Annotated in this window: 44 protein-coding genes, 11 pseudogenes and 1 other annotated feature; of the genes and pseudogenes, 31 read left to right on the forward strand and 24 right to left on the reverse strand. The window is 67.7% G+C overall.

Features of this window, described 5'->3' with window-relative positions:
* Window positions 1-399: 399 nt before the first annotated feature.
* The 4 genes and pseudogenes from M2437_RS00610 to M2437_RS00625 all read right to left on the reverse strand — a co-directional run bounded on the left by M2437_RS00610 (window position 400) and on the right by M2437_RS00625 (window position 2726).
* Window positions 400-1182, reverse strand: coding sequence for a hypothetical protein (locus M2437_RS00610; protein ID WP_253386701.1), 783 nt, complete (start codon window positions 1180-1182; stop codon window positions 400-402).
* A gap of 151 nt (window positions 1183-1333) precedes the next feature.
* Window positions 1334-1501 (reverse strand): annotated as a pseudogene (locus tag M2437_RS00615) (methyltransferase); the annotation flags it as partial.
* A gap of 164 nt (window positions 1502-1665) precedes the next feature.
* Window positions 1666-2295, reverse strand: coding sequence for a DUF2380 domain-containing protein (locus tag M2437_RS00620; protein WP_253386700.1), 630 nt, complete (start codon window positions 2293-2295; stop codon window positions 1666-1668).
* Complete coding sequence (locus M2437_RS00625; protein WP_253386699.1) at window positions 2283-2726, reverse strand: cupin domain-containing protein; 444 nt, start codon at window positions 2724-2726, stop codon at window positions 2283-2285. The genes M2437_RS00620 and M2437_RS00625 overlap by 13 nt, the downstream gene beginning before the upstream one ends.
* A gap of 159 nt (window positions 2727-2885) precedes the next feature.
* Here M2437_RS00625 and M2437_RS00630 point away from each other — a divergent pair, with 159 nt between their 5' ends.
* Window positions 2886-3902 carry an AraC family transcriptional regulator gene (locus tag M2437_RS00630; protein ID WP_253386698.1) on the forward strand — a complete coding sequence of 339 codons (1017 nt, stop codon included), beginning with the start codon at window positions 2886-2888 and terminating at the stop codon, window positions 3900-3902.
* 728 nt (window positions 3903-4630) lie between these two features.
* Here M2437_RS00630 and M2437_RS00635 read toward each other — a convergent pair.
* A complete protein-coding gene (locus tag M2437_RS00635; RefSeq protein ID WP_253386697.1) occupies window positions 4631-6067 on the reverse strand; it encodes an IS1182 family transposase in 1437 nt (478 codons plus the stop codon).
* Between the two features lie 291 nt (window positions 6068-6358).
* On the opposite strand from M2437_RS00635, the gene M2437_RS00640 reads away from it, so the two are divergent.
* From M2437_RS00640 to M2437_RS00650, 3 genes and pseudogenes are all read left to right on the forward strand, one after another.
* Window positions 6359-7330, forward strand: a complete 972-nt coding sequence (locus tag M2437_RS00640) for a PAS domain-containing protein (protein ID WP_253374183.1) — start codon at window positions 6359-6361, stop codon at window positions 7328-7330.
* Complete coding sequence (locus M2437_RS00645) at window positions 7331-7531, forward strand: alpha/beta hydrolase family protein (RefSeq protein ID WP_253386696.1); 201 nt, start codon at window positions 7331-7333, stop codon at window positions 7529-7531.
* A gap of 65 nt (window positions 7532-7596) precedes the next feature.
* A pseudogene (locus M2437_RS00650) lies at window positions 7597-8528 on the forward strand (IS630 family transposase); the annotation flags it as partial.
* A 355-nt stretch (window positions 8529-8883) separates the two neighbouring features.
* On the opposite strand, the gene M2437_RS00655 reads toward M2437_RS00650, so the two are convergent.
* The gene (locus M2437_RS00655) at window positions 8884-9246 is read right to left on the reverse strand and encodes a hypothetical protein (protein ID WP_277570157.1); all 363 of its coding nucleotides are present in this window, start codon (window positions 9244-9246) and stop codon (window positions 8884-8886) included.
* Between the two features lie 563 nt (window positions 9247-9809).
* Between M2437_RS00655 and M2437_RS00660 the strand changes: the two genes are divergently transcribed.
* On the forward strand, window positions 9810-10166 hold the full coding sequence (locus tag M2437_RS00660) for a hypothetical protein (RefSeq protein ID WP_253374185.1): 357 nt from the start codon (window positions 9810-9812) through the stop codon (window positions 10164-10166).
* Window positions 10167-10222: 56 nt separating this feature from the next.
* Window positions 10223-10426, forward strand: a complete 204-nt coding sequence (locus M2437_RS00665) for an ArdC-like ssDNA-binding domain-containing protein (protein ID WP_253386695.1) — start codon at window positions 10223-10225, stop codon at window positions 10424-10426.
* On the opposite strand, the gene M2437_RS00670 is transcribed toward M2437_RS00665, so the two are convergent.
* Window positions 10407-10751, reverse strand: a complete 345-nt coding sequence (locus M2437_RS00670; protein WP_253374186.1) for a transposase family protein — start codon at window positions 10749-10751, stop codon at window positions 10407-10409. The genes M2437_RS00665 and M2437_RS00670 overlap by 20 nt on opposite strands.
* 1171 nt (window positions 10752-11922) lie before the next feature.
* Here M2437_RS00670 and repA point away from each other — a divergent pair.
* The 3 genes from repA to repC all read left to right on the forward strand — a co-directional run bounded on the left by repA (window position 11923) and on the right by repC (window position 15622).
* On the forward strand, window positions 11923-13149 hold the full coding sequence (repA, locus tag M2437_RS00675) for a plasmid partitioning protein RepA (RefSeq protein ID WP_253374187.1): 1227 nt from the start codon (window positions 11923-11925) through the stop codon (window positions 13147-13149).
* A 153-nt stretch (window positions 13150-13302) separates the two neighbouring features.
* Entirely contained in the window at window positions 13303-14154 is an 852-nt protein-coding gene (gene repB, locus M2437_RS00680) for a plasmid partitioning protein RepB (protein WP_253374188.1), read from the forward strand.
* Window positions 14155-14362: 208 nt separating this feature from the next.
* Window positions 14363-15622 (forward strand): plasmid replication protein RepC, encoded by a 1260-nt coding sequence (gene repC / locus M2437_RS00685; RefSeq protein ID WP_253386694.1) that lies wholly within the window; start codon window positions 14363-14365, stop codon window positions 15620-15622.
* A gap of 6 nt (window positions 15623-15628) precedes the next feature.
* Here repC and M2437_RS00690 read toward each other — a convergent pair.
* A pseudogene (locus M2437_RS00690) lies at window positions 15629-16102 on the reverse strand (IS5 family transposase); the annotation flags it as partial.
* Between the two features lie 75 nt (window positions 16103-16177).
* Between M2437_RS00690 and M2437_RS00695 the strand changes: the two are divergent.
* Together M2437_RS00695 and M2437_RS00700 are read left to right on the forward strand one after the other, a co-directional pair.
* Window positions 16178-17188: pseudogene (locus M2437_RS00695) on the forward strand (IS110-like element ISMmg1 family transposase); the annotation flags it as partial.
* A 22-nt stretch (window positions 17189-17210) separates the two neighbouring features.
* Window positions 17211-17741: pseudogene (locus M2437_RS00700) on the forward strand (IS630 family transposase); the annotation flags it as partial.
* Window positions 17742-17880: 139 nt separating this feature from the next.
* Here M2437_RS00700 and M2437_RS00705 read toward each other — a convergent pair.
* A pseudogene (locus M2437_RS00705) lies at window positions 17881-18667 on the reverse strand (IS3 family transposase); the annotation flags it as partial.
* Window positions 18401-18539 (reverse strand) — a sequence feature (AL1L pseudoknot). It overlaps the preceding pseudogene by 139 nt.
* 130 nt (window positions 18668-18797) lie before the next feature.
* On the opposite strand from M2437_RS00705, the pseudogene M2437_RS00710 reads away from it, so the two are divergent.
* Window positions 18798-19595 (forward strand): annotated as a pseudogene (locus tag M2437_RS00710) (IS3 family transposase); the annotation flags it as partial.
* A gap of 137 nt (window positions 19596-19732) precedes the next feature.
* Here the strand turns inward: M2437_RS00710 and M2437_RS00715 are convergent.
* Window positions 19733-20008 carry a hypothetical protein gene (locus tag M2437_RS00715; protein WP_253471783.1) on the reverse strand — a complete coding sequence of 92 codons (276 nt, stop codon included), beginning with the start codon at window positions 20006-20008 and terminating at the stop codon, window positions 19733-19735.
* 320 nt (window positions 20009-20328) lie between these two features.
* On the reverse strand, window positions 20329-20580 hold the full coding sequence (locus tag M2437_RS00720; RefSeq protein WP_253374191.1) for a hypothetical protein: 252 nt from the start codon (window positions 20578-20580) through the stop codon (window positions 20329-20331).
* Between the two features lie 139 nt (window positions 20581-20719).
* Between M2437_RS00720 and M2437_RS00725 the strand changes: the two are divergent.
* The 5 genes and pseudogenes from M2437_RS00725 to M2437_RS00745 all read left to right on the forward strand — a co-directional run.
* Window positions 20720-20845 (forward strand): annotated as a pseudogene (locus M2437_RS00725) (IS3 family transposase); the annotation flags it as partial.
* A pseudogene (locus M2437_RS00730) lies at window positions 20845-21030 on the forward strand (integrase core domain-containing protein); the annotation flags it as partial. The pseudogenes M2437_RS00725 and M2437_RS00730, both read left to right, overlap by 1 nt.
* A gap of 185 nt (window positions 21031-21215) precedes the next feature.
* Window positions 21216-22109, forward strand: a pseudogene (locus M2437_RS00735) (IS110 family transposase).
* Window positions 22110-22633: 524 nt separating this feature from the next.
* Window positions 22634-23518 carry a hypothetical protein gene (locus M2437_RS00740; RefSeq protein WP_499006325.1) on the forward strand — a complete coding sequence of 295 codons (885 nt, stop codon included), beginning with the start codon at window positions 22634-22636 and terminating at the stop codon, window positions 23516-23518.
* Window positions 23519-23688: 170 nt separating this feature from the next.
* On the forward strand, window positions 23689-25815 hold the full coding sequence (locus tag M2437_RS00745; RefSeq protein WP_209688054.1) for a methyl-accepting chemotaxis protein: 2127 nt from the start codon (window positions 23689-23691) through the stop codon (window positions 25813-25815).
* 94 nt (window positions 25816-25909) lie between these two features.
* Here the strand turns inward: M2437_RS00745 and M2437_RS00750 are convergent.
* A pseudogene (locus M2437_RS00750) lies at window positions 25910-26050 on the reverse strand (transposase); the annotation flags it as partial.
* Between the two features lie 192 nt (window positions 26051-26242).
* On the opposite strand from M2437_RS00750, the gene M2437_RS00755 reads away from it, so the two are divergent.
* On the forward strand, window positions 26243-26770 hold the full coding sequence (locus M2437_RS00755; protein ID WP_253374194.1) for a phenolic acid decarboxylase: 528 nt from the start codon (window positions 26243-26245) through the stop codon (window positions 26768-26770).
* A 782-nt stretch (window positions 26771-27552) separates the two neighbouring features.
* Here the strand turns inward: M2437_RS00755 and M2437_RS00760 are convergent.
* A complete protein-coding gene (locus tag M2437_RS00760; protein ID WP_209688055.1) occupies window positions 27553-28956 on the reverse strand; it encodes an amidohydrolase family protein in 1404 nt (467 codons plus the stop codon).
* 246 nt (window positions 28957-29202) lie between these two features.
* On the opposite strand from M2437_RS00760, the gene M2437_RS00765 reads away from it, so the two are divergent.
* Both M2437_RS00765 and M2437_RS00770 read left to right on the forward strand, forming a co-directional pair.
* The gene (locus M2437_RS00765; RefSeq protein WP_209688056.1) at window positions 29203-29523 is read left to right on the forward strand and encodes a SemiSWEET family transporter; all 321 of its coding nucleotides are present in this window, start codon (window positions 29203-29205) and stop codon (window positions 29521-29523) included.
* 148 nt (window positions 29524-29671) lie between these two features.
* On the forward strand, window positions 29672-30676 hold the full coding sequence (locus M2437_RS00770) for a LysR family transcriptional regulator (protein ID WP_253386692.1): 1005 nt from the start codon (window positions 29672-29674) through the stop codon (window positions 30674-30676).
* Between the two features lie 711 nt (window positions 30677-31387).
* Here the strand turns inward: M2437_RS00770 and M2437_RS00775 are convergent.
* Entirely contained in the window at window positions 31388-31837 is a 450-nt protein-coding gene (locus M2437_RS00775; RefSeq protein ID WP_209688058.1) for an Lrp/AsnC family transcriptional regulator, read from the reverse strand.
* 143 nt (window positions 31838-31980) lie between these two features.
* Here M2437_RS00775 and alr point away from each other — a divergent pair, with 143 nt between their 5' ends.
* Both alr and M2437_RS00785 read left to right on the forward strand, forming a co-directional pair.
* Window positions 31981-33123, forward strand: a complete 1143-nt coding sequence (gene alr, locus M2437_RS00780) for an alanine racemase (RefSeq protein ID WP_253374196.1) — start codon at window positions 31981-31983, stop codon at window positions 33121-33123.
* Between the two features lie 11 nt (window positions 33124-33134).
* Window positions 33135-34400, forward strand: coding sequence for a D-amino acid dehydrogenase (locus tag M2437_RS00785; RefSeq protein ID WP_209688059.1), 1266 nt, complete (start codon window positions 33135-33137; stop codon window positions 34398-34400).
* Between the two features lie 608 nt (window positions 34401-35008).
* On the opposite strand, the gene M2437_RS00790 is transcribed toward M2437_RS00785, so the two are convergent.
* Window positions 35009-35821 carry an IS5 family transposase gene (locus M2437_RS00790; RefSeq protein ID WP_060768287.1) on the reverse strand — a complete coding sequence of 271 codons (813 nt, stop codon included), beginning with the start codon at window positions 35819-35821 and terminating at the stop codon, window positions 35009-35011.
* Window positions 35822-36271: 450 nt separating this feature from the next.
* Here M2437_RS00790 and M2437_RS00795 point away from each other — a divergent pair, with 450 nt between their 5' ends.
* From M2437_RS00795 to M2437_RS00805, 3 genes are all read left to right on the forward strand, one after another.
* Window positions 36272-37342 carry a Gfo/Idh/MocA family protein gene (locus tag M2437_RS00795; protein ID WP_499006330.1) on the forward strand — a complete coding sequence of 357 codons (1071 nt, stop codon included), beginning with the start codon at window positions 36272-36274 and terminating at the stop codon, window positions 37340-37342.
* 162 nt (window positions 37343-37504) lie between these two features.
* Window positions 37505-38752 carry an MFS transporter gene (locus tag M2437_RS00800; protein ID WP_083530803.1) on the forward strand — a complete coding sequence of 416 codons (1248 nt, stop codon included), beginning with the start codon at window positions 37505-37507 and terminating at the stop codon, window positions 38750-38752.
* Between the two features lie 30 nt (window positions 38753-38782).
* Window positions 38783-39139 (forward strand): hypothetical protein, encoded by a 357-nt coding sequence (locus tag M2437_RS00805; RefSeq protein WP_083530804.1) that lies wholly within the window; start codon window positions 38783-38785, stop codon window positions 39137-39139.
* A gap of 59 nt (window positions 39140-39198) precedes the next feature.
* Here M2437_RS00805 and iolE read toward each other — a convergent pair whose 3' ends face one another.
* The 7 genes from iolE to M2437_RS00840 form a co-directional block, all read right to left on the reverse strand.
* The gene (gene iolE / locus M2437_RS00810; RefSeq protein ID WP_060769327.1) at window positions 39199-40215 is read right to left on the reverse strand and encodes a myo-inosose-2 dehydratase; all 1017 of its coding nucleotides are present in this window, start codon (window positions 40213-40215) and stop codon (window positions 39199-39201) included.
* Window positions 40208-41641, reverse strand: coding sequence for a sugar porter family MFS transporter (locus M2437_RS00815; RefSeq protein ID WP_060769328.1), 1434 nt, complete (start codon window positions 41639-41641; stop codon window positions 40208-40210). The genes iolE and M2437_RS00815 overlap by 8 nt, the downstream gene beginning before the upstream one ends.
* Before the next feature lie 115 nt (window positions 41642-41756).
* Window positions 41757-42227: an SDR family NAD(P)-dependent oxidoreductase gene (locus M2437_RS00820; protein WP_253386691.1), complete on the reverse strand. Its 471-nt coding sequence runs from the start codon at window positions 42225-42227 to the stop codon at window positions 41757-41759.
* Window positions 42205-43029: an SDR family NAD(P)-dependent oxidoreductase gene (locus M2437_RS00825; protein WP_193763289.1), complete on the reverse strand. Its 825-nt coding sequence runs from the start codon at window positions 43027-43029 to the stop codon at window positions 42205-42207. Before M2437_RS00825 ends, M2437_RS00820 begins: the two co-directional genes overlap by 23 nt.
* Before the next feature lie 2 nt (window positions 43030-43031).
* Entirely contained in the window at window positions 43032-44240 is a 1209-nt protein-coding gene (locus tag M2437_RS00830) for a mandelate racemase/muconate lactonizing enzyme family protein (protein WP_135300048.1), read from the reverse strand.
* A gap of 11 nt (window positions 44241-44251) precedes the next feature.
* Window positions 44252-46126 (reverse strand): thiamine pyrophosphate-dependent enzyme, encoded by a 1875-nt coding sequence (locus tag M2437_RS00835; protein ID WP_253386690.1) that lies wholly within the window; start codon window positions 46124-46126, stop codon window positions 44252-44254.
* Between the two features lie 46 nt (window positions 46127-46172).
* A complete protein-coding gene (locus M2437_RS00840) occupies window positions 46173-47276 on the reverse strand; it encodes a M24 family metallopeptidase (protein WP_499006337.1) in 1104 nt (367 codons plus the stop codon).
* A 227-nt stretch (window positions 47277-47503) separates the two neighbouring features.
* Here M2437_RS00840 and M2437_RS00845 point away from each other — a divergent pair, with 227 nt between their 5' ends.
* Both M2437_RS00845 and M2437_RS00850 read left to right on the forward strand, forming a co-directional pair.
* Window positions 47504-48274 (forward strand): HpcH/HpaI aldolase family protein, encoded by a 771-nt coding sequence (locus tag M2437_RS00845; protein WP_253374251.1) that lies wholly within the window; start codon window positions 47504-47506, stop codon window positions 48272-48274.
* A 45-nt stretch (window positions 48275-48319) separates the two neighbouring features.
* Window positions 48320-49201: an IclR family transcriptional regulator gene (locus tag M2437_RS00850; protein WP_135300050.1), complete on the forward strand. Its 882-nt coding sequence runs from the start codon at window positions 48320-48322 to the stop codon at window positions 49199-49201.
* A gap of 7 nt (window positions 49202-49208) precedes the next feature.
* On the opposite strand, the gene M2437_RS00855 is transcribed toward M2437_RS00850, so the two are convergent.
* A complete protein-coding gene (locus M2437_RS00855; RefSeq protein ID WP_083530805.1) occupies window positions 49209-50846 on the reverse strand; it encodes an L-dopachrome tautomerase-related protein in 1638 nt (545 codons plus the stop codon).
* A 171-nt stretch (window positions 50847-51017) separates the two neighbouring features.
* Window positions 51018-51449 carry a VOC family protein gene (locus M2437_RS00860; RefSeq protein WP_060769334.1) on the reverse strand — a complete coding sequence of 144 codons (432 nt, stop codon included), beginning with the start codon at window positions 51447-51449 and terminating at the stop codon, window positions 51018-51020.
* A 494-nt stretch (window positions 51450-51943) separates the two neighbouring features.
* On the opposite strand from M2437_RS00860, the gene M2437_RS00865 reads away from it, so the two are divergent.
* From M2437_RS00865 to M2437_RS00880, 4 genes are all read left to right on the forward strand, one after another.
* On the forward strand, window positions 51944-52627 hold the full coding sequence (locus M2437_RS00865) for a gluconate 2-dehydrogenase subunit 3 family protein (protein WP_245517680.1): 684 nt from the start codon (window positions 51944-51946) through the stop codon (window positions 52625-52627).
* Window positions 52628-52663: 36 nt separating this feature from the next.
* A complete protein-coding gene (locus M2437_RS00870) occupies window positions 52664-54436 on the forward strand; it encodes a GMC family oxidoreductase (protein ID WP_135300051.1) in 1773 nt (590 codons plus the stop codon).
* Window positions 54437-54446: 10 nt separating this feature from the next.
* A complete protein-coding gene (locus M2437_RS00875; RefSeq protein ID WP_060772202.1) occupies window positions 54447-55781 on the forward strand; it encodes a c-type cytochrome in 1335 nt (444 codons plus the stop codon).
* Between the two features lie 381 nt (window positions 55782-56162).
* On the forward strand, window positions 56163-57167 hold a 1005-nt coding region (locus M2437_RS00880; RefSeq protein WP_499006343.1), incomplete at its 3' end, for a carbohydrate porin.

Consider the following 57167-nt stretch of genomic DNA (forward strand, 5'->3'; position numbering starts at 1 on the left):
GAGGTCAGAAGACAAGCGCGGAGCAGGTTGTGCTGAAGCTGCGCCAGATCGAGGTGCAGACCGCCCAGGGCAAGAGCTTGGCGCTGGCGTGAAAGGAGGCGGAGATCTCCGAGCAGAGCTGCGCGACGAGTGCCTGAGGCAGGGGCGATCTTCCGCAGGCAGATCGCCAACAATACGGCCCTATGGACGCTCGCGGCATCCTTTGTGACCTGGATCACGGCGATCTCTGTCATGGTCTTAACCAGTAGCCAGAACGAATGGTGGATGACGCACTCGACCGCCGAACGGCTGACCCAAATGATTACCAGCGGGGATAGCAAGCTAATCCTTGCTGGCGCTTTGGGAGCGGGAGCGACGTTCTACCTAGTGGGACTGGTCCCCTTGGGTTCGGATCCCTGATTACCGTGGCGTTCGCCGCAAGAAGGATTCGATGAGCTGGACCCAGCCGCTGAGCATGATGGAACAAAGCGTCGCTGTCGTGACCAGTCCTACCACCGCCCAGCTGTCGAAACTGGCATTGGGCAACCAAGCGTACTTGTGCTGTATCGCGGTTGCCTGTTCGGGTGTCGTCTGGCGATAGAATGGATAGACCATGTGGTTAAGCTTCATCATGCTCATGTGCAGCCCGAGAGCTCCGAACCCTATCCAATAATTTCTTATGTAGGCCACCGTCGCCTTGATCGGATAGGTCTCGCAATTCTCGCTTCTGCTATAGTCCCAAAAAAATAGAGGCAGGAACGCAGGCGCTCCAAAGCATATAATTGTATTTAGATAGACAGCGCTGATTCCCGATCGCTCGATTAGAAACTGCCGCATGTTCGTCAACGGAACCAGCAACGACCACGAGCTGGCCGCTTCAATAGCTTGCTGCTCACCGACGGAGAAAAGGTGCAACGAGATCGACGCGACAACGGCCGCACCCGCAAGCAGGCCTCCGATGACATTGGCCCAATGCTTTCGCAGGAGGCCGGGAAAGAGCCTGCAGCAGATGAATACGATCAACCATGCGACCTCGAACCCGTAGGGAAAAGCCAGATAGGCGAAGGCGGTCGGTAGAGTTGCGAAAGCTGCAACGATGATTACGGATTGCAAGATGTACATCGTTTCCGGTCGCCGCTTCAGCCGAAATCTTCGTCCTGTTTTGGAAAGTCCGGCCTTCTCAGAGGTGTCGAGCGAATGCATGTTCAATCGGCAAAGTTGGCGGAAAACTGGTGCAAGGCTCGAAGATCGACGAGAGCTTTTAGTTCGAGTTCCGGGCTATGGGCATAGCTGTCTTGATTGCAGAGATCCCCACGCGGCTGAGGAAATCGCTCTCAGAATGGTCTTCCATGGTGAGTTCGAGGCCGCCGCCTGCGCCGAGAACGAGCACTTGCGCATCGTTCGGCGCACGCTCTGCCAGAAGTAGCCCTGCCATACGTTGTGGGTCGGCGTAGCCGGGTACCAGCCGCTGCGGATTTTCAACGTAGCGGGCTACAGCCTGCGGATCGGAGAATGCGTCCATGCGCAACGGTAAACCAATACACCGAAGACGAAGCGCTTCATAATCAGCTATGTAGCAGCACGCAGTTAACATGGTGCTTCGCAAAAACCTGCAGCCCGGGCTGGGCCAGAACGAAGGAGATCTTTGACGAGCGGTCGCCCACATACCAGTTGCGCCAGTCGCCTTCAGGGGCGGCGGCCCAAGTCGCCTGCCGGCTCTTCCGCGCTGGCGTCACGGATCTGAGCGACAAGGAAGGCTTCGGCTCGCTGCCACGCCTCGTCGGTATCGCCGCGGAAGTTGAGATCGCGTGAGAAGACATCCCGGCCGGTGCGGGCATCCACGAGTCGGGCCCAGAGCTGCAGGATCAGCGTACTGCTCTTGTGCACGACGCCAACGAGAACCAACTCGGCTCCCCGCGCCCGGGATGCCCGCAGCAGGCACTGAGCGTCACCAACGGGGCAGTCCTTCAGCAGGCGCTCGGCAGGCAGCAGCGTCGCTTGGTATCGTCCCGAGCGAGTGAGATCGGACGCCAGATCCTTGGCAAGGCGCTGCATCCGTTCCGCATGCTGCCGCGATTGGTCGACCGGCTCGCCGGAGGTGTCGAGGAGCTTGATCGGCAACACTGCCAGCCGGACCGGCTGCGCTTCTGCCGCGTCGGCCTGGGACATTCCAAGTGCCATCAGGTGAAGCGCGAGCGCGCCGACCCACACCGATCGGCGCGCATTCGAGACCCAAGCCTCCGCAATGGGCCTCATCCGCGCGCGTCGATCGATCGGGTTCAGGCGCGGGCGGTTCGCAAGGATCAGGCGGCGCATGACGACTGTGCCTCGTAGAGCGCCTTGAACTCCGGGATCCCGAAGGTCGCGACGACCTGGTGGTGCTCGTTGAGGATCTCGTAGACGGGGCCGTCGATATCGCGGTTCGTGAAGTAGACGATCACGTCCTGGTCGCCGCCGCCTTCGGTATGAGGCTCGCCTCCGGCTTTGCCCGCGACATAGCTCCCGAACGGTCGAACCTCTTTGAGCTCCCCGTTCGACCGGTAAATCCGCAGCTCGCCCTGTAGGACGAGGGTCCGGTAGGCCGCTGCATGGCGATGCAGCGCGATCCGCTCGTTTGCGGCGAACTTGAACAGCAGGTCGACGATCCGGGCATCCTCATCGACACTCAGGATATGATAGGCGGCGTGATCGAAGCCCTCGACCGTCCGCCAGACGATGTTGCGATCATCGAATGCGAGCCTTGCCATGGCGTGCTCCTGATGGGTCCTCTCCGTGCCGACGCGCAGGACGCCTGAGAGCATCCCACCGCGACTGTGCCCCGCGGGCAGATCCAGGCCTAAGCGGATTGCAGCGCGCGCCCTTGCCATTCGGTGCCAATGCACCGACCCTGCAGTGGGGAGACGCTCATGCCGGCATACGGTCTGACCCGGGCACGCACCATGGGACCGATCGCGGAGGCCATCACGGCGGCGGGTGGCTCGGTCGCGCGGGTGTTCGGCCGGGCCGGAATACCGCTGACGCTTCTCGACACGCCTGACCGCCTGATCCTGCTGCGTGATCAGCTCCGGCTCGTCGATGCGGCCATGCGCGAGATCGGCGACCCGGCCCTACCGGCCCGGCTCTCAATGCGCACCGGGATCACCGGACTGGGGCCTATCGGCCAACAGGTTCAGTCTGCCGCCACGCTCGGGGCCGCCCTCGCACGTGTCGAGATCGTCACCCCGCTTCTCCTTCAGACCGCGACCTGGACAGGGCTGCGCCGACAGGATCGGAGCGCGTTCTACGGCTACGCCGTGGCCGAGCGGATCGACAGCGGGCGTCAGGCGAACGAGATCCTCGCGCTCGGCTACCTGCTCGGTACGGTGCGCCATTTCCTTGGCCCCGCATGGCGGCCAGAGCGAGCCGTGGTAACGGGCGCGCATTTGGCGGAACGTCCCAGGATCGAGGCGCTGCTCGGCTGCGAGATAGTTCTTGGGGCTCGGGCCGGCCTGGTCTTCCCCGCCGACCATCTCGATGCCGGGAACCCGAAACGCTTTGATCCGACCCAGGTGCATGCGTCTGAGGACGAGCCGATCGGCGAGGACCTTGTGGCCTGCGTCACGCACCTGATCGAACTCGGGCTGGATGGGGCCCGCCCCACCATCGATGGCATTGCCGGCCGTCTCGGCCTCTCGCGCAGGACGCTGCAGCGCCGCCTGGAGGAGACCGGTAGGCGGTATGCCGACCTTCAGCGCAGCGTGCTGATCCGCCGGGCGAAGGCGCTCCTGTCAGACGAAACGCTGCCGATTGGTCGGATCGGCGTCGAACTCGGCTATGCGGATGCGGCCCATTTCAGCCGGGCCTTCCTGCACTGGACGGGTACGACCCCAAGCGATTGGCGTCGCCGTACTCACATGCAGCTTCGTCCGCTCCTCACCGTTTGATTAGCAGGCACGCAAACCTTACAGATTTAAGTGGATGATAAACCTTCGTTTTTCTCACATGCATGATCGCACAACCAGAAGACCGCTCGGGGTTGGAAGCAGTCGTCGCAATAAAGTTACGGTAAGTTCGGGCTATAAGGCGCTGATGCAGCTTGTCTCAAACCTCCTGCCCAGGTCTGCCGCTTTGATGCTGGCCTGTCTGAGCCTTCTGGCAACGGTGGTCCATTCCTCTGCGTTGGATACGGCGACACCCTACCGTGCCAAGCGCCTGTTCTACGGATGCTGGACGCGAACCACCACGCATCCCAAGCGCACGCGTTGGCCGACCTCAACCTCGACGTGGTGCTTCGAACGTGGCCGGATGCTCGGCGGCGTGTCGTTCGATGCAGGTGATGGTTGGGATTACTGCGAACGCTGGCATGTGCGTGGACAGCGCCTCGCGGCTCCCAGTGCATATGACGACGAGAGGGAATGTACCTACGCTTTCTCGGGGGATCGACGGACGCTGATCCTCCGAGATTGCACTGGGGCTGGGGATTGGCAGCGAGATGACGCCAGCACCGAGACCAACAGAGGTTCATGGAAATGCCGAATGCAGGGGCGCCCTGAGGCCAACGAGCAGCCGTAGCGCGCGATCGCCTCACGACCGCTTAGGGTGGAGACTGTGTGAGAACGCGTTTTGGTCTATCGGTGCGGAGCGGAGATGGTGCGCGAGGTGCGGCGTGCTGTCACGCCCGGAGGGCGCTGAGGAGCGGTCCAGTGCCGAGGATCGCCATCACCCGCTTCAGATTATAGGCCAGGACTTGTAGGCTCATCTCGGTCGCCACGTTTTTCAACCGTCGCGTCCGGAAGTGGGTCGCCCCCATCCAGCCCTTGAGCGTCCCGAACACGTGTTCGACCGTTTGCCGCCGCGTGCGCATCGCGTGAGAATCCGCGTCGAGCCGGCGCTGCACGGCTTCCAATACCGCCTCGTGCTCCCAGCGCGTCACCCGCCGCTCCTTGGCTGGCGTGCAGCGCGCCTTGAGCGCGCAGCCGTGGCAGGCTGTCGTCCAGTAGCGCCGTAGCGTCAGCCCACCCTCAACATTCGTGTAGCGGTAGGGGAGCTGCTCACCGGCCGGACAGCGGTAGGTATCCGTCTCCGCCTCGTAGACGAAGTCCTGTTTGCCGAAGCGCCCTTCCGCCTTGGCACCCGAGGTCAGCGGTTTGGGCAGTGTCACCGCGATGCCGGCCTGATCGCAGGCTAGGATCTCCTCGCCCGAGAAGTAGCCGCGGTCAGCCAGCACGCTGAGCGCTTCATGCCCGGTTGCGACTTGGCCCTGGCGGCTCATGTGCGCCAGTTGGGTGCGGTCGTGCCCGACGTTGGTGACCTCGTGGGCGACGATCAGATGATGCTCGGTGTCGACGACCGCCTGCACGTTGTAGCCGACCATCCCCGTCCCCTTGCCGCGCGTGGCCATCGCCCGCGCGTCCGGATCGGTCAGCGAGATCTGCCGGTCGGGGGCGGCTTCGACGAGCGTCTCCATCGCCTGCAGTTCGCGCATCCGCGTCCGCAGGGCGTCCAGACGCTCCGCGATGCGCACCTTGCGCACGTGGGCGACCTCGTCCTCCTGGCGATCGGCGGTGTCGAGGGCGGCGAGATAGCGCGCGATGCTGGCCTCGATCTGCTCGATGCGGCGCCGGACCGCCGCCGGGGTAAAATTGCGATCACGCGTGTTCACCGCTTTGAAGCGGCTGCCGTCGAGAGCCACGATACCACCGGCCAGGAGGCCGAGTTGTCGGCACAGCACCACGAACTGGCGGCAGGCGGCCTGGATCGCAGGACCATTATCGCGCCGGAAGTCGGCGATGGTCTTGAAGTCGGGGGCGAGGCGGCCGGTCAGCCACATCAGCTCGACGTTGCGACCGGCCTCACGCTCCAGACGGCGGCTGGAAGTAACTTGGTTGACGTAGCCGTAGAGGTAGAGCTTCAGCAGCGTCGCGGGATGGTACCCGGGCCGTCCGGTCGCGGCCGGCATCATGCTCGCAAAGCCCAGGGCCGTGAGATCGAGCTCGTCTACGAACAGGTCGACGACGCGCACCGGATTGTCTTCGGACACATAGTCGTCCAACCGGTTCGGCAACAGCGTGACTTGGTGGCGATCCGCACCACAGATGAACCGCGCCATACACGCCTCCGCTGTCCCACAGAGACTATCAGAACCGCTACGTTTTCACACAGCCTCGGTGGGGAGCAGACCCTGGCTCTCTGCCAAGAAGCAGACGTCCCATATCTGAAATCGCCGCTTCGCTTGCAACCTTAGCTTGGTACAGCCGAATTCAGCAAAAAAAGACCATAGCGATCTCAGAAACACGTCAAAGCAAATTTCGTGATCTGACACAACTTTGCCTCAGCAGCTAAACAAACGCTGACGATGATCAACGTTGCGCGCCCCCTTCCATCACAGAGTATCCTTCGCTTGGTCGAAGGCTTCGGGCTAACGGGGACGTGGTCGTGGACATTCGCCGCGAACGAGCATGTCTGGTCGCCGGGCCTGTTCCGGATCCTCGGGCTCGAGCCGAATTCGGCCCGACCGGAATACGGCCTTCTCCTCGCCCTCGTTCACCCAGAGGACCGGGACAACGTCACCTCGACGTCGGAATTGCTCCAAACCGGTCAGATGACGCAGCAATCCTTCCGGATCATCCGTCCGGACGGGACGATGCGCACCGTGATGAGCCGTGGCGAGGTGATTGTGGCGCCTGACGGGCGTCCGCTGCAGGCCATGGGCGTGCTGATCGATGTGAGCGACCGCGAGATGCTGGCGCGCGCACAGGCGGCGGAACGTCGGCGGAAGAGGACTCTTTTCGAGCAAACCGGCGCGTTCACCTCCGCAACTCCCGTCTATCCCTACACCGACTTCTCACCAGAATGGCTGGAGCTGGTCGGGCTGCCGCGGAAGGAATTGCTCGAGGAGCCGACGCTCCCTGTCTTGAAGGAGGAGCGCGCCCGCTGGCGCGACCATGGTCGCGAACTCTATCTGGCGCGACAGGTCGTCCACACACAGCCCCGTCTCATCCTGGCCAGCGGCGAGATCAGACCGTATCGGATGGTGATGGTGCCGATGCGGAACGCTGCCGGCGGCCCAGACGGCTGGGTGAACTACATCGCGCCCCTTCAACTCACCGGGATGACGCCCGGCGCGGTGCGGCAGAGCCTGGAACAGCTCGTCCGCGGGTTTCATCTACGCGCGGGTCGCGCCCTGCTCGGATGGTCGATGCAGCAACTCGCCGAAGCGGCTGGCCTTTCTTTTTCGACCGTTCGCCGGCTCGAAGACGAAGACGTGAGTGCCTCCCGGCGCGCCTGCCAAGCGACAATCCAGGCGCTCCGAAGCCACGGCATCGTCTTTTCATTCATGGAAGATGGGACTTTGGCGCTCGGCAAGCGGTGAATGTTCCTCAGCCACGGCACACGGGACGCAATGTGGTCGGTGGCGATGACTCAGCGGCTCGAAGCTCGCTTGCTGCAAGCTGGGCGCACCCCGGAAGTGCATCTGTTGGCGGGCCAGGATCACAGCCCGCATGGCGAGGATGAGAACGAGCACCACCTCAGGCTCATCACATTCCTGCGGCGGACGCTGGAGGCCGCTTAGAGCACCATCCGAGCGTGATGAAACGGCTAGCGAGGTGACGGGTTGGTCGGCGAAGGAGAGCGCCGATGTCCTCAGCCCTGTCCGTCGATCTGCGTCAGCGCGTGGTCGTTGCCGTCGCGGCCGGCGCCTCCCGGCACAAAGCTGCCGAACGCTTTGGGGTCAGCCTGGCGAGCGCCAGTCGGTGGTGTGATCGCTTCGCCCGTGAGGGCCACGTCGCGCCCAAGCCGATGGGCGGTGATCAGCGCTCGCACCAGATCGAGGCGCGGGCCGACCTGATCGTCTCCCTCTACGAGGCGCAGCCCGGCATCTACCTGCACGAACTCCGTGCGGCTCTCGCCGAGCACGGCATCTGCGTGGCCCAGAGTAGCCTCTCGCGCTTCTTCAAGCGCCACGGCATCTCGCGAAAAAAAGTACGGGGCACGCGGCCGAGCAGGACCGGGAGGACGTGAGAGCTGCGCGCGAGGCGTGGTTCGAGGGCCAACTCGACCTCGACCCAGATCGCCTCGTTTTCATCGACGAGACCGCAGCCAACACCGCCATGGCCCGGCGCTACGGGCGCGCTCCACGGGGCGAACGCTGCCGGATGAGCGTGCCACAGGGCCACTGGAAAACCACCACCGTCACGGCGGGTCTGCGCACCAGCGGCATCACCGCACCCTGGCTGCTGGACGGTGCCATGAACGGGCATGCCTTCCGCACCTACGTGGCCGACGTGCTCGCTCCAACGCTCCAGCCCGGCGACACGGTCGTCATGGACAACCTGCCAGCCCACAAGGTCAGCGGCGTCCGCGAGCAGATCGAGGTGGTGGGAGCCCGGCTGCTCTACCTCCCAGCCTACTCGCCCGACTTCAACCCGATCGAGATGGCCTTCGCGAAGCTGAAGGCGCTGCTGCGCTGCGCCGCGGCGCGAACCATCCCAGATCTCTGGGACGCCATACGGCGCAGCCTAACCCGCTTCGCGCCAGCTGAATGTCGAGCCTACCTCGCCGCTGCAGGCCGGGGCCGTGATCTCCGACCGGCTTCTGACCGATCTGATGAGCGTGCACGCCCTCGGCCTGCGCGACGCGCTCGCCCGCGATCCCGACGCCGCATTGCTCGCTCTGCTGCATGCTCTTACGCTCCGGACCTTCTAGCGGGGGAGCGGCGCGAGGGAGACATGCCTAGAGATCAAGGCGCGCCACATCGCCCTGGCGAGCGCCGTGCCGGGGCTTGCCGACAACCCGGCGGCGGCTGCGATCGCCGAGCGGCATGCCAGTTGGTCCCAGCAACTACCATCCCGGCCCCAGGATCTCTGGTCGGCATTGCGCGTCTCCGATCATGATAGCCGGCATGACCTCCTCGCGCATTGCACGTCACTCAGCCTCAATGCCGTGATCCTGCCGCACGCTCAGCTCGACCGCGCCGTGTCGCCCGCCGACCGGATCGCCCGGCAAGTCGGCCTCGACATGACCCGCAGCTTCACGCCGAACGTCGCGAATTATTTCGGGCGCACGACGAAGGCCGGCATCCTCGCCGCGGTGCGAGAGGCGAAGGGCGAGACGGCGGTTCAACTCATCGACCATCTGCGCAAGGCCGACATGGCCGCGGAAGCGGAACGATTCGTGGCCAGCACCGGATGGCTGCCGCAGCCGCTGCGCACGCCTGAGGAGGGCGACGAAGCCCCCTCCCCTGCCCCGGAATGGTGTCGACCACGGCGCGGCCGCGGAGACCGGCACCGTGCTTCCCGCCTTCCTGACCGACCCGGACGCGAGCGCCTTGCCGGAGGCAGAAGCCTGGCCGCAAGCGGCCGAGTAGCGCCAGGGCCTTCCTCCGCCTCGACCGACGCCGGCCCGCTGCGCAGCGGGCCGTGCGCTGGTCCGGTGGGAGCCGCCCGTTGCCCGTCCCGAGATGGGCTGCGCGTCGCTCTGCATGCCCGGGCTGCCGCGGCGATGCGGCGTTACCCACGGCGCAGGAGAGGCCGGGCACAGTCGGGAAGTTCGCGAAAGTCGCAGGCGCGCGCAAGAGCAGGCCCGCGACGCGGCCGTCATCTCAACGGAGCCTTCCATGATCTCGTCTGCTGCCATCCTGCCGTCCCGCGTCCCCTCCCCTCGCGTCGCGGCACCCCACGGCCGATGCGCTGATCGCCGCCGCCCATGGGGTGCCGCGGCGCGTCACCGATGCTGCGCGACGCCACTTCGACGCCGCCCTGGCCCGCCTCGCACCGGGCAGACGTCTGGTCGCGATCACCGGGCAAGCGCTCGCGCCAGATCGCCCGACCGGCGCCGAAGCCTTAGCTCGCTTGCGGCGCGATCGGACCGCGCACATCGTCTTCAGCGCCGCCCTCGACGTGCGCCTGTTCGCCCCGCACGGCACCCGGGTCGCCACACGGCTCACCGTGATCGACCGCGTGCCCGCTCCCGATCCCGACGCGGTGAAGGCCTGCAGCGGGCGGGCCGAGACTGCCGCAGCCCTGCTCGCCCTCGTCCGCCGTCACGTGCCGCCCCGTTGGGGACGCTCGCGTCTTGAGCCGATGCCAACCGGCGCGCTGGCAGGACTTGCGGCACCGATGGGGCCGGAGCGCTGCCCGCACGCTCCCTTGTTGCGGTCGCCGTTGGGCGCCCCGTCGAGAGGGAGAGGTCAAGTGCGCGGCGCGTGACGGGTTTAGAGGTCGGGAGAGAGGCTCCGCGGCCGCTCGTCGCGAAGGTCTGTCCGATGGCGCACTCCCCTCCCCGGCCCACGCCGGATCGTACCAACGTGTATCGCGAGGTTACCGACTGCATCATCGTCGACTTGGAGGGCGGCCGCCTGCCCTGGGTCCAGCCCTGGTCCTCCGGCCGCATCCGGGCACCGCTTGGATTGCCCGCCAACGCTGCCACCGGCCGCCGTTGCTCGGGCATCAGCATTCTAATCCTATGATGCGCCGTAGTGGAGCGCGGTTTCGCCGGTCATGCGGGACCGCGAGGTCCGGCAAGCTCTTGGTGAAGGTGCAGCGGGGGCAGGCAGGATTGCCGCAGCGCAGGCGGCGCAGGTGCAGGCGCAGACAGACGGAGCGGCACTGCCAGGGCAGATCGGCGAGGCAGCGTTTGTAGTGGCCGTGGGCGCGATCCGATCGCCTGCGGCAGGCTGGACAGCTCGGCGTAGTCGATCGTGGCACTGCCAGCACCGTCACCCGCTCGGGCTCGGGCGAGACCGCGATGACGCGCAGCGAGGCTGGAATGAAGGGGAGCAAACGTTTGGGCATGGGCGGATCCGGGCTACCTCTAATCCTCCGAATCTCCGCCCAGAGCGAAGGCTCCCGTTCTTATTCTCACCGCCCCACAAGGTGACAGAGAACCGATACTCCCTGATTGTGGGCATCGAAAATTCCCTGGTCGGTGCTATGGCCCGCAGAGAGGCGACGCCCCGCGCCCTCTCGGGCTTTTCCATCATCGGCCACCATGCCTGCCGACACGGATCGGCTGGGAGCTGCGGGCAGGCGGCCTAGCGGGAGGCGGGGCGCGCTGAAATGTGCGACCGCTCTACCGACCTGACCCGCCAAGCGGGGACACTGATGGATGCCGCCCGCGCGCTTGCCGAGGCCTGTCGGGCCCTCGGCGCTCAGGGTGCGTCCGCGGCGCCGGGCTGGCCCCTCATGGGTCTGCTGCGCCAGCCGCACCCTGCGCGGACAACGCCGCTGCGGCTTGGCCAACGCGGCCCGGACTGCAGCGTGCAGTCAGGCCTGCCTAAGAGCGCAGCGCCGCCGCCCTCCACCGTCCCACCATCGGTGCCGAGCGCCGCCCGCTCGCCGCGCTGGCGGCTGCGCACCCTACCGGCATGATGGAAGCGCAGTGGGCGGTCGCCGCTGGGCTGGAGCGCACGGGCGACACCTTCAAGATCTACGAGTTCCCGCCTGTGGGGTGCGTGCCGGATCGAACAGCGCGGCAGCCTGTTCTACGCAACGGACGAAGGATTCCTTGCGCTCGGCGAGATGAAGATCCCGGTCGTGCCCGAGCCGGGACCGGACCTCGCCGCGTTCTGGGCCGAGCGTATCCCGGGCGCGGGGTCGATGCTCTGGCAACTCGCCGAGACGTGGCCGGTGGCAACCGCGCGCGCTGCCCTTGCGGATACGCTTAGGCTCACGGCGTCTGGTGGTACCTTCAACACCTACCTCTTGCGCCTGCGATCCGCAGTGTTGATCGCGGAGCCGGAGCACGGACAGGTCCGCATCGTCGATGCGCTGGTCTGTCGAACCGAGCCCTGCATCAAGGCGTCCGGAACGCAGGTCCGACCCGCGGGTTCCTCCACACGCGAATCCGCGATCGAGCTTGTGCCGGGCTTGCGCGGGACTCGACTCCCGAAACCGAATCGGTCCTCTATGCTCGCTTGCGGTGCTAGGGTGATATTCGTCACCAAACCGCAAACGAGTCGGGAGCATGAATCAGCACGTTCCTCTCGGGCCCCTCGCGCCCGCGCCGAACACCACAGCCGGGAAGGACGCACGCCTTCTTGAGCGGAAGCTGCGCGAGATCGCGGCCGTCGTGTTCTCGCCCTCCGAGACGAAGACGCTCCGGCGCTTCACCTCGGGCGAGGTCGCACGCATCCTCGGCGTGACCGATAGCCGGATCCGGCAACTCTCGCCCGATCTGCTCGTCTCCGAGCCCGAGGTCGCGCCGGGCGGGCGCCGGCTCTACACGCTTGCCGACATCCACGCCTTCCGCGCGCATCTGCACGAGATCGACCGGGTCGGCCGGCGCTACCAGCCACATCGAAATGCCGAAGCAGGCGAGCACCTGCAAGTCATCGCCTGCGTGAACTTCAAGGGCGGGTCCGGCAAGACCACGACCGCGGCCCACCTCGCGCAGTCCCTCGTGCTGCGCGGCTACCGCGTGTTGGCGATCGATCTCGACCCACAGGCCTCGCTCTCTACGTTGCTCGGCGTCCGGCCGGAGAACGAGGCGACCCCCTACCCCACTATCTATGACGCGATCCGCTACGGGGCGGAGCGACGGGGCATGCAGGAGGTGATCCGGCAGACCTATTTCACCGGCCTGGATCTCGTGCCAGCCGACCTTGAGCTTGAGGTGTTCGAGTTCGAGGCACCGATGCACTTGGCACGGCGGCAGCCTGGCGACACCGAGCCCCCCTTCTTTGCTCGGATCAGCTTGGCGCTGAGCGAGGTGGCGGACGCCTACGACGCCGTGGTGATCGATTGCCCGCCCCGGCTCGGCTATCTCACGATCTCGGCGCTCGCCGCCGCGACGGCGCTCCTCATCACCATCCACCCGCAGATGCTCGATGTCTCGAGCATGCGGCAATTCCTGACCATGATGGACGAGCTGATGGAGCCGGTCCGCGCCCAGGGCGGCGCGCCGGCCCACGACTGGTTCCGCTACCTCGTCACTCGATTTGAGCCGAACGACACCCCACAGACGGAGGTTGTCGCGATGCTGCGTGGGCTGTTCGGCGAGCGCGTGCTGACGAAGGCCATGCTCGACTCGGCCGCAGTCGCGAACTCCGGACTACGCGGGCAGACCGTCTACGAGACCCCGCTACGCCGCGACGAAGTGACGGGATCGACCTACCGGCGCGCCCTTGACGCGCTCGACGCAGTGAACGGCGAGATCGAGAGCTTGATCGGCCGGGCGTGGGGCCGCGCATGAGCCAGAAGAAACGCCTTTCCGCGATAATGGGCTCGCCGATCCAGGCAGATGCCCCGCACCCCGCGGATGCTGAGAAATCAACGGCTTCACCCCCTGTAGCAGGTGCTACAGCCCCGCCCCCCGCCTGAGAAGCGATCTGGGGCTGCGCGTTCCATGGCTTCCCTCTGGCTCGCGCAGACAGCCCCCGCTCTCGCGGAAGACGGGGTTGTCGAACTGGACCCCAACCTCTGCGACCCGTCCGCCATCGCCGACCGGGTGCCGGACGCCACCGATGCGGCCTTTACCGCCTTCGTGGACCAGGTCCGGGAGGAAGGCCAGCACACGCCGATCCTTGTGCGCAAGCATCCAGCGGCGCCGGGACGCTACGAGATCGCCTACGGGCGCCGCCGCACGCGCGCGGCCCGCGAGATCGGCAAGCCAGTCCGGGCTGTGGTGCGAGACCTGAGCGACGCCGAACTGGTCGTGGCGCAGGGTTCCGAGAACCTGGCCCGCGAGGATCTGAGTTACATCGAGCGGGCCCACTTCGCCCGGAACATGGAGCAGGCCGGCGTCGCGCGTGAGGTGATCCTGAAGGCCATGGGCGTTCATCGCCCGGACCTCGTGAACTACCTCGCGGTGGCGGAGGCGATCCCCGCACCCGTGCTCGCCGCGATCGGGCCAGCGCCGAAGATCGGCCGCCCGCGCTGGCTCACGCTCGCCGACCGGATTCAGGGCGCATCACCGGAGCAGGTCGATACCGCCCTCGCCTCCCCGGACCTTGCCGGTAAGCCGTCGGACGAGCGATTCGCCGTGGTGCTGACCGCGCTCACCGCGGCGCCGAAGCCGGCTCGCAAGCCGAAGGGTGAAACGATGAAAGACTCCAAGGGGATGAAATTCGCCCGTGTCGAGCGCAGCACGTCCGGCGTGCGCGTGACGACCGACGAGAAGATCGAGCCCGGATTCGGCGACTACCTTGCCGGCCGGCTTCACGAGATCCTTGCCGCCTACCGGGCGAGCAAGGGCTAACCCCGCCGATCCACCACCAACAGGAAGGAGACGAGGACACCGTCAAAAGAAAGGGCCCACCGAACCGAAGTGCGGCAGACCCCCTCTCTGTAGTCCTGGCAGACCCAGAGAATCACATCTCCCGGCACATCGCAAGGCTGAACACCGCCGACCGCGCGTGATTGCGTGACGGCGAACGCCCCATCTTGGCCCGGTACTCGATCCGAGCATGCTCCACATTACGACGCCCTTCGGGCGGCGATCGTTGACGGCTGCGCAAGTGCGAGCGCAGGCGAACGCAGACTGCTGCCTGCGCGAGACCACCGTCCAGAAGTGGACCGTGCTCCGCGACATCACCGAGGCGCGCGCGCAGCTCGGCCTCTCGTCGCCGAGCCTCGCCGTGCTCGACGCGCTGGCAAGCTTCCTGCCAGAGACCGCGCTGCAGATCGGGGAGGGGCCCGGGCTCGTCGTCTTCCCGTCGAACCGGGCGCTGGGCTCGCGCACGCGCGGTATGGCCGAGTCCACGATCCGGCGCCATCTCGCCGCCCTGGTAGAGGCCGGCATCGTCATCCGCCGGGATAGCCCGAATGGAAAGCGCTACTGCCGGCGCGGGGCAGGGGGCCAAGTCGCACAGGCCTACGGCTTCGACCTCGCCCCGCTTGTCGCCCGCGCGTCCGAGTTCGCTGATTTAGCCGAGACCGTGCGCGCCGCGGCGATGGCGCTGCGCGTGGTCCGCGAGCGCGTTACGCTGCTGCGCCGGGACTGCGTGAAGCTGATCCAGGCTCTGGAGGCGGCGGAGGGCGCGCCGGGCGCCGCGGAGCCGTTGAGAGCCCGCTACGGCGCGATCCTGGGCGCCCTGCCCCGCGTGGCTGCCCGCGCCAATTTGGACGCGACTGCAGAGGCCCTGGCTGGGCTGGCGGCCGACGTGGGCAAGCTGTTGCTTGCGCATCAAGAAGTCGCGAATTCGAGCGGCAATGCCGGTCAGGATGAGCGGCACTGTCAGAATTCAAACCCCGAACTTTTTAGTTATGAACCAGCCTCCAAGATGGGGGGGAAGGGATCGACATCGCCCGGTCCGGTAAACGACGCGCCGGCCGCACGCGGTGAGGCAGGGCAGGGGGCGGCCACCGCTCACCTCCCGACCCGCACCACTTACCCACTCGGTCTCGTCCTAGACGCATGCCCCGACATTCGGAGCTACGCTCGGGGCGGCATCGGCTCCTGGCGGGATCTCATCGACACCGCAGGTCTCGTCCGGTCCATACTTGGGATCAGCCCTCATGCTTGGGGCGAAGCCCGTGAGGTGATGGGCGATGATGCGGCAGCGGTGACACTTGCAGCGATCCTGCAGCGGGCTGAGCACATCAAGGCGCCGGGGGGCTACCTGCGCGCGCTGGTCGACCGGCAGCGGCGAGGAGAGTTCAGCCTGGGGCCGGTGCTGCAGGCGCTCAGCCGCGGCCGACTCGCACGCCGTGCTGCTGGTGGTTAAGAGCGCCTAACAGAACCGGTAGATCTGGTTGAGTGTGATGAGGCTTGCCGCGAGGGTGGTGAAGGCCTCCTAGATGTCGGCGCGGCGCTCGTAGCGGATGGGCAGGCGGCGGAAGCGGTTGAACCACGCGTAGGTGCGCTCGACCACCCATCGGTGTCGGCCAAGCCTCTCGCTGCTCTCGATGCCCTTGCGGGCGATGCGCGGAACGATCCCCCGCGCCCGGCACTCCTGCCGGCGCGCCTTGGCATCGTAGGCCTTGTCGGCGTGCAGCTTGTCAGGGCGTCGGCGCGGTCGGCCGCGCCGGCCCGCGCTCAGTGGCGGGATGGCATCGAGGGTCGGTGCCATCTCCGGGCTGTCGTGTCGGTTGGCCCCCGTCAGCCTCACCCCCAGCGGCGTGCCGCCGGCGTCGATGACGAGGTGGCGCTTCGTGCCCGGCTTGCCCCGGTCCGTCGGGTTCGGGCCGGTGGCAGCCCCCCCTTTATGGATGGCCCGCCCCTCACCGGGCTGCCCTGCTAGCCTTGCAGGGTCGCTAAGTTGAAGGGACGGAGCGGGACGATGACGATCGCGGTGCTGGGGATCGATCTGGGCAAGAACAGCTGCAGCCTGGTCGGGCTGGACGGGACTGGGCGGGTCGTGCTGCGCCGCCGGATGCGGCGCGAGACGGTGATCGCCTTCAGCGCGAAGTTGCCGGGGTGCGTCGTGGCAATGGAGGCGTGCTGCGGTGCGCACCACACGGGCCGAGCCCTCGTGGAGCAGGGGCACACGGTCCGACTGATGTCGCCGGAATACGTGCGCCCGTACGTCAAGGCGCAGAAGAACGACGACCGCGACGCCGAAGCCATCGCCGAGGCGGCCACCCGCCCAACGATGCGGTTCGTGGCGCTCAAAACCGAGGCGCAGCTCGACGTGCAGACCCTGCACCGGGTCCGCGACCAGCTCGTGGGCGAGCGCACGGCGCTGATGAACCAGGTCCGCGCCATCCTTCTGGAGCGCGGCTATGTCGTAGCGCAGGGGCGGGCCAAGCTGGCTGCCTGTCTAACCGAGTTACTCGACACGGAGGCGGTCTCCTCCCTCACAGCGCGCATGCGCACCCTTGTGGCGGAGGTGCGCGAGCGCTGGCAGAGCCTCGACCGGCGCATCGCCGCGCTGGATGCCGAGTTCGCCGAGCAGGCGCGCACGGACGAGAACGCGCGGCGGCTGACGACCATCCCGGGCATCGGCGCGCTCAACGCGACCGCGCTGGTTGCGGCCATCGGCGACGTGGCCACCTTCGCGCGCGGGCGCGACCTGGCAGCCTGGCTCGGCCTCGTACCGCGGCAGGTCACGACCGGAGGGAAGCCCAAGCTCGTCGGCATCACCAAGCGCGGCAGCAAGTACCTGCGCAAGACGCTCATCCAGGGCGCCCGGGCCGCGATGCAGACGCTCCGGCAGGGTGACACGCGGCTCGGGCAGTGGCTGCGCGGGTTGCTGGCGCGAGCGCACACCAACACGGCGGTGGTGGCCTTGGCAGCCAAGATGGCGCGCATCGTCTGGGCGCTGCTGCGCCACGGGCGCGTCTTTCAAGCTCTCCGCCGCGGATCGCCTTCGGTTGGAGGCCCTGGTCGCGGATCGAAACACGCCACAGAAGCACGTCTGGCGGGCTCGCATGGTGTTGCTTAGCGCCGATGGGCTCGGGACGCACGCGATCATGCGTGAGGCGGGCGTCTCCAAGACGGCGGTCTGGCGCTGGCAGGACCGCTTCGCGCAGGAAGGCGTCGCAGGGCTCCTGCGGGATAAGACGCGGCCGGCGCGCATCCCGCCGCTGGGGCCGGAGGTGGCTCTGACGCAGGAAGAGCCGCCCGGCGAGACCACGCATTGGACGGCCGCCGCCATGAGCAAGGTCGCGGCCATCAGCGTCTCGTCAGTGCAACGGATCTGGCGTGGGCATGGGCTGCAGCCGCATCGGGTCCGGCAGTTCAAGCTCTCCACCGACCCGGCCTTCGCCGCTAAACTGCGCGATGTCGTTGGGCTCTACGTCGACCCAACCGCCCATGCCGTCGTGCTCTCGGTCGACGAGAAGAGCCAAATTCAGGCGCTCGTCAGCACGCAGGACCCGTTGCCGATGGAACCAGGCCACGCCCTTCTCGGGTCACAGGCATCGGCGAGGTAAAACCTCACCGCAGGGCGTTCCCGGGCGGCCGACAGGTCCGGGGGAAGACACGATCGGTCGATCAGAGTGCGGGGCAGACCGCCCGGGAACTGGCGCCAATCTTCTGACTGTCGCTATGGTGCACGAGCCCGCCGCCCTGGAGGGGACGACGTTCGTGCAGGGCCTGCTCCAGAGCGTCGAGCACGAAGGCGGCATGGAGCCCGGGAGACCCGCCAACCGACGATGCGCCGGGCATAGGCGTCGATCACGAAGGCCACGTATACAGAGCCGGTCCAGGTCGCGACGTAGGTGAAGTCGCCGACCCACAAGGCGTTGGGACGCGGGGCCTTGAACCGGCGGTTCACCCGGTCGAGCGGGCAGGCCGCGGCCGGGTCCGGGATGGTGGTGCGAACCTTCTTGCCCCGCACGATGCCCTGCAGCCCCATGACCCGCATCAGCCGGGCGACCGTGCAACGGTCCACCGCGATCCCTTCTCGACCGAGTTGCCGCCAGACCTTCCGCACTCCGTAGACGTGGAAGTTCTCCTCGAACACGCGCCGGATCTCGACCATGAGCGCCGCGTCCGAGCGAGCCCGAGCCGGCAGCTTGCCGGGATCGGCCCGCCGCGCGGCATGGGCGTGATAGGTTGACGGGGCGATCGGCAGCACGCGGCAGATCGGCCTCATCCTGAGGCTCTCGAAGGACGACCCCGTAGGCCTCCCGGTGATCGTCAATGACGGCGATCATGTCCGCGACCGGCGGTCGAGCTCCGCCATCGCGAAATGGGCCGACGCCTTCCTCAGGATCTCGTTGGCTTGGCGCAACTCGCGGTTCTCGCGCTCCAGTGCTTTGATCCGCTCGCGCTCGTCCGTCGTTGGTCCGGGCCACTGGCCCTGGTCCCGCTCGGCTTGACGGACCTTGTATAGCGACAGGGGCTCGCAATACCTCGCCGTACGCTACACGGAGCGGCTGGCGGAGGCGGGGGTCGAGCCCTCGGTCGGCAGCGTCGGGGACAGGCCGGGCGAAGAAGCGCGACAGGCTGCTCGTGCTCGCCTGGATGCCGTGAGCGAGCGGCGCGGCTGCGCCGCGCTCGGCGTCGGCCGGTCGAGCATCCGCTACCGCGCGACCAAGCCCGATCAGGCACCGCTGCGGATGCGCATCTGTGATCTGGCCAAGAGCCGGGTGCGCTACGGCTACTTCCGAATCTACATCCTGCTGCGCCGGGAGGGTTGGCGGGTGAATCACAAGAGGGTCCACCGTCTCTACCGGGACGAGGGGCTGAGCCTGCGGCTCAAGCGACCGCGCCGGCACGTCAGCGCGGCACACCGTGAGCGTCAGCCTGCTGCGCTCCAGCCGAACGAACGCTGGTCGATGGACTTCGTCTCCGACGCGCTGTTCGACGGCCGCCGGCTGCGGGCCCTGACGGTCGTCGATACGTTCACGCGCGAGGCTCTGGCGATCGAGGTCGACCAGGGCATCAAAGGCGAACAGGTCGTGGCTGTCGTCGGCCGCTTGGCGCTGCTGCGCGGAGCACCGTGCGCGATTCAAGTCGATAACGGGCCTGAGTTCGTCTCGAAAGCCCTCGACCGCTGGGCCTACGAGAACGGTGTCACGTTGGACTTCTCGCGCCCTGGCAAGCCGACCGACAACGCACTGGTCGAGTCGTTCAACGGCCGCCTGCGCGACGAGTGCCTGAACGCGAACTGGTTCTTGTCGTTGGCTGACGCGAGGAGCAAGATCGAGACGTGGCGGCGGCACTACAACGAGAGGCGTCCTCACACCGCCCTGGGGTGGCGAACGCCCCAGGAATTCGCCCTGGCGGCGGCCCTGCAGCCCGCCGAATGAGACCCGGAGGCTCACCTTTCGGCCGGACCAAGATCCGGGGGACCCTCATTACAGCCCGAGAACTTGCGTAGGTCGTGGACCACAAACGGGGTCAACTCCACAAAGGCTCAAAAGCCTCCTTCAAGGAGGATCACTTTTCAGGGGGCAGGCCAGTAACGGAACGACCGGAACGTCCCGTCGATGTCGAGGGCGAGCAAGCGCGTGCCGGCGATGGCCAGCATGATTGCACCCCATGTTTCCTCCGGCATCCGTGCCGCCATCACGGACCACGCGGTGGACGGGGGAAACGACGCGGGGGGACTGACCAGCGTCCACCCAAGCTGCAACAGCAGAACGGCTGCAAACCATTCGGTGATCCGCGTCTTGAAATGGCCGGTGATCCCGGCGGTGATGCGTTTGACCATGGTGAGCATGTCACGGCGCCTTGTGGCCCGGGCCCATCGCGCGATGGCTGGGTCGAGCCGTGACAAGGCGTGCATCATGGCGGCCTCCGCCGACGGGCAGGTGGTTGGGGCATCCCCGCGCCCGACGTTCCCGGGAATCGGGGCCGGGCGGGGAGGGCAATAGGGGAGGGGGGGTTCATTTCGCGAGGTCACGGCGCACGGCGTGATTCCAGGCGAGCGCTCGTTCCCCACAGCGGGTTTTGGCCCGGTCGAGCACCTTGGCCGTCCCGATGATCCGCACGATGTCGGCGCGGGTGCCAGCAAGACCCGTAAGCCGGAAGGGACCGGGATCATCGGCCCAGCAGCGTTGCGATCAGACCCTGCAGGAGAACGACCTCCACGCCCGCCTCGGCCCGCAGCCGATGACCGCCGGCCATCTCGATCTCGATGGCACTGGGGCGGAGCGGCTCGGCCCGGACAGGGGAGGGCGGTGCCGGCAGCGCCAGCGGGATGAAGCCCAGGGGGACGACATCTCCGGTGCAGGCGCTCCAGCCCGCAGGGCACGGCGCCAGCTGAACCGCCCCGGTTTTCCCGGAGGCCATTTGGTTTGGGTCAGGCTGCCAAGGTTTGGACTTCGGTCTGGGCATAGTAGCGCGCTTCGGCCTCGGCGGGAGGTGACCTGACCGGATGGCTTTGGACCGGGCTGATTGAGAGGATCAGCCAGGACCGAAGGAGTTGGACATGCGGCGAGGACAGAAGACGAGCGCGGAGCAGGTCGTTTTGAAGCTGCGCCAGATCGAGGTGGAGACAGCTCAGGGCAAGAGTTTGGCGTTGGCGTGCAAGGAGGCGGAGATCTCCGAACAGAGCTGCGCGACGAGTGCCTGAGGCAGGAGATCTTCTACTCGCTGAGAGAAGCACAGGTCGTGATTGGCCTATGGCAGAACACATACAACCGTGTCCGGCCGCACTCGTCCCTGGGCTACCGGCCGCCCGCGCCTGTCAGCTTCCCTGATCTAGCCTTCCGCCTACCCATGGCAGCGGCCATGCAGTAGCCTCTTGTAACTTGATCCCAACCTCGCCGGGTATGCTCCTCGGCGCGGTTGCGGGTGAGAGACCGTTAGCCTCTGGGGCCACCAAGCCCGCAAGTGAGCCAGGGTCCTCGCCCGCCGTTCCATCGAACCCGAACAGTCGCTTGGGCCGCTCAACGCGAAGCCCGCTTGCGCAAGGATGGGATCAGATGGACGCTCCTGTTGTCGGGATCGACGTGGCCCGTGACCGCCTCGATATTCACGTTCATCCCTCTGGAGCGAACTTCGCCGTTGACCGTACGACCGAGGGCGTGGAGCAACTGTGCGAACGCCTCCGGCCCCTGAAGCCGAAGCTCGTCGTCCTGGAGGCAACCGGCGGTTTGGAAGCCATGGTGGCACGTGCTCTCACCACCTGGAGGCTGCCAGCCGTGATCGTGAACCCAGCACAGGTCCGTGCTTTCGCTCACGCCTTGGGCCAACGCGCCAAGACCGACCGCATCGACGCCACCGTGATCGCCCCGTTCGCGGCGGCCACCAACCCACCCGTTCGCGCTCGGGCCGATGCCAAGACTCAGGCCTTGGCTGATCGCGTCCGAGCGGCAGCGAGCGAGCCAAGCTCCATCGTGCATTCGAGACAGCGTCCGGCGCGTCATAGAGGCATTGGAGCAGGAGCAGGATGTAATCGACCGCTCGATCGATGCAGAGGTAGACCGGTCGCTGAATGGCGCAGGAAGGAGACCCTCCTGACCTCCGTTCCTGGTGTTGGACCGACGATCGCACGAACCCTGATCGCGGAGCTGCCCGAGCTTGGAAGTCTCAACGGAAAGCAAGTCGCCGCGCTGGTCGGCTTGGCCCCTTGGACGCGGCAATCCGGTCGGTGGCGAGGGAGGAGCTTCATCGCAGACGGCCGCGCACCTGTTCGCACGGCGCTGTTCATGGGTGCCCTGGTGGCCAGCCGTCACAACGCCGCGCTGAAAACCTTCCGCGACCGGCTCATCGCAGCCGGCAAGCCCAAGCTCGTCGCCCTGATTGCCACCGCTCGGAAGCTGATCACCATCCTCAACGCCATCCTAAGAGACGGAACGCCATGGCAACCCGCTTGACCAGCAAGACAGTCGCTCACTCGGCTCGGTCCAAAATACTGGTCAGGTCATGACCTCTCTCACCGGCCGGGAAGCCGGACTTTTTGACGGAAGTACTCGGATCCCGGATTCTTCCGGCGAATGGGGTATCGATCATCCAGATGAGCGCGCTCACATAAAATCCAGCAGATAGATAGAATTAAATTCTCTCGCAAGACGGACACGCCCTATCAGATTATTAACCTAAAAATAACATATGATACTCAAACAGAGCGGGAGTTGTGAAGACATGATTTGAGGAGGGATGAATGACTGTCGGCTTACCCTTGAAGCGTCCGCTGGCGCTTCACCGGAGAACCACGCGAGGCGGATGGGGCAGTTTGGTGCGAGCCGGGGCGCTTCTAGTTAATTCTCTGCTGCTCTTTACAAGCGTTACGCCGGGTTGGGTGCAGGCGGAAGAACTGATCCAGGGCCCGTCGGGCGCCCCCCTAGGTCCCGAACCTCCAAAACCTTCCTCGCCCTTCTTCCGGTTCAGCGATACGCAGGTGACCTACACATACCTGAACGATCTCCGGCAGCCGGGCGTCACCGGTGGCCGAGCCGGACGCTCCATCGAAGGCCGCAGCGCTCCGGGCAACATGCTGAGCCTCACCCATCTCCATGGCTGGGAATACGGCACCAATTTCCTCAACATCGACCTGCGGCGCTACGGTTCGCAGATCCCGGCCGGCAGACCGCCCTATCCCGGACTGGCCACGACCTTCGATTACGGCCAGACCACCTTATTCCTGAGCTATCGCGGCACCTTGAGCGGCAACACCATGGCGGGAACTCCGCTCTTCATCCTGCCCGGCATCATCAAGGACGTGTCGCTGGCCTACGGCGTCGATCATCAGAGTGATAACACGCGGCTGTCGCTGCTGCGGACCCGGGCGATGGGCGGCCTCAGCTTCTCGTTCGATGTCCCAATCGGCTTCTTCAACCTCGCGGTGTTTGCCCAGAAGGATTGGTTCCGCTTTGCCGATTTGCTGCCGCCCCTTCGCCAGACTGGGACGGACATCGTGCCCCGCGTCGAAGCGACCTATCTGGTGCCACTGACGTTCACGGGCCTGCCGCTGTCGCTGACGGGCTTCGCCTCCTACAACCCGCCCCGCGGCGACGACCCGAAGGGCGGACGGCTGAAAGGCCGAGGTTCTGATGCGCAGCAACCTCGTCCTCGACCTCGGCGAACTCCTCTACCAAAAGCCCAATCGCATGAAGGCCTTCATCGGCGTCCTGCATCAGAAGAATCTGCTCGGCGCCAATTCTCGCGTCGTTCCCGGGGCGCAATTCACCTCATTCCTCGCTGGCCTGAGCTTCTCCGTGTTCTGAAGCCGTCGCGCCTCGGCCCGCCGCAACGGTGGGCAGCTCAAGCGGAACTCCATCCCTAATCAACACCCCGTTCCGAAGCCGAGGTCGACTCTGCCTCGACGTCGGCACGCGCCTGGCTACCCTACTGTTAGACGGAGAGCAGCTTACTCACTCCCTGTCGATGTTATAAATAAAACCATCCAGCAATATCAATATATGTTAACCAATCCCAACCAATACCCCGCAAAACATGAATCTCAACATCGAGTTATGCAATATGCACGATAAATCTATTTCCGTTCGAACGTGCCTGTTCGCCGTTGTCGGCTTGCTCAGTATTGTTCTAATCGGCAGCGTCGGCAATCACCTTCTTGAAGCCTTGGCTGTCGTCAGGACATCGGAGGCGTCCAGGCATAGCGCGGTGGCAGACAAGGCCATCCTCCAGACGATGCAGGCGCTGAGATTGGAGCGGGGGATCGGTGCTCAAGCGCTTCAGGTCGGGCCGGATCAAGCGGGAGCGCTTCGCGAGAGAATCGGCAAGGCGCGGTCCGATATCGAGAAGCATCTAAAATCGATCGCGGCGCAGGCGCGCTACCTGGACGATGGCGCCTTCGATGCGCTCCTGATCGAAGCGCGCGCCGAGTATCATCGGCTGACCCTGCTTAGGTCGCCGGTCGATGAAGCGCTAACAAAGGAGGTTGGCGCGCGGGATGCCCTCCTCGCCGGAACCCTGACGGCGCAGGCGGACAAGACCCTCGGGAGCTTCGGGCAGCTCTCCGGGCACGTGGGCGAGAACATCAAGCGGATGACGCCAGCCGCCGCCTACCTTGTGAACATCAAGGCGGCGGCTTGGCACACCCGTTCCGCCGTCGGAGGCGTCTACGCGACCATCATCCGGGTCATCGCAGGGGGCAAGCCGCTGGCACCGGCCGAAGCGGCGTTCGTCGCCACCGAACTCGGCAGGACCGAGGCGCATTGGGGATATGTCAGGGCTCTGATGAGCCGTCCGGGCGTTCCGGACGAACTCCGGCAAGTCTACACAACGGCGCAGACGAGCATGTTCTCGCCGGAGAGCGCCGCGTTGCGCCAAGCCATGGGCGACGGCCTCGTTACCGGCACGTTCCCAATGCCGCTTAAAGACTTCCAGCGCGACACCGATGCGCGTCATCTCACCGTGCTCGCGGTCGCAACGACTGCCATGGACGCGGTGATCGCCGTGACCGAGGGGGCGGCGGCGAGTGCCGAGCGCGCGGTGCTGTTCGCCGTCGCCAGCATCGTGGCGGTGCTGATCGTCGCGCTCGGCGGCCTGGCCATCACGCAGTTCCGCGTGGTCAAGCCCCTGCTGGCGATGCAGGATACGATGGAAAGGCTCAGCCACAATCAGCTCGACGTGAGCGTTCCGTTCCTGCAGCGACGCGACGAGATCGGCGCGATGGCCGAGGCCGTGGCGGTCTTTAAAAAGAACCTAGTCCAGAACCGCAGCCTTGAGGAAGAGGCAGCCCTGGCCAGGGCCGGTGCCGAGGCGCAGCGCAAGCACGCCATGCGGCAGATGGCCGATTCCTTCGAGCAGGGTGTGAGCGGGATCATCGGCATGGTCGCGGCCGCTGCGGCGCAGCTCCAGGAGACGGCGCAGACTATGGCCGGAACCGCGACGCAGACGGCCAGCCGGTCCATCGACGTCGCCACGGCCGCCGAGCAGGCCTCGATGAACGTTAACACCGTCGCGGCGGCGGCCGAGGAACTCGGATCGTCGGTACTGGAGATCGGGCGGCAGGCCGACGGATCGATGCAACTGGCGCAGACGGCGGTCGGCGAAGCCGCGCAGACCGGCGCGCTGGTGCAGGATCTGAGCACGACGGCGGCGCGGATCGGAGACGTAATCGCCACGATCTCCGCCATCGCAGCGCAGACCAATCTGCTCGCGCTCAACGCCACGATCGAGGCCGCGCGGGCCGGCGAGGTGGGAAGGGGCTTCGCCGTGGTGGCCGCCGAGGTGAAGGAACTGGCGAACCAGACCGCACGGGCGACTGATGAGATCTCGGCTCAGATAACGCAGATCCGGGGCTCGACGGATGGGGCCGTGGGCGCGATCAGCGGGATCGCGATGCGCATCCGGGAGATCAGCGGCGTTGCGACATCGATCTCCGCCGCGGTGGAGGAGCAGGGCGCAGCCACGCAGGAGATCGTGCGCAACGTCGCCCAGGCGGCCGTCGGCACGCAGGAGGTGACGGGCCACATCACCGGCGTGGCCCAGGCTGCCGAGGCGACCGGTACGGCAGCCGACCAAGTGCTCGGTGCGGCCTCTGACCTCACGCGCCAGTCAAAGCAGCTCTCCGATCAGGTTACGAGGTTCTTGGAGAGCCTGCGCGCCGCATAGCGCAACATTCCGAAAGGCGGATCGCGGCTTTCGGGAACAGTCATGTAAGATCGGGAGCTTGGCGCCCTCGGACGTGTCAGGCGGAAAGACGTGCGTAGCGCAGTCCGTTGGACACCTCGCGCAAGCTGTACTCACGCTGCCCCGCATCCTCGCGGAGCAGCGTCAGGTAAGGGGCGACCCGCGCCCATTCGTTATTGGAAACGTCGGACGGGTAGGCAGCGAGCGAGAAGGTCATGCCTCCTAATTTTGAGGCCTACACTCTCAGGTTCACACCAGCCTCTAGCTAAATTGGTGATCAGGCAGATCGATATTTGCATTTGAAGAGATATTGCTTTATGGGCATAGCGTTCGTTCAATAGAGCGAACAACTTCTACAAATTACACACTACAGCACTCAATTTATCTGTGATAATCTGGGAAAATACTGATGTCAAACGATCTTGGCCTTGACTTATCAAGCGACTTGTCTGATTTCGTTGGAACTCATTTTATCTATACATATGCCAATGGCTGGAAATATGAATGGTATGCTCGCAACGAGAAGACCTGCGATTACCGAATACACCAAGGCTTGGTCGGTGGCCGCTGGGTGACCAACCAAGCGATCGATCTCGTCCAACTCGCGCCGGACATGTATAAAATCGATTGGCACGAGCCCACCGGCACCTGCGTCAGCCTGTATTTTGATACGAAGCGCCGGCTGGTGCACGGCACCATCTTCTTCCCGCAGTGGATCGCGGGTGAAGGAGCACATCCCGAGAAGACGATCTGCTACCAGAATGACTTTATGGAAGATATGCACCGCTTCCGAGACGAAGGCCCGGCATACCCATACGTGGTCATCGGCGAGTTCGCCAAGATCACATTTATGGAGCGGCGTGGCCGCGACAACGACGAGGTCATCAACGCGGCCCCCGGCCAACTTCCTGCGGGCTATCTCGAACGCACGAACTGATCACGCCAAAGCGGATGACGGCATTCATTTGACCGAATGCCGTCGTCACACGATGAATCGTCAGTAGAGCATGTTACCGGAACGATATAGACACAGATGAATTTGCGCCAGTTTGTACCCTATACAACACACCTGGGTCGCATATTGAATGCCCGCTTCTGGTCAAATGGTCGGGGTCCGCTCACTGCCGCCAGCCTGAGTTGCTGGACGACTGACGACTGACCGCTCTCGGGATGCGCCAACGGCGGTCTTCATGGCTGGATGGGTCGCAAGCCGAAAGAGTGCCGTACGATTTCTAAGACAGGCGTGCCGGCCTCGGCCTTCCAGGCCGCGGTTCGGATCGCTGGAAACGCGATGGCCTTCACATCCTGGCAAATCTCGGTGCAGCTTTGGCCGTGGTGTTGCTCAATCTGATTGTTGATGGGAACGTCCGGAAACCGGGGCTGCCATCGCGCGTTGCTCGCGACTGCGGCAAGGGATTCTTGCACGTTCGGCGAGAGCCCGGACCGGGGCCGCCGGGCAAGAGCCCTCGGTCCGTTGGGCGAAGTCTTCGTCGGCGCCGCCGTTGAGCGGCCGATGGGATCACGGGGCCGGCGAATTGCGGACCGGCGCCCGTCCGGGGCGCGCAGATGGGCCTCGCAGGCGCTGGACGAGGCCGTGAAGCGCGCCCGTGGCGAGGCTTCCCGGCCCTCAGACCGGGTGCCCCATCGCGCGATCCAGGGCGCGACGCCTCTGGAGAGTGCGGCGCCGCTGGTAATATTCTAGCCGAGCGCGGGGGGTAGTCAGCCTGCCCGTGCGCGGACGCCTCGAAGGGACTGGCGCGCCCGGTCGAGGAGCGTCGCGGCATCGAAGCCGGCGAGCCGGCCGTCGCGCTTCACGAAGCGGCCCTCGACCATGACGGCGGCGACGTCCTCGGGGCGGGCCGAATAGACCAGCAGGGCCGACGGGTCGCCCCCGTCGAAGCCCGCGAGGTTCAGGGAGTCGAGCCGGACGAGTTGCAGGTCGGCGGCGCGGCCCGGCACGAGCGAACCGGTCTGTGCGTCGAGCCCGAGGGCCCGAGCACCGCCGGCCGTCGCCCATTCGAGGAGGTGGCGGGGCCGGACGGCGGTCTCGTCGCGCGCCGCGCCGGCCTGCGTGAGCGCTGCGAGGCGCATGAGGGCGAACATGTCCGTGGCGCCGGCGAGGGCGCTGCCGTCGATGCCGAAGCCGCGACGCCGGATGCCATCGAAGCGGTCGATCCGGGTCGGGCCGTAACCGACCCGGTGCTCGGTCAGCGGCGTCACCACCAGGCCGGCGCCGGCCTCCTCCAACGCGGCGAGCTGGTCGTCGCGCGCATCGGTTCCGTGGACGACCTGCAGCCCGGCATGCAGCATCCGTCGGGCGATCAGGGCATCGAACATCGCCGTCGCCCGGCCCGGGACGGTGCCGCTGACATGGACCTGCATCGGCAGGTCGAGGCGGCGGGCCGTCTCCCATTCCCTGGCCTTGATCGCCCAGGCCGCCGCATCGTCGAGGTCCTGCGGCAGGCGCCACGCCAGGCCCAGCGACAGGCGGCCGCCGACGGAGCGCTCGGCCCATCCCTGCTGCCACTCCGCGACATGGGCGAGATCGATGGGGTCCGCGTCGGTCTTGCTCTTCATGCCGTAGAGCAGCCTGGCCCGGACGGGCGCATCCTGCAGCGCCCGAAGGCCGGCCTCGGCATGGGCGCGGTCGCGCACGTTGTCGAAGAAGTCCGCCGTGGTGGTGATGCCGGAGGCGGCGCTCTCCACCGCGCTCAGCAGCATGCCGATATAGGTGTCCTCCGGCGTATAGTGAGCCAGGAGGCGGTTGGTGACGGTGAAGAAGGCGGTCTCGCGCGTGTTGCCGTACAGGCCCCGCATCTGGCTGATCGCGCCGTGGGTATGGGCATCAACGAAGCCCGGAAGCACGACCATGCCGCCGGCCTCGACCACCACGGCGCCTTCCGGCACCGCCAAGCCCCGCCCGATCCCGGCGATCCGTCCGTCGCGCACCAGGATGTCGGCGCCGGGCAGATCGCCCAGCCCGGCATCCATGGTCATGACGTAGCCGCCCCGGATCAGTGTGACGCCGCCCGGCAGACCGTCGGCCGCCCGCGCATCGCTCGCCGCGCCCACGAGCACGACGCCGCCGAGAGCTTTCCCCAGGTCGCGCCGACTGATGTCCATCGCCTCGACATGCCCCGTTCCGAACCGCTGCCGTACCCGACATAGGGCGTCGGCCCAACGATCATCGTCGCCGGATCGCGGAGGGTGTCTTTCCGTTCCGGCCAGTTCGCCAGGCCCTCGACGCGCGTTGAGGGCGTTGAAGCTCGAAGCGCGGGCACGACGACGGCGAACGGTTCTCGGACCGTACCGTGCGGAAGCGGCCGGCCCCCTCGATTCTTCGACAGACACAACGGGACCCCGTTCGCGATGACCCTCGCCCATACCCAGCCGACCTGTCAGGCCCCCGCTGCCGGCACGCCGGACCGCCGCGACGGCGGCACCGAGCGCTTCGTGCGCTGGCTCGGCTGGATCGCGACCGTCACCGGCGTGCTGATGTTCGTTTCCTATCTCGACCAGATCCAGCTCAACCTCGCCGGTCAGAAGGGCTCGGTGCTCCAGCCGCTCGCCACGGTGGTGAATTGCGGGCTGTGGACGACCTATGGCGCGCTGCGTCGGGACTGGCCGGTCTCCTTCGCCAATGCTCCGGGCGTCGTGCTCGGCGCGGTCGCCCTGATCACCGCGCTCTGAGCGCCGGGTCGGTCGAGTCCCGCGGGCCAAGCGCCCGCTGCGTCGGCAGTTTCTATGCGCACGCGATCTCTTCGCTTATCAAATGTGAATGAAGGAGTTGGCCCGGACGGCGCCTTGCAGTCCGTTCCGCCCGCGCTCTAATGCGGCTATGGGCCGGCTGGACAGCATCGACGACCTCCGCGTGTTCGACGCCATCGTGCGGGCGGGCAGCCTGTCCGGGGCCGCGCTTGACCTCGACGTCTCCCTCACCCTCGTCTCCAAGCGCCTCAAGCGCCTCGAGGGGCGGTTCGGTGTCCGTCTGCTCCAGCGGACTACGCGCCAGCTCGGCCTGACCGAGGAGGGCGGAGAATTCCTCGTGCGGTGCCGGACCGCCCTGGAGGCCATTCGGGCGGCGGAGGACGTCGCCGGCGACGGGGCCAGCGGCGTCGTGCGCGTGACCGCGACCGCGGCCTTCGCGCAGCGCCAGATCGCGCCGCGCCTGCCGCGCTTCCTCGCCCGCCATCCCGGCATCTCGGTCCAGGTCCTGACCAGCGACGACGTCCTCGACCTGGTCGAGCGCCGCATCGACGTGGCGATGCGGCAGGCCCCCCTCGTCGACAGCCGCCTGATCGCCCGGCCCCTGGTGCCGGACGCGCGCATCCTTTGCGCCTCCCCGGCCTATCTGGCCCGCGTCGGAACGCCCCGCGACCCACTCGACCTCGCCGACCATGCCTGCCTGACGGTGGGCGATCCCCGGCCGACGCACTGGCGCCTGTGCCGCGGCGGGGAGTCGGTGGACGTGTCGATCCGCTCGGCGGTCGGCGGCATCGACGGCGAGATCTGCCACGCCGCCGCGCTGGCGGACGGCGGCATCGCCATGAAGGCCGCCTGGGACGTGGTCGAGGACGTGCGCGCCGGGCGCCTCGTCCGCATCCTGCCGGATTGGTGGGGCGGGCGCGACCGGTGGGTCCGCCTCGTCTATCCGGCCCGCCTGCATCAGGCCCGGCGGGTGCGCGCGTTCATCGCCTTCATGGAGGCCGAGATGACGCAGGCGCTGGCCGCATGCGCCACGCTGGACCTGTTCGAGGCACCGGAGCCGGCCAAGCCGAGCGGCCGGCCCCGGACCGCCCGCAATCGGGCCGAGCCGACCCCCGCCGAGTCCGGACCCGGCTGACCGTGGCATGTGGTTTGTTCCGCGCGACCTCCTGGCTGGTACCGTGCGAGTCTGCCTTCCCTGCCGACATAAGAGGTGTGCAACCGGGGATGCTGCGCGGAACGGTGCGTCGTGGTTGTCTTGGTATCAACGGGTGATCGCGGCAGGCTCGTTAAGGGGATCAGCATATCCGAAGCCTTGGCAGATCTTCAACGTGCCGATGACGAAGGGCTTGGCGTAATCGAATGGTGGCGGCACGGGCGCCTGACATTCCGGACCGGTAGGCGGGCCAGCCTCTCGCCAATGGTCGGCTTCGTAGCGAGCGCGAATGAATTCGTAGAGTCGGGTGCGGAACGTTCGCTCGCGGATAAGATAAAAGTGGGAGCCCCACACTGCTTCATCACAACATCGGCCAGGGTGCGAACCTATTGGTCCCAGATACTAAGCGTGATGCACCTCCGTTTTAGCACAGCTTCGCAACAATCTCTTTAGTTTTATGCTTCTTCCGTTCCATGATGACATCTTCCACACGGCTTGAAGCCGTACTTTTGGAAGGACTATTTCAGGAGACAGGCCAGTAAACGTAACCAGAGCACAGTATTTCTGCCTCAACAATCGTGCACAGTCTGAAATCGCTGTCATTGGATTTCATTACACTGTTTATTCACATTTGGAATGTTTATATTGGGGAGAGCTTGATCTTCAATTGAAGGATTTGAAAATTCTACGAGATCAAATGCTACTCGCTGGCGACACAACCGTCCGGATCGCGAAGCTGGATTGCAGCCGTGAGACACCGGGAAGCCGAGAGAGCACCTCCTTGTGCAAGCGCTCGTAATCGGCCGCATCTTTCACTTTAAGCTTGACCAGATAATCGGCGATTCCGGTCATCAGATAACAATCCTGAACCTCCGGGCAGCGGCGCACCGCGGCCTCAAATTGGTTGAGAAACTCCTCGGTCTGCCGGTCGAGGGTGAACTGCGTGAGCACGACCAGTCCGCCCTCCTCGGACGGAGCCTCGATCAGCGCCGTGTATCCGCGGATGACCCCCGAACTTTCCAGCAAGCCCATCCGTCGATGGCAAGCGGATGCCGATAGACCCACGGCATCTGCGAGGTCCGCGTTGCTGATGCGGCCGTTCGCCCTGAGCATGCGGATGATCCGCCGATCGATGTCGTCCATGACCTTATCACAGAATGTCCGATATCGTCGAAGCATATACCCTTTTTCCGTCAAATCGTATATCTTATTCGACGGATTGATGAGAAATTCGATGAATCATGCAGTAGCGTAGCCGTACCGATAACCCGTTCCGGACGGACGCCTTGCCTGCCCTTGCCCGCACCGCTCCCATCGCATCCGCTGGACCTCCCGTACCGGCGACGACCAGCGCCGTCCTGACGGTCGACCTCGCGGCGCTCGCCGCCAACTACCGCGCCCTGCAGGCCATGGCTGCGCGGGCGGCGTGCGCCGCCGTCGTCAAGGCGGATGCCTACGGTCTGGGGATCGAACGCGTCGCCCCCGCCCTGGCGCGGGCGGGCTGCCGCTCCTTCTTCGTGGCCCATGCCGAGGAGGGCCTCTCGTTGCGCAAGATACTCGGACCGGCCGCCGGGATCTCGGTTCTGCACGGCCTTCCGTCCGGCACCGAGGCGGAGTGCCATGCGCACGATCTCACGCCGGTCCTGAACGACGACGGGCAGCGAGCCGCCTGGTGTGCCCTCGCGTCCCGGCTCGGACGACGCCTGCCGGCGATCCTGCAGATCGACAGCGGCATGGCCCGGTTCGGCTTCTCCCCGGACGAGGCCGCCGCCTGCCTCGACACGGGCGGGTTCGACGGCCTCGACCTGCGCCTCGTGATGAGCCATCTCGCCTGCGCCGACCAACCGGACGATCCGGCGAATGCCGCGCAACGGATGGTGTTCGACGCCTTCCAAGCCCGCCTGTCCGGGGTTCCTGCGAGCCTAGCGGCTTCCTCCGGCACATTTCTGAGCGCGGACTTCCATTACGACCTCATCCGGCCGGGAGCCGCACTCTACGGGATCGCCCCCCAGCCCGGACGCCCCAACCCCATGCGGCCCGTTGTCGGTCTCGCGGCTCGCGTGATGCAGGTCCGGCAGGTGCCGGCCGGGACCGCGGTGGGCTACGGCCACACGGCGCGCGTCGCGCGCGACAGCCGCTTGGCTACGGTGGCCATCGGCTATGCGGACGGTTTCCTGCGCAGCGCATCGGGCCGCGGCGAGGTCTGGCAGGACGGCCACCGCCTGCCCATTCTGGGCCGCGTCTCGATGGACAGCATCGTGATCGACGCGACGGATGCCCCCCCCGGCGCCGTCGCCCCGGGAAGCTGGATCGAGGTCGTCGGCCCGGCGCGCAGCCTCGATGCCGTGGCCGACGCCGCTGGTACGATCGGGTACGAGGTTCTCACGAGCCTCGGCCATCGCTTCCACCGTCACTATCTCGACGCCTGAGGGCATCATCCATGCACGTCATGATCCTCGGAGGCGGCGTCGTCGGCGTCACCTCGGCCTATTACCTCGCCCGCGCCGGCCATCAGGTGACGGTTCTGGATCGCCAGCCCGGTGCCGGCCTGGAGACCAGCTTCGCCAATGCGGGCCAAGTCTCCCCGGGCTACTCGGCGCCCTGGGCCGCGCCCGGCATCCCGGTGAAGGCGCTGAAATGGCTGATGATGCGGCATCGCCCCCTGGTGATGTGGCCCCGGGTGGAGCCGCGGCTCTACGGCTGGCTCGCGCGGATGCTGGCGAACTGCACGGAGGAGGCCTACGCCCGCAACAAGGGCCGGATGGTCCGCCTCGCCGAGTTCAGCCGCGATGCCTTGCGCGAACTCAGGGCCGAGACCGGCATCGCCTACGACCACCGCGAGAAGGGCACGCTCCAGATTTTCCGTACGGCCAAGCAGCTCGATCAGGTCGGCAATGACACGGCGGTGCTCGACGCCTACGGGGTCCCCTACGAGGTTCTCGATGTCGCCGGCTGCATCCAGGCCGAACCGGCTCTGGCGAGGGTTGGCGCAACCATCGTCGGAGGCCTGCGGCTGCCCGCCGACGAGACCGGGGACGCCTACCTCTTCACGACCTCCCTCGCCGCACTCTGCGAGAAGCTCGGCGTCACCTTCCGCTACGGCACGGCCATCGCCGGCCTGCGCGACGCCGACGAGGCCGTCACGGGGATCGTCACCGCTACGGGCGACGTGCTCACCGCCGACGCCTACGTCGCCGCCATGGGCAGCTACACGCCGATACTGCTGCGGCCCCTCGGGATCGACCTCCCGGTCTATCCGGTGAAGGGCTACTCCCTGACGCTGCCCGTCATGGACCCCGAGGGGGCTCCCGTCTCGACGGTAATGGATGAGACCTTCAAGGTCGGGATCACGCGCCTAGGCGACCGCATCCGGGTTGGCGGCACAGCCGAACTCGCGGGCTTCAGCCACACCCTGCGGGGACCTCGCCGGGCGACCCTCGAGCGCTCGGTCCGCGATCTGTTCCCGGGGGGTGGCGATCCGACGGCGGGCACGTTCTGGACGGGCCTGCGACCGATGACACCGGACGGCACGCCGATCGTTGGTCCGACACGGTTCGCCAACCTCTTCACCAATACCGGTCACGGTACCTTGGGCTGGACCATGGCCTGCGGCTCCGGCCGCGTGCTCGCCGACGTGGTCTCGGGCAGCGCCCCGCCGATCCCGGCCGCAGATTTCGCCCTGGCCCGCTACGCCAGGGGCGTGTGACGGCCCACGGACGTCATTTCGTCGAGCCCGAGGAGTTCGGGCTCTCTCGCCTGAGCGATAGAGCATCGTCCTGGATATAGGATCCAAGACGATGCTCTATCCTGTTGTTTTTGCATCATCCTTTTCCGAAAGTCGGCAGCCACCTTTCGGGATGATGCTCGAAGGCACGCTCCGTCGGATGCGAGCCCAAGCCGGGTTTCGAGCAGACGGGAGAACGTGGCGGAACTCCGCGAGCCATTGCGGGCGGGGCAGGCCGCGGCAACGTTCGGCCGTGGTGTCCCCTACGACAGACCCTTCGGCGCACGGACGGCGCTCGGGTCGAGCGAGCACGGGTCTTTGGCGCGATGGCCGAGCACGCGATGTCCGCAGCGTTGCGAGGGCTGCCCGGGGGATGCGTGCCATGGGGCGTTCTCGCGGCATAGTCGTCATGTCTAAAGCATCGTCCTGGATACCTGATTTAGGACGACGCTTTAGGCTCTTGTTTTCGCATCATCTGTTCCGGAAGCCGGCAACCACCTTTCGGGACGATGCTCTATCGCCTCAGACATGCCATTGAACGAGCTTGATGAGACCATCAGCCCCGATGATCTTAGAGTCCGTCCGATAAGTCATGATGCTCGCCCGAGCCTTCGGACGAGGATCATGACGGCGGCGGCGTAGAGGAAGGCCTGGGCCGAGGCGAGGGTCGCTTCCGGGTCCTTCCAGAGGCGTCGGTTGCGGCTGATCCATCCGAAGAAGCGTTCCACCACCCATCGGCGTGGATGCACGGCGAAGCCGACCTGATCCTTCGGTTTGCGCACGATGTCGATGGTGATGACGGTGGCGGTCGCGGGTCTGTCGCCGGCATAGCCTGCATCGGCGAAAGCTCTGACGATGAACGGGAAGGTCCGCCGCGACAGGCGCAGCACCGGTCCAGCCCCATCGCGATCCTGAATGTCGGCGGTCTGCGGATCGAGCACGAGGGCGCGCCCGTCCGTGTCGACCAGGGCCTGACGCTTGCGGCCCTTGACCTTCTTTCCAGCGTCGTAGCCGCGCGGGCCGCCGCTCTCGGTGGTCTTCACGCTCTGGCTGTCGAGCACGGCCGCCGTCGGCGAGGCCTCGCGACCGGCCCGCTCCCGGTCGGCCATGACCAGGGCGTGGTTGATCCGCCCGAACAATCCCTCGTCCCGCCAGCGGCTGAAGTAGCCGAACGTCGTGCTGCGCGGAGGGAGATCCTTTGGGATCAACCGCCATGCGATGCCGCCGCGCAGCACGTAGAAGATCGCGTTCAGGACCTCCCGCATCGTCCAGACAGGCGGACGACCACGCGAGGCGGGCTCTGGCATCATGGGCGCGATCACCGCCCATTCCGTATCCGTCAGGTCGGTTTCGTATCGAAGGCGCGCACGGTTATGCTGCCGGCGAGTGGTCGGGGTCCACATGGCACGTCCAGATGAGGCTTCAGCACCCTTCTGGAATCACCGCCATTCCGGCCACTCAACCCCTGCCGGACGTTATCGGACGGGCTCTTAGAGCGCCGGTTCTCGCACTATCAAGAGATTGCGAGGACCCGTGCCTTAGATTCATATTTGATCGTCAGCGAAATCGCTCTGCTGCGGCCGGGAACGGTCGAATCCCGCCATTCTTGCCTATGGGCGCAATCAGCCTTGCCGGATCGAGGGGGAGCGGATCGCCACCCGGTCTGTTTTCGATTCATGCGCTGACGGAAGGCGTGGCCGCATCGCGGCCGCCCGGCATGTCCTGACCCTTCGTCAGCCCGTCCCGCCCACGGATAAAGTTCTTCATGACCGGCACGACCTTCCCCCGCCCCGTCCAGGGCAAGACCGTCCGCTACGCCTTCGTCGGCCTGGGCGACATCACCCAGGAGGCGGATGCTGCCCGGGGTCCGCCACACCGGCAATTCGGAGGTCACCGCCCTCGTCACCGGCAATCCCGAGAAGGCGCGCCGGGTCGGTGAGCAATACGGCGTCACCGACACCTACGGCTACGATGAGTTCGGCACGCTGCTGGCCTCGGGGACCATCGACGCGATCTACCTCGCCACCCCGAACTGGCGCCACGCCGAGTTCGCGATTCCCGCCCTCAAGGCCGGCATCCACGTGCTGGTGGAGAAGCCGCTCGAGATCTCGAGCGAAAAATGCCGGGAGATCATGGCGGTGCAGGCCGCCTCGTCGGCCAAGCTGATGGTCGCCTACCGGCTGCATTTCGAGCCGGCGACGCTCGCCACCATCGGCCTGATCCGCTCCGGCGCGCTCGGTGAACTCCTCACCTTCACCTCGACCTTCACGCAGATGGTCTCGCCCGAGAACCATCGGGCGAAGAGCGGCGTCGAGGCCGGCCCGATCTTCGACATGGGCCCGTATACGATCAACGCCGCCCGCTACGTGTTCGGCGACGAGCCGACCGAGGTGGTCTCGGCCGTCGGCGTGCGCCACCCTGAGGCCGGGTTCGGCGACTTCGACGACACCGTCGCGGTCACCCTGCGCTTCCCCGGCAATCGCCTCGCGCAGTTCGTGCTGTCCTATTACGGCAGCGTGCTCGACACCTACGCGGTCGTCGGCACCAAGGGCAGCGTCGAGGTCAATCCGGCCTACATGTACGGCAAGCCGCTGGAGCGGACGGTGACCATCGGCGACGAGAAGCACCACGACAGCTTCAAGAACACCGACCATTTCGGCGGCGAGCTGAAGTACTTCTCGGATTGCATCCTGAACGGCACCGACCCCGAGCCCGATGCCGAGGAGGGCTACGCCGACCTGCGGGTGATCGAGGGGATCCTGAAGGCTCTGGAGAGCGGCGGCCCGGTGCGGCTCGAGCCGTTCGCGCGCACGAAGCGCATCAACCTCTCGGGACAGCTCCAGCAATTGCCGGCACAGGCTCCGCCCGATCTCGTTGACGCGTCCAACCCCGGCCGGGGCAAGGACAAGTCTCCGCTGAACTGAAGGCGCGGCGGGCCGAAGCCGTACCGAAAGAACCGAGGCCGGGCCGGGCCGGGCGTGACCGACGCCCGGTCCGGCCCGGCCGCTCCCGTTTCGTCACCCCCCGCTTGGCCCGGACCGGCGCCGCCGGTCGCGACGAGGCTTGGCGCTTGCAAGCGATCCACCATGACCCTGACCGAACCGACCGAGAACCGCCCCACGGATCCCGAGGCCGCCGAGGAGATACGTCCGGTGCGCGCCGCGCCGGGGCGCCACCCGACTCTCGTCCTGCTCGCGCTCGCGGTCGGGGGCTTCGCCATCGGCACCACGGAATTCGCCGCGATGAGCCTGCTGCCGGCCTTTGCTCCCGAACTCGGCATCGATGCGCCGACGGCCGGACACGTCATTAGCGCCTACGCTTTGGGCGTGGTGGTCGGCGCCCCCCTGATCGCCGTCCTGGCCGCGCGCTTCGCCCGCCGGACCCTGCTCGTCGGCCTCATGCTGCTGTTCGCCGTCGGCAACGCCCTCTCGGCGCTCGCGCCGGATTACGGCTGGATGCTGGCCTTCCGCTTCATTGCCGGGCTGCCGCACGGGGCCTATTTCGGCGTGGCCTCTCTGGTCGCCGCCTCGCTCGTGCCGCGGGAGCGCCGGACGCAGGCGGTCTCGCGGGTGATCCTCGGCCTGTCGGTGGCCACCATCGTCGGCGTGCCGCTCGCCAACGGCATCGGGCAGGTCGTCGGCTGGCGCTGGAGCTTCGCCCTCGTGGCGGCGCTCGCCACCCTCACGGCGATCCTGGTCCAGCTCTTCGCTCCCCTCGGCCGGCCCGTCCAGGGTGCCAGCGCCCTGCGCGAACTCGGTGCCCTGAAGCGGGGGCAGGTCTGGCTCACCCTGATGACCGGCGCCATCGGTTTCGGCGGCCTGTTCTCGGTCTACACCTATCTCGCCTCGACCCTGCTCGAGGTCACGCACGCCTCTCCCGTGGTGATCCCCGCGGTGCTCGCGGTGTTCGGCCTCGGCCTGACCGCCGGAACCTTCGTCTGCGCCTGGGCCGGCGACCGGGCCCTGATGCCGGCGATCGGCCTCACCCTGCTGTGGGGCGCCGGCGCGCTCGCCCTCTATCCCCTCGCGACCGGGAACGTCTGGACCATGGTGGCGGCGGTGTTCCTGATCGGCTCCGGCGGCGGCCTGTCGAGCCTGCTCCAGGCTCGGCTGATGGACGTGGCCGAGGATGCGCAGACGATGGCGGCGGCCCTGAACCATTCGGCCTTCAACACCGCCAACGCCCTCGGACCGTGGCTGGCCGGCCTCGCGCTGGCGGCCGGATACGGCCTGCCGACGACGGGCGTGGTCGGCATGGGCCTCGCCCTCTCGGGCTTCGCCATCTGGGCGGTGTCGTACCTGCTGGATCGCCGGGCCGTTGCGGTGCGGCGCTGACCGGAACCGGCCTTCTTCGGTTAAAGAGCGTTGCGCCCCGCGCCCGGCCTCGCCCACGAAACGTCGCGGACGAGATCCGACGAGATCGGGCAATCACCGTCCTCACCGCATCGTCGGCATGACGAAGTCGGCGCCGGCGCGGTCGGGCAACGGGAGGCGGTGCGGGCGGGGACCGGCATCGGCATCCTGCACGACTTCGCCGCCGCCGGGCTGCCCGACCGCGTGCGCATCCTGGAAGGTGCTAGAGCCGTACCCGACCTGATTGCATCAGGTCGGCGTCTCTCGCGCATCGTGCTGGATATCGGATCCAGCACGATGCGCTCGGCTTTTGTTTTTACATCATCTTTTTCCGAAAGCCGGAAACCACCTTTCGGGATGATGCTCTAGGCCTCTGATTTGATGCGCATTCTTTCGGCGAACCGGCTTCCACTTCGTCGAAATGCGCTCTATGCGAGCCCGGACAGGGCCAGCTCCGCGAGCGGGAACAGCGTCGCTGCGGGCGATTGCGATGGGGCGTTGCGGGGCGAAGGCGCTCCGACCGCTGCGCGGGCGAGCGACCCCGTCCATGTCGTCAGGCCCGCACCGATCGCCTCCCGACGCACGGTCTCCAGCCCGATCCGACCGTAGATGCGCGGATCGGCGATCTGGGGATCCTGCTCCGCCTCGACGATCAGCCAGCCGCGATACTTGATGTCGGCGAGTGCGCGGAGCACAGGGCCGAAGGCGAGGCTGCCGTCCCCCGGCACCGTGAACATCCCCGCCAGGACGCCGTCGAGGAAGCTGCCTCCCGCGGCCTCGACGGCGGCGAAGGCCGGTGGGCGCACATCCTTGCAGTGGACATGGGCGATCCGTTCCGGATGTTCGCGGATCAGCGCGACCGGATCGATCCCGCCCAACACCGCGTGGCCGGTATCGAGCACGAGGCCGACATGGCTCGGGGTGTGGGCGAGCATCGCGCTCAGGTCGGTCACGCTCTGGACCGCGGTGCCGAGATGGTGGTGGTAGGCCAGCCGGAAGCCCTCGCGGGCCAGGTACTCGGACAGGTGCGTCAGCTCCCGGCCGAAGCGGCGCCAGCCCGCCCAGTCCAGCACCGGCCGGTGGGCCAGGGGCACGCGGCGCAGGCCGTGGATGGAGGTGGAGCATTCGGCGGCGATGAAGACGTCGCATCCCATCGCCCTCAGCAGCCGAAGATGCGGCTGGAGCGCCTCGATCTCCGCCTCGGCATCGACGGTGAGCAGGCTGCTGGCGTACCAGCCCGCGGCCAGGGCCAGCCCGGACGGAGCCAGGAGGGCCGAGAGTGCCGCGGGCTCGCGGGGGAAGGCGCCGCCCAGTTCGATCCCGTCGTAGCCGATCGCGGCGGCCTCGTGGAACATCCGCTCCAGCGGTGTCCCGGCCCCGAGTTCGGGCAGGTCGTCGTTGATCCAGGCGATGGGGCTGACCCCGAAGCGGATACGCTCAGACACGGGCGCCTCCCGCGGACAGCTCCGCCTCGATCGATTCCAGGCTCCGATCCCGCGTCTCCGGCAGCCAGCGCGCCGTGAAGACCACCCCGAACAGGCAGCAGCCGCCGAACAGGAAGAAGGTCGCGAAGTCGAGGGTCTGCACGACGGGCAGGAAGGCGAGCGAGATCAGCGCGTTGGTGAGCCACAGAACCGCGACGCTCGCGCCGATCATCAGCCCGCGCACCCGCAGCGGGAAGATCTCCGACATCATGATCCAGCTCACGAGCTGGATGGTCCCCTGCACGATCGCGAGGAAGCCGAACATGCCGACGGTCAGGAGGTAGGGCCGGGCCGGGTTGTCGAGCGGCACGACGATGCCGATCACGCCGATGAAGACGTGCAGCGCCGTCGCGCAGCCGAAGCCGAGGATCAGCATCGAGCGGCGTCCGACGCGGTTGACCACCATCACGCCGACGAGCATCGCCACGATGCTGATCAGGCCGTTCAGCACGTTGAAGATCAGGGCCGTGTTCCGGGTGAAGCCGGCCTGCTCAAGGACTTGCGTCCCGTAATACATCACCGAGTTGATGCCGGTGAGCTGCGCGAGCGCGGCCAGCCCCATGCCGACGAAGAGCAGGCGCACCAGCCAGGGCTCCGCCACGAGGTCGCGCCAGCTGGTCGAGCGCTTGACCGCGTCGAGCCGCGCGAGGACGCGCACCTCTTCCATCTCGGCCTGGGCGCGGGCCTCGGAGCGGATCGTGCGCAGCACGTCCAGGGCTTCGGGGGAGCGGCCCTGCGCCATCAGCCAGCGCGGGCTCTCGGGCATCCGGCGCATCCCGAGGAACAGGACGACGGCGGGCAGGAGCGCGACGGCGAGCATGATGCGCCAGACGTGCTCGTTGCCGCCCAGCACGTTGCCGATGACGGCGTTGAACAGGAAGGCCAGGAACTGGCCGGACACGATCATGATGTCGTTGCGGCCGATCATGCTGCCGCGCTGCTCCGCCGGGGCGACCTCGGAGAGGTAGACCGGCACCGTGACCGACGCGCCGCCGACCGCGAGGCCGAGCACGACGCGGAAGACGATGAGGATGTCGTAGGTCGGCGCCAGGACGCAGCCGAGCGCGCCGACGAAGAACAGGGCGCCGAGGCCTGTGATGGTGACCCGCCGCCCGATCCGGTCCGAGATCCGCCCGCCGGCCAGGGCGCCGAGGGTCGCGCCGATCAGCAGGCTGAAGGTGACGAACCCCTCTTGGAGCGGCGACAGGCCGAAATAGTCGGCGATGTAGGACAACGCCCCGTTCAGCACGCCGGTGTCGTAGCCGAACAGCAACCCGCCGAAGGTGGCGATCACGCCGATCAGGCTGAGGCGGGCGGTGTGACGACCCTTGCCGAGTTCCGGCAGATCGAGGGCGACCGTGTCCGGCGCCATGGTTCCATGGGACATGTGCTCGTTCCTCCCCGGTGTGGTTTTTGTCGGCTTGTCGTCGCGGCCCGAGGTCGGCGGCCCGAGGTCGGCGGCCTCGGGCGGTGGCCGGAGGCCGCGTTCTCAGGCGGCGTCCTCAGGCAGCGTGGCGCCCGCCATCCACCGGGAGCGCGGCTCCGGTGATGAAGGCCGAGTCCGGGCTCGCCAGGAACAGCACCGCCAGGGCGCAGTCGCGGGCGGAGGCGAGCCGGTTCATCGGCTGGCGGGCCCGGAGCATCGCGTAGTGGGCGGCCGGATCGGGCTGCGCCTCGGCGTGCTCCCAGGTCATCGGCGTATCGATCACGCCGGGACAGACCGCGTTGACGCGGACGTTGAACGGGGCCAGCTCCACGGCCAGCGCCCGCGTGACCCCCGTCATGCCCGCCTTGGAGGCGGTGTAGGCGACGGCACCGCCCAACCCCTTCAGCGAGGTGATCGACGCCATGTTGACGATCGATCCCTGCCGCGCCTCGCACATGGCCGGCGCCAGGAGGCGGGTGAGCTGCACCGCCCCGTTCAGGTTGAGTTCCACCGTCGACATGAAGTCAGGCAGCGTGGCGCCCGCCATCCACCGGGAGCGCGGCTCCGGTGATGAAGGCCGAGTCCGGGCTCGCCAGGAACAGCACCGCCAGGGCGCAGTCGCGGGCGGAGGCGAGCCGGTTCATCGGCTGGCGGGCCCGGAGCATCGCGTAGTGGGCGGCCGGATCGGGCTGCGCCTCGGCGTGCTCCCAGGTCATCGGCGTATCGATCACGCCGGGACAGACCGCGTTGACGCGGACGTTGAACGGGGCCAGCTCCACGGCCAGCGCCCGCGTGACCCCCGTCATGCCCGCCTTGGAGGCGGTGTAGGCGACGGCACCGCCCAACCCCTTCAGCGAGGTGATCGACGCCATGTTGACGATCGATCCCTGCCGCGCCTCGCACATGGCCGGCGCCAGGAGGCGGGTGAGCTGCACCGCCCCGTTCAGGTTGAGTTCCACCGTCGACATGAAGTTGTCGGGGGTGGTCTCCGCCAGGGAGCCGCGGATCGTGGCGCCGGCATTGTTGACGAGGACGCCGACGCGGCCCCCGCCGACGGCCTGCGCCTCCTCGGCGAGGCGCTCCAGGTAGGCGAGGTCGGTGACGTCCCCGGGCAGGACGGTGGTGCGGGGGCCGAGTTCGGCGGCGAGCGCTTCGAGGCGGCCGGCGGTGAGGCCGTTCAGGACGACGTGGGCACCCTCGGCGTGGAGGATGCGGGCCGTCTCCGCCCCGACGCCGCTGCCGGCGCCGGTGATCACGGCCGTCTCGCCCGCGAGCCGGTCCGACGGGCGGTGCGGCGGCGCGTAGCTCAGGCCCTCGCGCAGGCCGCTCGCAGGAGTGGGGCTCGCCATGGTCAGGCTCCCTTCCGGCTCGTGCGCGCCGACCATTCGGGGCGCTTGCGGACCTCTTCGGGGATCGTGACGCCGTGGCCGGGCCGGTCGGCCGCGGTGAGCCAGCCGTTCTCGATCAGCGGCAGGCCCTCGCTCACCTCGCGGTACCAGCCGTGATAGAAGGCGCGGACGAATTCCTGGAAGATCGCGGTCTCGGCGTGCAGGGCGACGTGCGCGCCGGCGGCGAGCCCGATCGGGCCGGTGCAGTCGTGGGGCGTGAACGCGCGCTGGTAGGTGGCCGCGAGGTCGGCGATGCGCCGCAGCTCGGTGACGCCGCCGGTCCAGCACGGGTCGGACATGATGATGCCGACCCCCGTGCGTTCGAGGATCTCGCGGTAGGGGTAGCGCGAGCCCTGGGTCTCGCCGACGAGGACCGGGATCGTCGTCGCGCGGCAGACCTCGTCGATGGCGCGCAGGTTGTCGAGCTTGACCGGGTCCTCGATCCACATCGGCTGGTACTGCTCGGCGGCCCGGGCGATCTTGCTCGCCACCGGCACGGTCCAGCGTGCGTGCATCTCGAGGGCGACCTCCATCTCGCCCTCGAAGGCCTTGTGGATGCGGGCGAGGGGCGCGAGCGCCGTGCGCAGCTCCGACGCGGAGATGTGCAGCCCCTGGTTCACCACCGAGATGTCGTCGAGCGGCCAGATCTTCATGTGGCGCACACCCTCGGCGAGCAGGCTCTCGGCGAGCCGCTCGGGCTCGTTCATGAAGCCCCAGAGGTCGTCGTAGGGGTCGCGCACGAAGTCGCCGGTATATTGCCGCCCGGCCACCGCCGCGGCCCGCACGTAGTTCGGGCCGCCGCAGGTGTTGTAGACGCGGATCCGCTCCCGCGAGCGGCCGCCGAGGAGCTGCCACAGCGGCAGGCCCGTGCGGTGGCCGAGCAGGTCCCACAGGGCGATGTCGATGGCGGCCGCACCCCGGGTCTCGGCGCCGATGCCGGAGCGGCCGCGCTGGCGGAACAGCGTCGTCCAGTGTCCGGCGATGTCGCCCGCATCCTTGCCGAGCAGGTAGTCGGCCGCGCCCTCGTGGATGTAGGATTCCACGGTCTCGGCCAGCGAGAAGGTCTCGCCGAGGCCGACGACGCCGTCGGCATCCTCGATCTCCACCCACAGCAGGTTCGGCTGCAGGGCGCTGCGCAGCGTCGAGACGCGCGTGATCGTCGTACCCTTCATGATCCCCTCCCTCAGACGAACCACCGGTGCTTCGCGGCGGCCGCCTCGAAGGCGGCGCGGGTCTCGCGCAGGCCCTCGGGCGCATCCGCCTGCGGAATGCCGAACTCCCACCACGCGCCGTTCTCGATCGGCAGCGGTGCGTCCTCGACATGCGCCGCGATCAGGAAGGGCCGGTCGGAGCGGCGTGCCTGCTCCAGGGCGTCCCGCAACTCGGCGCGGCTGTGCACGTCGAGGCCGTCGGCGCCCAGCGAGCGGGCGTTGGCGACGTAGTCGATCGCGAGCGTCTCGCCGGTCAGGTTGCGGGCGTCCCCCTCGCGGCGGCGGAACTGCGTGCCGAACTCCTCGCCGTAGGAGCCGAGCTGGTGGCCGCGGATGCACTGCCAGCCCCGGTTGACCACCACCACGATCGTGAAGGCGAGGCCCTCCTGGATCGCCGTGACGATCTCGGTGGTGTTGCCCATCAGGAAGGTGCCGTCGCCGATGAGCGCGAGGATGCGGCCCTTCACTGTGCCGGCCATCGCCGCGCCGAGGGCGGCCGGGATCTCGTAGCCCATGCAGCTGAAGCCGTATTCCATGTCGACCGGGGCATCGCTGCGGCTGTCCCAGATGGTGTGGGCCTGCCCGATCGCCGTCGAGGAGGAGAACACCACGCGGTCTTCGCGGCGGGCGGCGTCCTTGATCTCGGCGACCGCCTCGTAGCCGGTCATGCGGGGATTCTCGGTCCCGACGATCTCGCCGACCCGCGCGACATGGCGCAGGATCGCCCGGTCGGCGCGGTCGCGCCATTCGGCCGGGGCGGTATGGCCCTCCAGGGCCGCCGCGAGCCCGTCGAGCCCGGCCCTTGCATCGGCCCGCAGCGCCAGTGCGCCCATCTTGCGCAGGTCGCGCTCGGCGAGGTTCAGCGTCACGAAGTTCACATCGGGGTTCTGGAACAGCGTGTGCGAGCCGGTGAGCGTGTCCGACAGGCGGGTGCCGACGGCGAGCACGAGGTCGGCCTCGGTCGCGAGTTCGTTGGCGGCCGGCGATCCGATGAAGCCGACGCCGCCCGCGTTGAGGCGCGCCTCCCGGCCGGCGCCGCGGCCGGCGAAGCTCTCGACCACCGGGATGCCGCAGGCGTCGGACAGGGCGGCGAGGCTCGCCTCCGCCTCGGAATAGCGGACGCCGCCGCCCGCGATGATGAGGGGCTTGCGCGCGGCCCGCACCCGTTCGGCGGCGGCCGCCAGGGCGGTCTCGGAGGGCGCGAGCCGCTCGAGGTCGTGGACGCGCCGCTCGAACAACGCCAGGGGGAAGTCGAACGCCTCGCCCTCGACATCCTGGCAGACCGCCACGGTCACGGCGCCGGCCTGGCCGTGGTCGAGCAGCGCGGCGGTGGCGTGCGGCAGGGAATGGATGATCTGCTCGGGCCGCGTGATCCGGTCGAAGAAGCGGCTGACCGGGCGCAGGGTGTCGTTGACGGTCATGTCGTAGCTGCCCGCCATCTCCAGCCCCTGCAGGATCGGGCCCTGACGGCGGCTGGCGAAGACGTCGCCCGGCAGGAGCAGCACGGGCACGCGGTTGAGCGTGGCGGTGCCGGCGCCGGTGACGAGGTTGGTGGCGGCCGGCCCGATCGAGGCCGTCACCGCCAGGGTCGAGGCGAGGTTGTGGGCGCGGGCATAGCCGATCGCCGCATGGACCATCGCCTGCTCGCTCTTGCCCTGATGGTAGGTCAGCCCGCCCGCGCCGGTCGCGAGGGCGTGGCCGAAGCCGCTGGCGTTGCCGTGGCCGAAGATGCCGAACACGCCGCCGATGAGCGGCCGTTCGCGTCCGTCGCACCGGGTGTGCTGGGCCGCGAAGTAGCGCAGGATCGCCTGGGCGGTCGTCAGCCGGATGGTCTTCTGTCGGGTCATGGGCGGATTGCCTTTCCTCTGGGTGGGGATCGGTTCGGATGGGGGATCAGGCCGGGAGGCGGATCGGGGCGTCGCGCGGCTGCGCGGCCAGCGGGACGGCGGCGTCGGCGCCGACGACGAAGCTCTTCTCGACCTGCACGGAGGTGCCGTCGGCGAAGTGCCCGCCGGCTTCGAGGTTCACCACCATGCCGGGGGCGAGCACGGCATCGACCGGGTAGGTGCCGAGGCCGTCGCTCAGCACGGCGTCGCTCGGCGGCCCGAGCAGCGGCCATTCGCGGATGCCGAGGCCGAGGCCGTGCCCCTGCGCGACGAGGCCCGGGATCCGCCGCGCCTCGTCCTGCATCGCCGCCCAGGCCGAGGAAGCGGGCCGGCCCGGCCGCAGGGCGCGCTCGGCCGCCGCCAGCGCGGCGAGCGCGCCGGCGTGACGCTCGCGGTCGGCGGCCGTGAAGCCGGCCCGCGTCAGCGTCGTGCCGGTATCCGAGTAGTAGCGGCCACAGCGGGCACCGGCATCGAAGAAGAGGGCCGTGACGGGTTCCGGCGGCCTCGCGGCGTCGCACACGCCGCCGCCGGGCGCTCCGAAGACCAGGTGGTCGAAGTCGCAGTCCCGCTCCGCCAGGGCGACGCGGAACACGGTCCGCAGCGCCCGCGGATCGGCGTCGGCGGTCCAGGCGGCGAAGACGGCTTCCATCGCCGCCTCGGTGGCGGTCGCGGCCTCCCGCATCGTCCGGAGCGCCGCTTCGGTCTTCACCGCGCGCAGGCTGCGCAGCCAGAGCGAGGCGTCCCGGGTCGCCACCGGCTCCAGGCTTCGGGCGAGGCCGCGGCCGGCCCCGTCCCATTCCACACCGATGGTGCGGCCGGCGAGGCCCATCTCGGCCAGCAACAGGGACAGCGCGGCGTCGGCGTCGGCGGCCGGGCAGGCCCGGCCGTACAGCACGAGGCTGTCCGGCGCCGCCGCCTCGGCCGCCATCCGGGTGACCGCACGCGCCGCCAGCCCGACGCGACCGTCCCGGGTGAGGACGGCGTATCCGGCCTGGAAGGCGGCGTCGCCCGCGGGGCCGCCCATCCAGCCGCGCATCCGCTCGCCCAGCCACGTGAGATGGCCCGAGAGCAGAAACACGCTCTCGGGCGTCGTCGCGACGACGGCGCTCAACGTCCCGTTCGCACAGATGCTCCGGTGTCATGTCTCCTCCCGCACTCCGTTCGACGGAGTGACTGGCTGTTCATATTTGAACTAGCGTTTCTGAGTAAGACTGCTAAAACAACCGGATCAACAGTGCAACCCCTGATTCGTTGGCGGATCGATATTGCATTCTCGATGTCAGGGTGCTTCATATCGAAAACACGCAGTTCAGATATGAATTAATGGAGACGCGGAAGATGGTGGGCACCAAGCCGATGCCGTTCGGGGAACTGGTCCGATCGGGCACGACCTACGGCACCTTCGTCGGCCTCGGTTCGACGGTCGCGGCGGAGGTCTGCGCGCTGGCGGGCTTCGACTGGCTGCTGTTCGACCTCGAACACGGGGCGGGCAACGAGCGCGACCTGATCGGCCAGATCGCCGTCGCCAAACGCCACGGCGTCGGCACGGCGGTGCGCGTCGAGACGCCGACGCGCATCCGCTGCGGCCGCGTGCTCGACCTCGGCGTCGAGGCGGTGATGGCGCCCCGGCTCGACAGCGCCGAGGAGGCGGCGGCATTCGTCAGCCACCTGCGCTACCCGCCGCAGGGCGACCGCGGCGTCGCGACCTACCACTCCGCCGCCGCCTTCGGCCTCGATCCCGACTATCTCGGCCGTGCCAACGACGCCGTGGTGGCGATCGTGCAGATCGAGACGCAGCCGGCCCTGTCGGACGTGGAGCGCATCGCCCGCACGCCCGGCGTCGATGTCCTCTTCGTCGGGCCGCGCGACCTCGCCGCAGCCCTCGGCACCACGCCCTCCCTCGACGCGCCCGACTTCGCCGCCGCCCTGCGCCGCGTGGTCTCCGCCTGCCGCAGTGCCGGCATCGGCGCCGGCGTGCTCGCGGGCGACGCGGCCAGCGCCGCGCGCTACGTCCAGATGGGCTTCGCCTTCGTCGGGATCGGCTCCGATTCCGCCTTCATCGCCCAGGGCGGGCGGCAGGCGATCCGGGCGGCCAAGGCGTTGACGTGAGGCGCCGTCTCGGCGAGGTCGATCCTCGACGACGGGGAGTTGCCGATGCAGTCCGACGAGAAGCTCAAGTATAGCGCCCCGGCCGCCGCCTGCGCCGCCGACCTCCTGCTCGCCCTCGCGCGGGCGGACGGCCCGATGACGCTGGCGGCGCTGATCGAGCGGACGACCTATTCGCGCTCGCTGCTCTACCGCACCCTCAAGACCCTCGGCACCCGCGGCTTCGTCGTCGAGGAGGCCGCGCCCGGGATTTCGGGGAGCCTGCACTACCGTCTCGGCTCGGCCGCGGCGGAGATCGGCGGCGCCTACCAGAGCAACGTCCCGTTCGAGGAGAGCGTCCGCTCCGCCCTGCGCGCCCTGGCGCAGCGGACCGGTGAGACCGCGAGCGTGGCGACGATCGAGGGCGAGGACGTGCTCTACGTGATGCGCGAGGAGGGGCGCTACTCCGTGCTCGCGGTCTCGCGGGTCGGTAAGCGGCTGCCCGCCCACGCCACCGCCATGGGCAAGGCCCTGCTCGCCCGGTTCGACGACGGGGAGATCCGCGCCCTCTACGGGCGGGGCGAACTCCGGCGCTTCACCGGGAACACGATCACCGATTCCGGCGCCCTCCTGCGCAACCTCGCCGAGGTCCGCCTGCGCGGCTACGCGGTCGAGCATTCCGAACTGGTCCAGGGCCGCTGCTGCATTGCCTTCACGCTCCAGGCCGGCCCCGGTCCGGGCGACCTCCTGGGGATCAGCCTCTCCACCACGGAGGCGCGGTTCGAGGTCGAGCATGACGCGCTGATCCTGGAGGTTCTCTCCACGCGCGACGCGCTGCTGGCGGACCTGAGCCGGCGCCGGGTGCCGGGAGACCGGAAGGTCGCGCGCGACCTCACCGCCTCCCTCGGTGCGATCTCGCGCCGGTCGGTGCCGGCGGCGGCCGGCACCTGAACCCGGATCAGCCGCGGGCCGGAAATCGGCGCTCCTGGGTCGCGCCGGCATCGTAGCGGAGCGGCGAGCGGAAGGTCATGAACTCGACCCAGGTGCCCCACGGCATCCGGCCGAACCACAGCTGGTTGCCCGCCCCGGTCTCGCTGAGACCGAGGTCATTGGGGCCTTCGAGCAGCGTCCCGCCCGCGGCCGCGAACCGCTCCGTCGCCAGGGCGATGTCGTCCACGAACATGCTGAAGTGGTTGAGCCCGATATCGTTGATCCCCGCCGCCTCGGTGCGGGCGATCCCCGTGAGCTGGAACAGCTCGATGTTGGCCCCGTCGCCGAGGCGCATCTGGCAGGCGCCGCGCATGGTCGCGGTCTCCGGCAGGCCGTTGATCCGGCCGACATCGGCGGCCGTGAGCGGCGCGTCCGTCAGCTTGAGGTGGCGGTAGAGCACCGTCGCGCCGAACGCCTCCTCGAGGAAGCGGATCGCCGCCTCCATGTCCGGCACCGTCATCGCGACGTGCTCGATGCCGTGGATGTTGGACAGGCCCCGCGGCGGCGAACGGCCGGTTACCGCGTCGCCGAGGCGGATGCCGGCCAGCTCCCGCGGTAGTTGCAGGGCGAGGACCTGCCAGGGCGCCCGCGTGCGGTCGTCGCCCCCGGTGCCGGAGGCGAGGTTCTCGAGCTGGGAGGCGGGGACCAGCAGGCGGCGCTGCCCGTCGATGCAGATGGCGTCGGGCGAGGCCAGCCGGTCGTCCTGCACCAGCGTCAGCATCCGCCCCTGCGGCGTCAGCACGGCGATCCGGCGGTTCTCGGCGTCGGACAGGTAGAGGTTGCCCAGCGTGTCCATCGCCGTGCCGCCGATGGTCGGGATCTCGGCGATGGTCTGGATCGCCGACGCGAGGTCGGCATCGGTCAGGCTCTCGTCGGTGAGCAGGGCCGTCGCGATCCGGCGGACCGGCCCGGTCGGCGTCGCCCAGTAGAGCCAGGCCCCGTCGGCATCGAGTTCGATCATGTCGCTGGCGACCGCGGGCCGGCGGCCGTCGGCATCGGCCAGGATGCGGCCGCCCTGCCCCTTCTGCGCCGCGCCCTCGGGCTTGCGCAGAAGCGGGTGGCCGGAGAGGCGGCGCAGGGTCCGGTTCGCCGCCAGATCGTGGACGATGATGCCGCCGAGCCCGGAATCGGTGACGTAGAGCATGTGGTCGTGCAGGCGCAGGTCGTTCATCGTCGCGCCGGCCGGCAGGATGTCGTCGCCGAAGCGGAGCACCGCGAGCACGGTCCCGGTGCGCGGATCGAGGCGGACGATCTTCTGCCCGCCCGGCACGGCACGCTCGCCCACGGCCCCCTGATCGACGACCCACAGCGTCCCGTCGTTGAAGACGTGGACGGCGTTCACCATGACGAAGGCCGATTGCCCGTCGCCGCCCTGGCTCCACGCGTTCCACGCGCCACCGGGGAACGGCGACAGCGCCCCGTCCTGTTCGACCCTGACGAGCGAGGGGGTCTCTCTGTGGTCGGGGAAGCGCGGCAGGCCGAGGAACAGGGTGCCGTCCGGGGCGGCGGCGACGCCGTTGCACAGCCAGCGGGACTGCGCCGCGAGCGTGAGGACAGGCGTCGGCGCGGAGGCGGCACGCGCCGCCTGTGCGGTGGTCATCGACATGGGGGGCAGAACTCCGCTGGCGGCAAGCACGGCAAGCGCGGATCGACGGGTGAAATGCGGCGGCAGCATAGGGAGGCAAACGGGAGGCACAATCGATAGTGGCTGGCCGCGGGGGCAAGGGACTCTTGCGTCCTCGGCGAGAGTCCGGATGAGGACGAGCGCGGCGGGCCGCTACGTATCCTGCGCTTCGAGCGGGACTTCGGCGAAGATGCCCGTATCCGGCTCGACGAACTCGATCGTGTTGCCCTCCGGATCGGCCACGAAGAGCGTGCCGATCCCGAAATCGAGCGGGTCGCCGGCATCGGTCACGGCGTGGGTCTCGTATTCGAGGCTTGCCATGTACGGCGTCACGCCCTGGCGCAGCAGCGCCGCCGCGGTCTCGCGCAGGCTCTCGACCTCCAGCGCGAAGTGCTGCTCGATCCGGCCCGAGGCGGGCGCGTCGGGCGACGGCATCAGGTGCACGACGAAGCCGTTCCCGGCCCGCAGCCAGTTGGTCTTTGTCGGATGCGCGTCGAGGCCGATCACCTCGGTATAGAAGCGTCGCATCGCGTCGAGGTCGTGGGCGGCGATCGCCGTGTGATGCAGGCGCGTGACGCGGATCATGGCTATCCTCTTCGCAGGCGCGGCACCCGAGGCCCGCAGGTGACCGGCCGCCGCGCTCAAGGGCCGCGCGCAAGGGCGCTTCGACCGTCAACGGCCCGGCGCCGCGCCGGTCTCTCGCCGACAGGGCCAGGCTGTCTTGCCGGGCGGGAGGGGGAAGCGATGCGCCGACCTCGGATTTCTGCCGGCGCGGAGAGACACCGTGTCCGTTTCGGAAAGAGACCGCCGCGCAAGCTTGATTTATAGATATGCTAATTCAACGAGAGATCAGCAATTCGAGCGCGGCGTGAGATTTCGATAGTCATCGAGCGTGCTGCCAATGCTGCACGCACGCATGTCCGCAAGAATTGTGTGGCGACCCGACTTGTCGCTCGCATGGGGCCGCACCGCGGTGCCGGCCGATAGGCAGTCGCGCGTCACGATCTCAAAACCAAGCGCATGTCGATCGAAGTGTCGGCGCCGGGGGGAATATGAACAGAAGGCAGATACTCGCCTCGATGGCGGCCCTTGCCGGCAACGCCTCCACCGCGCAGGCTGCGGAACTCAGCGGCGAGATGCCCTGGGAGCCCGGTCAGGCGAACGTTCCGCCGCTGCCCGATTCCGGGTCGGAGCGCTTCGTGTTCTTCACGCCTGCGGAAGCCGAGGCCGTGGGCGCCATGGCCGACCGGATCATCCCGGCGGACGACCTGAGCGTCGGCGGCCGGGAGGCGGGCTGCGTCCGCTTCATCGATCGTGAACTCGCCGGCCCCTACGGCCGGGCGGCGACGCAGTACCGCCTCGGCCGCTTCGTCAAGGGAACCGCCGAGCAGGGCATCCAATCCCCTCTCGCCCCGGCCGACCGCTACCGGCTCGGCCTCGCCGCCCTCGATCGCCACTGCCGCGCGGCCCACGGCAAGGGCTACGCGAGCCTGCCCCCGGACGAGCAGGACAAAGTCCTCTCGGCGATGGAGGCCGGAACGCTCGACCTCGGCGAGGTCGATGCGAAGGAGATGTTCGAGCAGATCCTGCAGAACGTCCGCGAAGGCTTCCTCGCCGACCCGCTCTACGGCGGCAACAAGGATCTCGTCAGCTGGCGGATGCTCGGATTTCCCGGAGCACAGTACGATTTCCGCGATGTCATCGACTTGAAGGGAAAGAAGCTCGACTTCGTTCCGGTCAGCATGATCGACAAGTCCCTTTGATTTCTGCCCCTTGATCGTTCCGAAAGCTGTCGTCCGATGACCAATGTTCGTCCAAAAGCCGATGCCGTGATCGTCGGTCTCGGCTGGTGCGGCTCGCTCATGGCCGAGGAGCTGACCCGGGCCGGCCTCAATGTCGTCGCCATCGAGCGCGGCCCCTGGGTCGAGACGGCCGTCGATTTCCCGCCCTCCGTCGATATGGACGAACTGCGCTGGGACACCCGGCGGGCGATGCTGCTGCCGCCGGCGATCGAGACCATCACCTTCCGCAACGACCCGACCCAGAAGGCGCTGCCCGCGCGGGACTGGAACTTCAACGAGTGGGGCTACAATGTCGGCGGGTCGGGCACCCACTGGGCCGGCATGGCGTGGCGCTTCCTGCCGTTCGACTTCCAGCCCTACAGCATGACCGTCGCGCGCTACGGCGCCGAGCAGCTCCTCGACGGCCTGATCGTGCAGGATTGGGGCGTCACCTACGACGACCTCGAACCATTCTACGACCGGTTCGAGAAGATCGCCGGCGTGTCCGGCAAGGCCGGCAACCTCAAGGGCGAGAAGATCCCCGGCGGCAACATCTTCGAGGGGGCGCGCTCGGACGAGTATCCGCTGCCCCCCCTCAAGACGACCCGCCTGACCGACCTGTTCACCGAGGCCTCGGCCAGCCTCGGCTACCATCCCTTCATGGTTCCGGCGGGCCAGACCTCGGGGGCCTACACCAACCCGCTCGGCGTCCGGATGGGGCCCTGCACCTATTGCGGCTACTGTCTGTATTACGGCTGCGGCAACTGGTCGAAATCGACGCCCAACAACTGCGTCGTCCCGGCGCTGATGCAGCGCAAGAACTTCAGCGTGCTGACCGAATCGACGGTGCTGCGCGCCAACCTCGCCCCGGACGGGACCACCGCCACCGGCGTGACCTACGTCGACAAGGACAACCGGACCTGGGAGCAGCCGGCGGACATCGTCGTCTTCTCCGCCTTCCAGATGCAGAACGTGCGGCTGATGCTGCTCTCGAAGATCGGCAAGCCCTACGATCACGCGACCGGCGAGGGCGTCGTCGGCCGGGCCTACAGCTTCCAGACCGTGTCCGGCGCCAACATCTTCTTCGAGAACGAGTACCTGAACCAGTTCATCGGCGCCGGCGCCCTCTCGGCCCAGGTCGATGACTTCAACGGCGACAACTTCGACCATACCGGGATGGGCTTCATCGGCGGCGCCGGCATCCTCGTCGTCTCCCGCGGCGCCCGCCCGATCGGCAATGCCGACTTCCTCCCGCCCGGAACGCCCCGGTGGGGCAGCGCGTGGAAGAAGGCCTACACCCACAGCTTCCAGAACGGGACGTTCCTGTTCGGCCAGGGCACGAGCTTCGCGCACAAGGACGCCTATCTCGACCTCGATCCCGAGTACAAGGACATCCACGGCCTCCCGCTCCTGCGGCTCACCTACGACTACAACGAGAACGACCGCCGCTCGGCGAAGCTGATCGAGGACAAGAGCGTCGAGATCGGCCGGAAGATGGGAGCGAAGGTCGTCGTCGGCACGAACGCGACCAACCAGCACGCCTCGCCCTACCAGCTCGCCAGCGACCACACCAATGGCGGCGCGGTGATGGGGCTCGACCCGAAGACCAGCGCGCTCAACCGTTTCCAGCAGAGCTGGGACGTTCACAACGTCTTCGTCCTCGGCGCGTCGTCCTTTCCCAACAACGCCGGCTACAACCCGACCGGAACGGTCGGCGCCCTGACCCTCTGGACTGCGAAAGCGATCATCGAGACTTATCTCGACAAGCGCGGTCCGCTGGTGGCGAATTGAGGTGACGACCGTGACCTTGCTCCTGCGCACCCTCCTCGCCACCGCAGCGCTCTCGCTCTGCCTTCCCCTCGGGAGCGTCGCCTCGGCCCAGTCCGAGCCGGCACCGATCCAGACGAAGGACGTCGACGCGCCCAAGGTGGTGGAGGCGCCGAAGACGGAGGCCGACCCCGCCATCGAGCGCGGGCGCTACATCGCGGTGGCCGCCGACTGCGTGGCCTGCCACACCAATCCGAAGAGCGGGAAGCCGTTCTCCGGCGGCTACGCCCTGGAGACCCCGTTCGGCACGCTGCTGTCGAGCAACATCACCTCCGACCCGGAGACCGGCATCGGCCGCTGGACCGAGGCGGAGTTCACCCGCGCCCTGCGCGAGGGGCTCGGGAAGGAGGGGCAGCACCTGTATCCGGCGATGCCGTACACGAGCTACACCAAGATGTCCGATCGCGACGTCCACGACCTGTGGCTCTACATGAAGACCGTGCCGCCGGTCCGCAACGCCGTCGTCACCAACCAGCTTCCGTTTCCCTTCAACATCCGCGCCCTGCTGATGGGGTGGAACCTGATGTTCTTCGAGCAGAAGCGGTTCCAGCCGAGGGCCGACCGGTCCGCCGCCTGGAACCGCGGCGCCTATCTCTCCGACGCGCTTGCCCATTGCGGCGCCTGCCACACGCCGAAGAACGTCCTCGGCGGCGACAAGACGAGCAAGGCCTATCACGGCGAGGTCCTGCAATCGTGGTACGCCCCCGACATCACCACGAGCAAGACCGGCGGCATCGGCGACTGGTCGAAGGACGACATCGTCCAGTATCTCAAGATCGGCAGCAACCGGATGGCGGTCGCCTCGGGGCCGATGGCCGAGGCGGTGACGAACTCGACCCAGCATCTGAGCGACGCCGATCTCGCCGCGGTCGCCGACTATCTCCAGTCGCTGCCGCCGAGCCCCGCGACCGAGGCGAGGCGCGTCGCCGCCCCCGATCCGGTCATGGCCCAGGGCAAGCGCGTCTTCGACGCTCAGTGCAAGGCATGCCACGCCTCCGACGGAACCGGAATCCGGCACATGACGCCGAGCTTCCCCGGCAACACCGCCGTGCAGTCGCACGAGGTCGCCGGCATCGTCCGGACCGTGCTGGCGGGCGCACGCGGCGCGATCACGGCTGAGAATCCGACGGGGGCGGCGATGCCGTCCTTCGCCTGGAACCTGTCGGACCAGCAGATCGCCGCGGCTCTGACCTACATCCGCAACAGCTGGGGCAACGCCGCGCCGCCGGTCACCACCGAGGCCGTCGCCGCCACCCGCAAGGCCCTCAACCTCAACGCCGTCGGGCGCGCGCCCCACCCGGTCCCGTGAGGGGCGGCGCCCGACGCATGGCCCCGCGCGAAAGGCCGGCTGCACCGCCGCGCTCACAGCGGATGAGGTCGGGAGCGGACGTTTCGCGAACCGCCCTGTACCTCCAGGGCGAGCCGTGCTCGCGCGCGGAGCCGGTAGAGAACGACACCCGCGGGATCGGCCGCACGAGCGGGAGAAGTTGAGGCCAGAGCCTCCGCTTCGTCTCGGCCGTCACCTGCGCCCTGCCCCGCGCCGCCTCGCTCCGAATCCTTCCGCCTGCGGGTTGATCGGCGCGAAGTAGACGGTCAATGCTTCGCAAATATAATTTATTGAGCGGAATAATTCCGTTTTCATCGCGCTATTACTGAGAATCCACCAATCAAACTGCGGGTGTTCAAGTCTATGTCGCCCCTAAAAAGACGGCTTCTCGCCACGCTGTCAATCGCCGCCGTGCCGCTGATGAGCGCCGCGCAGGCCGAGCCCGGGCATGGTTCCCGCGCACGATCCCGGCACGCCCCCGCGGCGGGAGGGGAGGCATCTCCGGGCGTCGTCCCGACCGCGTCGCGTCCCTCGACGGCGGATTCGTCCCGGCCGGCGCCGCCCGGCAGCCTCGACACGCAGGCCGCCGCGCCCACCTGGGGCGTGCTGGGCAACTTCGGAGGCCTGCGCGACGACCTCTTCCGCGCCGGCATCCGCACGGACGGCAGCTTCGATTACCAGACCTCGACCAACATCCAGGGCGGCCCCTACCAGTCCCTGCGCGGCGCCGGACAGCTCGCCCTGCGCGCCGCCGTGGACATGGACCGCTTTGCCGGCCTCGCGGGCGGCACCTTCAACCTCGCCCTGACCTACCGCTTCGGTCGCGGCCTCACCGCGGACCAGCACCTTAACGTGCTCCAGCAGACCGAGGAGATCTTCGGCCGCGGCCGCTTCCCGCGGCTAACCCAGCTCTCCTACACCCAGCGCTTCGGCGAGTTCGTCGATCTCAAGTTCGGCCGCCTGCCCGTCAGCGCCGACTTCGCCGGCTTTCCTTGTGAGTTCCAGAACCTGACGTTCTGCGGAAACCAGCCCGGCAACCTTGTCGGCAATTATTGGTACAACTGGCCCGTCTCGCAATATGCCGCCCGCCTGCGGCTCGGCAATCTCGACACCGGCTACCTCATGGCCGGCGTCTACCAAGTCAATCCGCGCGACCTCGAGAACGGCTTCAACTTCGACCCGACCGGTGCCGCCGGTGCGCTGGCCATCGTTGAGGCCGCCGCCTTCCCGACGCTCCCGCCCTTCACCTATCGCGGCAGCTACACGGTCGGCGCGTGGTACCAGACCGGCGGCGGCCCCGACCTCTTCCTCAACCGCGACGGCCTGCCCCTGGCGTCGGCCGGCGGGCTGCCACTCGCAAACCGCGAC

This window comes from Methylorubrum pseudosasae (assembly GCF_029504475.1).
Classification (GTDB): Bacteria; Pseudomonadota; Alphaproteobacteria; order Rhizobiales; family Beijerinckiaceae; genus Methylobacterium; species Methylobacterium extorquens.

Bases quoted from the DNA above. Each gene is read 5' to 3' on its own strand.
- M2437_RS00820 (WP_253386691.1), bottom strand. From the start codon at position 42,227: ATGGCGGGCGCCACGCTGCCTGACTTCATGTCGACGGTGGAACTCAAC.
- M2437_RS00670 (WP_253374186.1), bottom strand. From the start codon at position 10,751: ATGCCCAAACGTTTGCTCCCCTTCATTCCAGCCTCGCTGCGCGTCATC.
- M2437_RS00630 (WP_253386698.1), top strand. From the start codon at position 2,886: ATGCCGGCATACGGTCTGACCCGGGCACGCACCATGGGACCGATCGCG.
- M2437_RS00795 (WP_499006330.1), top strand. From the start codon at position 36,272: ATGCTGCCCGGGGTCCGCCACACCGGCAATTCGGAGGTCACCGCCCTC.
- M2437_RS00665 (WP_253386695.1), top strand. From the start codon at position 10,223: ATGGCGCACTCCCCTCCCCGGCCCACGCCGGATCGTACCAACGTGTAT.
- M2437_RS00855 (WP_083530805.1), bottom strand. From the start codon at position 50,846: ATGTCGATGACCACCGCACAGGCGGCGCGTGCCGCCTCCGCGCCGACG.
- M2437_RS00625 (WP_253386699.1), bottom strand. From the start codon at position 2,726: ATGGCAAGGCTCGCATTCGATGATCGCAACATCGTCTGGCGGACGGTC.
- M2437_RS00610 (WP_253386701.1), bottom strand. From the start codon at position 1,182: ATGCATTCGCTCGACACCTCTGAGAAGGCCGGACTTTCCAAAACAGGA.
- M2437_RS00815 (WP_060769328.1), bottom strand. From the start codon at position 41,641: ATGTCCCATGGAACCATGGCGCCGGACACGGTCGCCCTCGATCTGCCG.
- M2437_RS00865 (WP_245517680.1), top strand. From the start codon at position 51,944: ATGGCGGCCCTTGCCGGCAACGCCTCCACCGCGCAGGCTGCGGAACTC.
- M2437_RS00635 (WP_253386697.1), bottom strand. From the start codon at position 6,067: ATGGCGCGGTTCATCTGTGGTGCGGATCGCCACCAAGTCACGCTGTTG.
- M2437_RS00870 (WP_135300051.1), top strand. From the start codon at position 52,664: ATGACCAATGTTCGTCCAAAAGCCGATGCCGTGATCGTCGGTCTCGGC.
- M2437_RS00715 (WP_253471783.1), bottom strand. From the start codon at position 20,008: ATGCTCACCATGGTCAAACGCATCACCGCCGGGATCACCGGCCATTTC.
- M2437_RS00850 (WP_135300050.1), top strand. From the start codon at position 48,320: ATGCAGTCCGACGAGAAGCTCAAGTATAGCGCCCCGGCCGCCGCCTGC.
- M2437_RS00770 (WP_253386692.1), top strand. From the start codon at position 29,672: ATGGGCCGGCTGGACAGCATCGACGACCTCCGCGTGTTCGACGCCATC.
- M2437_RS00790 (WP_060768287.1), bottom strand. From the start codon at position 35,821: ATGTGGACCCCGACCACTCGCCGGCAGCATAACCGTGCGCGCCTTCGA.
- repB (WP_253374188.1), top strand. From the start codon at position 13,303: ATGGCTTCCCTCTGGCTCGCGCAGACAGCCCCCGCTCTCGCGGAAGAC.
- M2437_RS00860 (WP_060769334.1), bottom strand. From the start codon at position 51,449: ATGATCCGCGTCACGCGCCTGCATCACACGGCGATCGCCGCCCACGAC.
- repC (WP_253386694.1), top strand. From the start codon at position 14,363: ATGCTCCACATTACGACGCCCTTCGGGCGGCGATCGTTGACGGCTGCG.
- repA (WP_253374187.1), top strand. From the start codon at position 11,923: ATGAATCAGCACGTTCCTCTCGGGCCCCTCGCGCCCGCGCCGAACACC.
- M2437_RS00845 (WP_253374251.1), top strand. From the start codon at position 47,504: ATGGTGGGCACCAAGCCGATGCCGTTCGGGGAACTGGTCCGATCGGGC.
- M2437_RS00830 (WP_135300048.1), bottom strand. From the start codon at position 44,240: ATGAAGGGTACGACGATCACGCGCGTCTCGACGCTGCGCAGCGCCCTG.
- M2437_RS00755 (WP_253374194.1), top strand. From the start codon at position 26,243: ATGTCAAACGATCTTGGCCTTGACTTATCAAGCGACTTGTCTGATTTC.
- M2437_RS00765 (WP_209688056.1), top strand. From the start codon at position 29,203: ATGACCCTCGCCCATACCCAGCCGACCTGTCAGGCCCCCGCTGCCGGC.
- M2437_RS00785 (WP_209688059.1), top strand. From the start codon at position 33,135: ATGCACGTCATGATCCTCGGAGGCGGCGTCGTCGGCGTCACCTCGGCC.
- M2437_RS00800 (WP_083530803.1), top strand. From the start codon at position 37,505: ATGACCCTGACCGAACCGACCGAGAACCGCCCCACGGATCCCGAGGCC.
- M2437_RS00835 (WP_253386690.1), bottom strand. From the start codon at position 46,126: ATGACCCGACAGAAGACCATCCGGCTGACGACCGCCCAGGCGATCCTG.
- M2437_RS00825 (WP_193763289.1), bottom strand. From the start codon at position 43,029: ATGGCGAGCCCCACTCCTGCGAGCGGCCTGCGCGAGGGCCTGAGCTAC.
- M2437_RS00645 (WP_253386696.1), top strand. From the start codon at position 7,331: ATGTTCCTCAGCCACGGCACACGGGACGCAATGTGGTCGGTGGCGATG.
- M2437_RS00620 (WP_253386700.1), bottom strand. From the start codon at position 2,295: ATGCGCCGCCTGATCCTTGCGAACCGCCCGCGCCTGAACCCGATCGAT.
- M2437_RS00745 (WP_209688054.1), top strand. From the start codon at position 23,689: ATGAATCTCAACATCGAGTTATGCAATATGCACGATAAATCTATTTCC.
- M2437_RS00775 (WP_209688058.1), bottom strand. From the start codon at position 31,837: ATGGACGACATCGATCGGCGGATCATCCGCATGCTCAGGGCGAACGGC.
- M2437_RS00720 (WP_253374191.1), bottom strand. From the start codon at position 20,580: ATGGCCTCCGGGAAAACCGGGGCGGTTCAGCTGGCGCCGTGCCCTGCG.
- M2437_RS00760 (WP_209688055.1), bottom strand. From the start codon at position 28,956: ATGGACATCAGTCGGCGCGACCTGGGGAAAGCTCTCGGCGGCGTCGTG.